At 64.6% G+C, this 56,777-nt stretch carries 55 protein-coding genes, 1 tRNA gene, 1 other RNA gene and 3 pseudogenes (1 of these 60 running past the window's edge); 32 read left to right on the top strand and 28 right to left on the bottom strand.

Annotated elements, in window-relative coordinates; genetic code table 11:
• Both K678_RS02500 and metF read left to right on the top strand, forming a co-directional pair.
• On the top strand, positions 1–660 hold the 3' portion of the coding sequence (locus tag K678_RS02500; RefSeq protein ID WP_021130884.1) for an ArsR/SmtB family transcription factor. 285 nt of this gene lie to the left of the window's left edge; only the last 660 of its 945 coding nucleotides appear in the window; its start codon lies beyond the left edge, outside the window; its stop codon occupies positions 658–660.
• Positions 657–1,553: a methylenetetrahydrofolate reductase gene (gene metF / locus K678_RS02495; RefSeq protein ID WP_021130883.1), complete on the top strand. Its 897-nt coding sequence runs from the start codon at positions 657–659 to the stop codon at positions 1,551–1,553. Before K678_RS02500 ends, metF begins: the two co-directional genes overlap by 4 nt.
• Here metF and murI read toward each other — a convergent pair.
• The gene (gene murI, locus K678_RS02490) at positions 1,550–2,374 is read right to left on the bottom strand and encodes a glutamate racemase (RefSeq protein WP_021130882.1); all 825 of its coding nucleotides are present in this window, start codon (positions 2,372–2,374) and stop codon (positions 1,550–1,552) included. The two genes, metF and murI, sit on opposite strands and share 4 nt — an antisense overlap.
• Before the next feature lie 163 nt (positions 2,375–2,537).
• On the opposite strand from murI, the gene K678_RS02485 reads away from it, so the two are divergent.
• Positions 2,538–3,566, top strand: coding sequence for a cyclic nucleotide-binding domain-containing protein (locus K678_RS02485; protein WP_021130881.1), 1,029 nt, complete (start codon positions 2,538–2,540; stop codon positions 3,564–3,566).
• On the opposite strand, the gene K678_RS02480 is transcribed toward K678_RS02485, so the two are convergent.
• The 6 genes and pseudogenes from K678_RS02480 to K678_RS19895 form a co-directional block, all read right to left on the bottom strand.
• Positions 3,563–6,139, bottom strand: a complete 2,577-nt coding sequence (locus tag K678_RS02480; protein ID WP_039851869.1) for a flagellar hook-basal body complex protein — start codon at positions 6,137–6,139, stop codon at positions 3,563–3,565. The two genes, K678_RS02485 and K678_RS02480, sit on opposite strands and share 4 nt — an antisense overlap.
• A 15-nt stretch (positions 6,140–6,154) precedes the next feature.
• The gene (locus tag K678_RS02475; protein WP_021130879.1) at positions 6,155–6,967 is read right to left on the bottom strand and encodes a flagellar hook assembly protein FlgD; all 813 of its coding nucleotides are present in this window, start codon (positions 6,965–6,967) and stop codon (positions 6,155–6,157) included.
• A gap of 13 nt (positions 6,968–6,980) precedes the next feature.
• Complete coding sequence (locus K678_RS19670) at positions 6,981–8,747, bottom strand: flagellar hook-length control protein FliK (protein ID WP_021130878.1); 1,767 nt, start codon at positions 8,745–8,747, stop codon at positions 6,981–6,983.
• Positions 8,748–8,915: 168 nt separating this feature from the next.
• Positions 8,916–9,653: a competence/damage-inducible protein A gene (locus tag K678_RS02465; protein ID WP_021130877.1), complete on the bottom strand. Its 738-nt coding sequence runs from the start codon at positions 9,651–9,653 to the stop codon at positions 8,916–8,918.
• A 28-nt stretch (positions 9,654–9,681) separates the two neighbouring features.
• Complete coding sequence (locus tag K678_RS19900; protein ID WP_414532568.1) at positions 9,682–10,071, bottom strand: (deoxy)nucleoside triphosphate pyrophosphohydrolase; 390 nt, start codon at positions 10,069–10,071, stop codon at positions 9,682–9,684.
• 126 nt (positions 10,072–10,197) lie between these two features.
• Positions 10,198–10,686 (bottom strand): annotated as a pseudogene (locus K678_RS19895) (GNAT family N-acetyltransferase); the annotation flags it as partial.
• Between the two features lie 368 nt (positions 10,687–11,054).
• On the opposite strand from K678_RS19895, the gene K678_RS02455 reads away from it, so the two are divergent.
• The 12 genes and pseudogenes from K678_RS02455 to K678_RS18475 all read left to right on the top strand — a co-directional run.
• On the top strand, positions 11,055–12,680 hold the full coding sequence (locus K678_RS02455) for a tetratricopeptide repeat protein (RefSeq protein WP_021130875.1): 1,626 nt from the start codon (positions 11,055–11,057) through the stop codon (positions 12,678–12,680).
• Positions 12,681–12,747: 67 nt separating this feature from the next.
• A complete protein-coding gene (gene asnB / locus K678_RS02450; RefSeq protein WP_021130874.1) occupies positions 12,748–14,658 on the top strand; it encodes an asparagine synthase (glutamine-hydrolyzing) in 1,911 nt (636 codons plus the stop codon).
• 106 nt (positions 14,659–14,764) lie between these two features.
• Positions 14,765–15,868, top strand: coding sequence for an LPS export ABC transporter permease LptG (gene lptG, locus K678_RS02445; protein ID WP_021130873.1), 1,104 nt, complete (start codon positions 14,765–14,767; stop codon positions 15,866–15,868).
• Between the two features lie 2 nt (positions 15,869–15,870).
• Positions 15,871–16,584, top strand: coding sequence for a phosphatase PAP2 family protein (locus K678_RS02440; protein ID WP_039851867.1), 714 nt, complete (start codon positions 15,871–15,873; stop codon positions 16,582–16,584).
• A gap of 136 nt (positions 16,585–16,720) precedes the next feature.
• Complete coding sequence (locus K678_RS02435; RefSeq protein WP_021130871.1) at positions 16,721–17,341, top strand: cold-shock protein; 621 nt, start codon at positions 16,721–16,723, stop codon at positions 17,339–17,341.
• Between the two features lie 272 nt (positions 17,342–17,613).
• Positions 17,614–17,805, top strand: a complete 192-nt coding sequence (locus tag K678_RS02430) for a hypothetical protein (protein ID WP_021130870.1) — start codon at positions 17,614–17,616, stop codon at positions 17,803–17,805.
• Positions 17,806–17,898: 93 nt separating this feature from the next.
• Positions 17,899–19,017: a DNA polymerase III subunit beta gene (gene dnaN, locus K678_RS02425; RefSeq protein ID WP_021130869.1), complete on the top strand. Its 1,119-nt coding sequence runs from the start codon at positions 17,899–17,901 to the stop codon at positions 19,015–19,017.
• Complete coding sequence (gene recF, locus K678_RS02420; RefSeq protein WP_021130868.1) at positions 19,014–20,198, top strand: DNA replication/repair protein RecF; 1,185 nt, start codon at positions 19,014–19,016, stop codon at positions 20,196–20,198. Before dnaN ends, recF begins: the two co-directional genes overlap by 4 nt.
• A gap of 9 nt (positions 20,199–20,207) precedes the next feature.
• Positions 20,208–22,670, top strand: a complete 2,463-nt coding sequence (gyrB, locus tag K678_RS02415; RefSeq protein ID WP_021130867.1) for a DNA topoisomerase (ATP-hydrolyzing) subunit B — start codon at positions 20,208–20,210, stop codon at positions 22,668–22,670.
• Between the two features lie 618 nt (positions 22,671–23,288).
• Positions 23,289–23,726 (top strand): hypothetical protein, encoded by a 438-nt coding sequence (locus K678_RS18485; protein ID WP_155804421.1) that lies wholly within the window; start codon positions 23,289–23,291, stop codon positions 23,724–23,726.
• A gap of 33 nt (positions 23,727–23,759) precedes the next feature.
• Positions 23,760–23,912 carry a hypothetical protein gene (locus K678_RS18480; protein ID WP_155804419.1) on the top strand — a complete coding sequence of 51 codons (153 nt, stop codon included), beginning with the start codon at positions 23,760–23,762 and terminating at the stop codon, positions 23,910–23,912.
• Between the two features lie 72 nt (positions 23,913–23,984).
• Positions 23,985–24,125 (top strand): annotated as a pseudogene (locus K678_RS18475) (IS3 family transposase); the annotation flags it as partial.
• A gap of 127 nt (positions 24,126–24,252) precedes the next feature.
• Here K678_RS18475 and minE read toward each other — a convergent pair.
• Genes minE through minC form a run of 3 tightly spaced genes read right to left on the bottom strand, consistent with a single transcriptional unit; the run spans position 24,253 to position 26,079 of the window.
• Positions 24,253–24,519: a cell division topological specificity factor MinE gene (gene minE, locus K678_RS02410; protein WP_021130866.1), complete on the bottom strand. Its 267-nt coding sequence runs from the start codon at positions 24,517–24,519 to the stop codon at positions 24,253–24,255.
• Positions 24,516–25,328 carry a septum site-determining protein MinD gene (minD, locus tag K678_RS02405; protein WP_021130865.1) on the bottom strand — a complete coding sequence of 271 codons (813 nt, stop codon included), beginning with the start codon at positions 25,326–25,328 and terminating at the stop codon, positions 24,516–24,518. Before minD ends, minE begins: the two co-directional genes overlap by 4 nt.
• A 25-nt stretch (positions 25,329–25,353) precedes the next feature.
• A complete protein-coding gene (minC, locus tag K678_RS02400; protein WP_021130864.1) occupies positions 25,354–26,079 on the bottom strand; it encodes a septum site-determining protein MinC in 726 nt (241 codons plus the stop codon).
• A 177-nt stretch (positions 26,080–26,256) separates the two neighbouring features.
• Here minC and K678_RS02395 point away from each other — a divergent pair, with 177 nt between their 5' ends.
• Positions 26,257–26,577 carry a hypothetical protein gene (locus K678_RS02395; RefSeq protein ID WP_155804417.1) on the top strand — a complete coding sequence of 107 codons (321 nt, stop codon included), beginning with the start codon at positions 26,257–26,259 and terminating at the stop codon, positions 26,575–26,577.
• On the opposite strand, the gene K678_RS02390 is transcribed toward K678_RS02395, so the two are convergent.
• A complete protein-coding gene (locus K678_RS02390; protein ID WP_039851887.1) occupies positions 26,574–27,338 on the bottom strand; it encodes an alpha/beta fold hydrolase in 765 nt (254 codons plus the stop codon). The two genes, K678_RS02395 and K678_RS02390, sit on opposite strands and share 4 nt — an antisense overlap.
• 180 nt (positions 27,339–27,518) lie before the next feature.
• On the opposite strand from K678_RS02390, the gene K678_RS02385 reads away from it, so the two are divergent.
• Complete coding sequence (locus K678_RS02385) at positions 27,519–28,073, top strand: GGDEF domain-containing protein (protein ID WP_021130862.1); 555 nt, start codon at positions 27,519–27,521, stop codon at positions 28,071–28,073.
• Positions 28,070–29,011 carry a sensor domain-containing diguanylate cyclase gene (locus tag K678_RS02380; protein ID WP_021130861.1) on the top strand — a complete coding sequence of 314 codons (942 nt, stop codon included), beginning with the start codon at positions 28,070–28,072 and terminating at the stop codon, positions 29,009–29,011. The genes K678_RS02385 and K678_RS02380 overlap by 4 nt, the downstream gene beginning before the upstream one ends.
• 9 nt (positions 29,012–29,020) lie before the next feature.
• Here the strand turns inward: K678_RS02380 and K678_RS02375 are convergent, their stop codons facing one another.
• A complete protein-coding gene (locus K678_RS02375) occupies positions 29,021–29,914 on the bottom strand; it encodes a LysR family transcriptional regulator (RefSeq protein WP_021130860.1) in 894 nt (297 codons plus the stop codon).
• Between the two features lie 110 nt (positions 29,915–30,024).
• Between K678_RS02375 and K678_RS02370 the strand changes: the two genes are divergently transcribed.
• A complete protein-coding gene (locus tag K678_RS02370) occupies positions 30,025–30,888 on the top strand; it encodes a DMT family transporter (protein WP_021130859.1) in 864 nt (287 codons plus the stop codon).
• A 4-nt stretch (positions 30,889–30,892) separates the two neighbouring features.
• Here the strand turns inward: K678_RS02370 and K678_RS02365 are convergent, their stop codons facing one another.
• The 12 genes from K678_RS02365 to K678_RS02315 all read right to left on the bottom strand — a co-directional run bounded on the left by K678_RS02365 (position 30,893) and on the right by K678_RS02315 (position 40,130).
• Complete coding sequence (locus K678_RS02365; protein ID WP_021130858.1) at positions 30,893–31,531, bottom strand: PqiC family protein; 639 nt, start codon at positions 31,529–31,531, stop codon at positions 30,893–30,895.
• On the bottom strand, positions 31,528–33,153 hold the full coding sequence (locus K678_RS02360) for a PqiB family protein (RefSeq protein ID WP_021130857.1): 1,626 nt from the start codon (positions 33,151–33,153) through the stop codon (positions 31,528–31,530). Before K678_RS02360 ends, K678_RS02365 begins: the two co-directional genes overlap by 4 nt.
• Positions 33,143–33,778 carry a paraquat-inducible protein A gene (locus K678_RS02355; protein ID WP_021130856.1) on the bottom strand — a complete coding sequence of 212 codons (636 nt, stop codon included), beginning with the start codon at positions 33,776–33,778 and terminating at the stop codon, positions 33,143–33,145. The genes K678_RS02360 and K678_RS02355 overlap by 11 nt, the downstream gene beginning before the upstream one ends.
• Positions 33,775–34,386: a paraquat-inducible protein A gene (locus tag K678_RS02350; protein ID WP_021130855.1), complete on the bottom strand. Its 612-nt coding sequence runs from the start codon at positions 34,384–34,386 to the stop codon at positions 33,775–33,777. The genes K678_RS02355 and K678_RS02350 overlap by 4 nt, the downstream gene beginning before the upstream one ends.
• 266 nt (positions 34,387–34,652) lie before the next feature.
• A complete protein-coding gene (locus K678_RS02345) occupies positions 34,653–35,216 on the bottom strand; it encodes an AAA family ATPase (protein WP_021130854.1) in 564 nt (187 codons plus the stop codon).
• 263 nt (positions 35,217–35,479) lie between these two features.
• Positions 35,480–36,073 (bottom strand): recombination mediator RecR, encoded by a 594-nt coding sequence (recR, locus tag K678_RS02340; protein ID WP_021130853.1) that lies wholly within the window; start codon positions 36,071–36,073, stop codon positions 35,480–35,482.
• Positions 36,074–36,134: 61 nt separating this feature from the next.
• Positions 36,135–36,458, bottom strand: a complete 324-nt coding sequence (locus K678_RS02335) for a YbaB/EbfC family nucleoid-associated protein (RefSeq protein WP_021130852.1) — start codon at positions 36,456–36,458, stop codon at positions 36,135–36,137.
• Positions 36,455–38,245 (bottom strand): DNA polymerase III subunit gamma/tau, encoded by a 1,791-nt coding sequence (locus tag K678_RS02330; RefSeq protein ID WP_021130851.1) that lies wholly within the window; start codon positions 38,243–38,245, stop codon positions 36,455–36,457. The genes K678_RS02335 and K678_RS02330 overlap by 4 nt, the downstream gene beginning before the upstream one ends.
• Positions 38,246–38,447: 202 nt before the next feature.
• Positions 38,448–38,546, bottom strand: an RNA gene (gene ffs, locus K678_RS18070) — signal recognition particle sRNA small type.
• Between the two features lie 69 nt (positions 38,547–38,615).
• Positions 38,616–38,948 carry a helix-turn-helix domain-containing protein gene (locus K678_RS02325; RefSeq protein ID WP_021130850.1) on the bottom strand — a complete coding sequence of 111 codons (333 nt, stop codon included), beginning with the start codon at positions 38,946–38,948 and terminating at the stop codon, positions 38,616–38,618.
• 83 nt (positions 38,949–39,031) lie between these two features.
• A tRNA-His gene (locus K678_RS02320) sits at positions 39,032–39,108 on the bottom strand.
• Positions 39,109–39,185: 77 nt separating this feature from the next.
• On the bottom strand, positions 39,186–40,130 hold the full coding sequence (locus K678_RS02315) for a ZIP family metal transporter (RefSeq protein WP_021130849.1): 945 nt from the start codon (positions 40,128–40,130) through the stop codon (positions 39,186–39,188).
• 147 nt (positions 40,131–40,277) lie between these two features.
• Here K678_RS02315 and K678_RS02310 point away from each other — a divergent pair, with 147 nt between their 5' ends.
• Both K678_RS02310 and K678_RS02305 read left to right on the top strand, forming a co-directional pair.
• Entirely contained in the window at positions 40,278–40,658 is a 381-nt protein-coding gene (locus K678_RS02310) for a DUF2023 family protein (RefSeq protein ID WP_021130848.1), read from the top strand.
• Positions 40,659–40,669: 11 nt separating this feature from the next.
• Positions 40,670–42,763, top strand: a complete 2,094-nt coding sequence (locus K678_RS02305; protein WP_021130847.1) for a heparinase II/III domain-containing protein — start codon at positions 40,670–40,672, stop codon at positions 42,761–42,763.
• Positions 42,764–42,786: 23 nt separating this feature from the next.
• Here K678_RS02305 and K678_RS02300 read toward each other — a convergent pair whose 3' ends face one another.
• Positions 42,787–43,092, bottom strand: a complete 306-nt coding sequence (locus K678_RS02300; RefSeq protein ID WP_021130846.1) for an STAS domain-containing protein — start codon at positions 43,090–43,092, stop codon at positions 42,787–42,789.
• A gap of 170 nt (positions 43,093–43,262) precedes the next feature.
• Between K678_RS02300 and K678_RS02295 the strand changes: the two genes are divergently transcribed.
• The 4 genes from K678_RS02295 (at position 43,263) to K678_RS02280 (ending at position 49,679) form a co-directional block, all read left to right on the top strand.
• Positions 43,263–44,093 (top strand): RMD1 family protein, encoded by an 831-nt coding sequence (locus K678_RS02295; RefSeq protein WP_021130845.1) that lies wholly within the window; start codon positions 43,263–43,265, stop codon positions 44,091–44,093.
• Positions 44,094–44,228: 135 nt separating this feature from the next.
• Positions 44,229–45,710, top strand: coding sequence for a methyl-accepting chemotaxis protein (locus K678_RS02290; RefSeq protein ID WP_021130844.1), 1,482 nt, complete (start codon positions 44,229–44,231; stop codon positions 45,708–45,710).
• 146 nt (positions 45,711–45,856) lie between these two features.
• Positions 45,857–47,857: an FAD-dependent oxidoreductase gene (locus K678_RS02285; RefSeq protein ID WP_021130843.1), complete on the top strand. Its 2,001-nt coding sequence runs from the start codon at positions 45,857–45,859 to the stop codon at positions 47,855–47,857.
• 1 nt (position 47,858) lies between these two features.
• Positions 47,859–49,679, top strand: a complete 1,821-nt coding sequence (locus K678_RS02280) for a [FeFe] hydrogenase, group A (protein ID WP_021130842.1) — start codon at positions 47,859–47,861, stop codon at positions 49,677–49,679.
• 57 nt (positions 49,680–49,736) lie between these two features.
• Here K678_RS02280 and K678_RS02275 read toward each other — a convergent pair whose 3' ends face one another.
• A complete protein-coding gene (locus K678_RS02275) occupies positions 49,737–50,405 on the bottom strand; it encodes a COQ9 family protein (RefSeq protein WP_021130841.1) in 669 nt (222 codons plus the stop codon).
• 112 nt (positions 50,406–50,517) lie between these two features.
• On the opposite strand from K678_RS02275, the gene rpsU reads away from it, so the two are divergent.
• Positions 50,518–50,721, top strand: coding sequence for a 30S ribosomal protein S21 (gene rpsU, locus K678_RS02270; protein ID WP_002726599.1), 204 nt, complete (start codon positions 50,518–50,520; stop codon positions 50,719–50,721).
• Positions 50,722–51,207: 486 nt separating this feature from the next.
• Here rpsU and traT read toward each other — a convergent pair whose 3' ends face one another.
• Entirely contained in the window at positions 51,208–51,957 is a 750-nt protein-coding gene (gene traT / locus K678_RS02265; protein WP_021130840.1) for a complement resistance protein TraT, read from the bottom strand.
• Positions 51,958–51,959: 2 nt separating this feature from the next.
• A complete protein-coding gene (locus K678_RS17515; RefSeq protein ID WP_021130839.1) occupies positions 51,960–53,501 on the bottom strand; it encodes a S1C family serine protease in 1,542 nt (513 codons plus the stop codon).
• Between the two features lie 180 nt (positions 53,502–53,681).
• On the opposite strand from K678_RS17515, the gene K678_RS17510 reads away from it, so the two are divergent.
• The 6 genes and pseudogenes from K678_RS17510 to K678_RS02230 form a co-directional block, all read left to right on the top strand.
• The gene (locus K678_RS17510; RefSeq protein ID WP_021130838.1) at positions 53,682–54,410 is read left to right on the top strand and encodes a beta-ketoacyl synthase chain length factor; all 729 of its coding nucleotides are present in this window, start codon (positions 53,682–53,684) and stop codon (positions 54,408–54,410) included.
• A gap of 22 nt (positions 54,411–54,432) precedes the next feature.
• A complete protein-coding gene (locus tag K678_RS02250) occupies positions 54,433–55,236 on the top strand; it encodes a lysophospholipid acyltransferase family protein (protein ID WP_021130837.1) in 804 nt (267 codons plus the stop codon).
• Positions 55,160–55,435, top strand: a complete 276-nt coding sequence (locus K678_RS02245) for a phosphopantetheine-binding protein (RefSeq protein WP_331270943.1) — start codon at positions 55,160–55,162, stop codon at positions 55,433–55,435. Before K678_RS02250 ends, K678_RS02245 begins: the two co-directional genes overlap by 77 nt.
• Positions 55,432–55,677, top strand: a complete 246-nt coding sequence (locus tag K678_RS02240) for an acyl carrier protein (RefSeq protein ID WP_021130835.1) — start codon at positions 55,432–55,434, stop codon at positions 55,675–55,677. The genes K678_RS02245 and K678_RS02240 overlap by 4 nt, the downstream gene beginning before the upstream one ends.
• The gene (locus K678_RS02235) at positions 55,658–56,239 is read left to right on the top strand and encodes a COG4648 family protein (RefSeq protein ID WP_155804415.1); all 582 of its coding nucleotides are present in this window, start codon (positions 55,658–55,660) and stop codon (positions 56,237–56,239) included. Before K678_RS02240 ends, K678_RS02235 begins: the two co-directional genes overlap by 20 nt.
• Positions 56,236–56,777 (top strand): annotated as a pseudogene (locus K678_RS02230) (hypothetical protein); the annotation flags it as partial. The gene K678_RS02235 and the pseudogene K678_RS02230, both read left to right, overlap by 4 nt.

Genomic DNA, 56,777 nt, shown 5'->3' with positions numbered 1-56,777 from the left:
CTCGATCGCCAGCGTCTGTCCGAAACCCGTGCCGCCCGGGCGGAAAAGGCGCAAAGCTATTTCAGCGCCAACGCCTTGCGCTGGGACCGGATGCGCTCGCTCCATGTCGATGAGGCCGAGGTCGAGGCAGCACTGCTGGCCGCCTTCGGCGACCGCCGCCCCCATGAGCTGGTCGATCTCGGCACCGGCACCGGACGGGTGCTGGAATTGTTCGCCACGCGGGTTGATCATGCCGTCGGCATCGACCTCTCGCGCGAGATGCTGGCGGTGGCCCGCGCCAATCTCGACCGCGCCGGTCTCAGCCATTGCATGGTGCGCCAGGGCGACATCACCCAGCTTCCGCTGCCCGATCTGTCCGCCGACGCCGTCACCATCCATCAGGTGCTGCATTACGCCGCCGAACCGGCCCGCGTCGTGGCCGAGGCCGCCCGTATCCTCGCCCCCGGCGGATTGATGGTGATCGTCGATTTCGCCCCGCACGAACTGGAAGTTCTGCGCGACCGCCATGCCCACCGTCGGCTTGGCTTTTCCGACGCCGAGGTCGCGGGGTGGTTCGCCGCCGCCGGACTGGAACCCGGCCCGATCACTCGCCTTCCCGGACAGTCGCTGACGGTGATGGTCTGGACCGCTGGCAAACACCATCGAGGAGTCTCCGCGTGAATCCCGTATCCTCTGTCGAACTGCCGATCGCCAACGCCGCGCACCGTCCGGTCAGCGTTTCGTTCGAGTTCTTTCCGCCCAAGACCGACAAGATGCTGGACTCGCTGTGGGAAGCGGTGCAGCGGCTGGAGCCGTTGTCGCCCGAATTCGTCTCGGTCACCTATGGTGCCGGGGGCGGCACCCGCGACCGCACCCACGAGATCGTCTCGCGCATTGCCCACGAAACCAGTCTGAAGCCCGCCGCGCACCTGACCTGCGTCGGCCATTCACGGGGCGAGGTCGATGATATCGCCAGGCGCTATTGGGACGAGGGCATCCGCCATATCGTCGCCTTGCGCGGCGACATGCCCGATGGACAGCCCTATCAACCGCATCCCCAGGGCTATGCCTATGCCGTCGATATGGTCGCCGGGCTGAAGCGGATCGCCGATTTCGAGATTTCGGTCGCCGCCTATCCCGAGACCCACCCCGATGCGCCCTCGGCCGATTTCGACATCGAGAACCTGAAGCGCAAGATTGATGCCGGGGCGACCCGCGCCATCAGCCAGTATTTCTTCGACCCCGCCGTGTTCCTGCGCTTCCGCGACCGCTGTGCCGCCGCCGGGATCACCGTTCCGGTTGCCCCCGGCATCCTGCCGGTAACCAATTTCGCCCAGGTGCAACGCTTCTCCGCCGCCTGCGGAGCCGGAGTGCCGGACTGGCTGGCCGATCTGTTCGCCGGTCTTGACGACGATCCTGAAACCCGCCGTCTTGTCGCCGCCACCGTCGCCGCCCAGCAATGCCGCATCCTGTCGGCCGCAGGCGTCGATCTGTTCCACTTCTACACCCTGAACCGCGCCGATCTGGTCTATGCGATCTGCCACGTTCTAGGCGCGCGGCCGAAGACGGCCTAAACGAGGTCGATTGTCTCGACCTCGGCGGGATCGATTTCCCACGGCACGAACACCCGCGACACCCGGGCGAAGCGTTCCGGAGCGTCGGTGACCAGGGTGCGGATCGTGCCGGGGCGGCCGGAATGGTTGGCCAGCCGCCGGAGCGCCAGCAAATCCTCGACCACCATCGCGGTGGTCGAGGCGGAATCGACCACCGCGACCTCGGGTCCGAGCAGACGGCTGAACAGCCCGGCCAGCGCCGGGAAATGGGTGCAGCCCGACAGCAGGCAATCGGCGGCGTCGGGGCCGGTAAACAGTGGGTCGAGATAATGGCGGGCGATCTGCTCGGCAATCGGCCCGTCGGTCAGCCCTTCTTCGACCATCGGGACAAACAGCGGACAGGGCAGCGCCGTCACCAACGCGTTGGGGCGGGAATGGAGAATGGCGCGGGGATAGATTCCGGCCTGGATGGTACTTTCAGTCGCGGCAACGACGATCCGTCCCCGCGCCGAGGCGGCAGCGGCGGCGGCGGCGCCCGGCTCGACCACCCCGATCACCGGCAGACCGGGGAATTCGGCCCGCAACGCATCAAGCGCGTGGGCCGACGAGGTGTTATCGGCCACCAGCAACAGTTTGATCCCAAACGAAACCAGCCGCCGCGACGCCTCCAGCGCATAGGCGGCGACGGTCTGGGCGCTTTTGGTGCCATAGGGCAGCCGGGCGGTATCGCCCAGATAGATCAACGATTCGTCGGGCAGACGCTCGCGCACCGCCTTTAGCACGGTCAAACCGCCGACCCCGGAATCGAAAATACCGATCGGCAAGCGGGAAACGTCGTCCATGACCGGGCTCTCCTGTTTTCTGTGGAGGCATTCATATCCGCCCCGGCATCGCTCGGGCAACCTTGCCGCCCCGCTAACCCCCCGACTTTTTCGGGCCTTGGCACGGAAAGGTAGCGGAGGTACGCTGACCTACCATCCGCTCCAAGGTCGGAGGACCCGCTTTTTGGACATCGATATCGACGTCGATCTGGGCCCGATCGTCGCGCTGGTGATCGACGACAATCGTTATGCCCGCTCTTTCGTCAAGACGGCGCTGCATTCCTTTGGCCTGCGCACGATCCATGAAGCTGGCGACGGCGCTGCCGCTCTTGATCTGCTGGGGCGCGAAACCGTCCATCTGGTGATCGTCGCCCACGATCTCAGCCCGATGAGCGGGATCGACTTCACCCGCCGCTTACGCAGCGGCGACAGCGTCGGCTGCACCGATCTGGCCGTGATCATCATCTCGACCGAATCCTCGCGCGAGATGGTGCTGGACGCGATCAATTCCGGCGTCACCGAATTCCTGGTCAAACCGCTTTCGACCGAATCGCTGTTCCGCCGGGTGCGCAATGCCCTGGTTAATCCCCGCCCCTTCGTCCAAAGCGCCGATTTCATCGGTCCCGATCGGCGCTCCCTATCTCTGCCGCCGCCCGGTGGGGTTGAACGCCGGGTTGCGCCTCCCCTGCCCCGGCCAGCCCCACTGGTCCAACCCGCCGGGGGGCCGGTCCGGATGCTGAGCACGCCGTCGACGGAATCACGCCGTCCCGCCGCGCCCACCCCCGACCGCAACGGACGCCGCAGCTTCGCCGCGGGCGAGATGATTTTCACCGAGGGAGAACCGGGCGACGTCGCCTATGTCGTCGAAAGCGGCACGGTTTCGATCTTCAAACAAGTCGAAGAGCACGAGGTCGAACTGGGCCGGATCGGGCCGAACGGTGTGTTCGGCGAAATGGCGCTGATCGACGGCGAACCGCGAATGGCCGCCGCCCGGGCCATCGCCGACACCATCTGTCTGGTGATCCCGATGGCGGCGCTGCGTACCCAGTTGGGCAAGACCCCCGAGTTGGTGATCCTGGTGATGGAGACCCTGCTCCACGACATCCGGCGGATGGGACGCGAGTTGGGGCACATCCGCGCCATTCTGGAAAAGAAACGCGCCGGGGAGAAGGCTCTCCCCGGCGCGCCGGTTTCGTCGGATCGTTTGCCCTAACGCTTGATCTGGATCAATTCGTCGAGCATCTGGTCGGCGGTGGTGATGATCTTCGCCGCCGCCGAATAAGCGCGCTGGGTGACGATCATCGTCGTGAACTCGGTCCCGATATCGACGGTCGAGGATTCCAGCGACGAGGCGGTCACCGCCGCCGCGCCCGCTTCTTGAGCCGTGCGCAGGGTGTAAGATCCCGAGGTGTTGGTCTCGATCCAGGAATTGCCACTTTTTGCTTCCAACCCGTTGGGATTGGTAAAGGTGGCAACGGGGATCTGGAACACCGGACGGCGGACACCGTTGTCAAACAACGCCGTCACCACACCATCTGCCCCGACCGAAACACCGGTGAAATTGCCGAACTTGGCCCCGTCGGCGGTGCTGAAGGCGGTGGTGTACTTGTCGCCCAACTGAGTCAGACCATCGCCGACCGAGGTATTGCCCAGGAACAGCGAAATCTGGTGGTTGGCGCTGGTGCCGTTCGGAACCGTCGTCATGCTCTGGGCACCGTTGGCCCAAGAGATCGAAATTTTCGGCTTCGGCGCGATCTGACCGGCCGCACCGGACGCACTGCCGGTGTTCATGATCTTCTGCGGGGTGCCATCGCCATTGAAGACGACCGCCGGGCTGGTGGTCGCGGTGATGCCGTGCAGGGTGAACATGCCCGAGGTCTTATCGACCGGCGGGATCGACGACGTCCATTCGTGGGTCTGGGTCTGGGTGCAGGCATTGAACTTGTTGGTGCTGGCAGGCGACCCGACATCCAGACCGGCCAGATTGAATTTATAATCGACCCCGACCGACGGCTGCTGGACGATTTCGAGCGTCGCCCCGTTGCCACGGAACAGCGGGCGGTCGGTCCCGATCGGGACCACGGTTCCGGCCACAGGCAGGTTCAGGTTGGTCGCCGCATCCCAGTTGCTGGCATTGTTAAGAGCCGCCGCCACCAGTCTGGACACGTCGGCACCGCTGGTGACCGCCGTCTTGTTCGACAGATCGATGATGATGTTGCTCGACCCTGCCCCGGTTCCCCGGTTGTACAGGCTGTTGGTATTGTTGGTGTCGAACTCGATCGTCAGGGACTGGCCATTGACGGAAATGGTGAAGGTCTTGCCGTCCATCGCTTCGATGTCGCTGCGGCTGCTGGCGATGAAGTCCATCCGCGCCTGCGAGGCATAGACCCCGGTGCCCGTCGGATCGAGCAGATCGAGCGAGGCGGAGCCTTCCGGCGGGGTGATTCCGCGCTGAACCTGATACGGCGCGGTGTTGATGCCGATATAGCTGCACGGCGTCAGCGGCACGGTCGCCGCGCCAGTAACGTAGGCGGCGCCGACCTGATAAAAGCCGGTGGTGCCCGCCGAGTCGGTGATCTGGATAATATCGCCAGCCGACAGGCTGGGGATGTTGGCACCGCCGAAGGTGGCGCTACCCGCACCATAGGTGACCGACGAATAGGTGTTGGTCGCGCCGTTGGCGGCAACGGTCAAGGTGCCGCCCGCCGGCGCTCCGGCGGTCAAAGCCGTCGAGGCGGTCGCCCCGGTGCCAACCAGGAAGTTCCCGAGATTGCCGGAATCCGGCGAGTTGGTGACGGTAAACGTCGTTCCCTTGGGCAACAGGCTGGCGTCGCCCGCCGTCGCAAAGGCGATGACCCCCGATTTGGCGAAAAACGCCGAACCATGACCAGCGACAGAGCTGTCGATCACCGTCTTGGTGCTGCCGTCGGATTGACCGGCGATCTGGAACTTCGCCATCACGTCGGGAGACGCGGTGGTATCGGTCAGGGCCTGCTTGACGTTGAAGTAATTGCTGTTGTTCTGGATGTCCCACTGGTTGGCGTTGGTCTTCGACCAGTTGAAGATCAGATTGTGGGTCGATCCCAGCGAGTCATAAATCTGGGTGTTGGTCTGACGCAACCCGCCCGACCCGGTCACCGCCGGATTGAACACCGCGTCGGCGGCCGGAAGGTTGAGGCCGAGCTTGATTTGGGTGGTCGGATCGGCGGTGCCGCCGATCGTCTTCAGGTTCAGCGACTTCAGTTCCGTCGAGTTGACGATGTTCTGATTGATGTAGTGGAAGGTCCCGTTCTGGTCCTTATAGGCCTTCATATAGGTCAGGCCGTCGATCTGAGTCTCGGCCGGACGGGCTTCGGCGCTGTTGTCGGTGGGGGTCAGCGGCCAGCCCTGGAGGTAATAGCCCGACACGTTTTGCAGAAAGCCCTGCTTATCGACCTTGAACGATCCGGCGCGGGTGTACTGGAAGCTGCCATTGCCCGAGGTGGCCGGATCAGGATCGGTATTGACGACGAACATACCGTTACCCGCCAGGGCGAGATCGGTGGTGCTTGAAGACGCCTGCAACAGGCCCTGATTGTCGATCCCGGCTCGCGGCTTCGACATCACGCCGCCCGGCGAATATTCGGTCAGACCGGCATTGTTGGTGACCAGGGTCTGGAAATTGACCTTGGTTCCCTTATAGCCGATCGTGTTGACGTTCGAGATGTTATCGGAAATCGCACCCATCGCACTCGATTGCGAGGAGAGGCCCGAGACACCTGAGTACAGCGCGCCATACAAACTCATGACTTCCTCCTCACATTACGGGGTAGCAGGCGTATCGGTCTTGGGCTTATTCATTTCCTGGATGGCCTTGTAGACCGCGGCCGAGGCCTGATACTGGGCCTGGGCGGCGGTAAGCTGCGCATTGACCAACGTATTATCGGCATTGACGCCCAGAACCTTGCCCACCGGCACGCTCACCTTGGCCCCCTTGCTGCCCGCGCCCATTTCCAGAACGGTTCCATTGGTCGCGTCATTGGTGACCTTGGTGACCTGCCCGAAGGTGGTCATCGTCGGGGTGATGCTCTTGCCGTCCTTATCCTTGGCGATGACACTGACGGTATAGATGCCGTCATCCAGGGTCTTGCCGCTGCTGTCGACGCCGTTCCAGGCCAGGTCGTGGCGACCGACGGTCATGTCGCCGGTGGTCTTGTAGACCACGGTACCGGCCGAGTCCTTGATCTGGATGTCGCAGGAATTGGCGGCCACCGGCAGGGTATAGGAGAAGGTTCCCGAGTGGCTCTGCACCGGCAGTTGATCGCCCGCCATCTCGACCGACTCACCCAGATAACTGACCGACTGCGCCGTCTGGGTGTTCTGCTGGAAGGTCAGCAGCTTTTCCAGATTGCTGTTGGTATTGATCTGCTGTTCGACGCCCGCATACTGCACCAACTGGCTGGTGAACTGGGTCGAGTCCATCGGCGACAACGGGTCCTGGTGCTTCAACTGGGTCGTCAGCATCGTCAGGAAGGTGTTGAAGTTCGACGTCAGCGAGGTCCGACCGGCGTCGCTTTTGGTGGAGGGTGTCGACCCCGAGGAGGAGGCGGCAGCAGAGGTTGCGTCAACGGCCATGACGGGCTACTCCCTAAACCGAGATGTCGACGCCGGAGCGTCCGCTGGCGGCCCGCGTCACGCTTGCCTGAATTTGGTTGGCGGCCAGCAACTCGTCATCGGCCCCGAACTCACGGCCCCGATTGCGGGCCGAGCGGCCCTGGTCGCCATTGCGGTCGGCGGCCTGCTGCTGTTGCTGCTGTTCGCCGCCGCGCAGGTTGAAACTGGTGGCCGAGCTGTCGGGCTTGAGGCCAGCATCTTCCAGCGCCTTTTCCAGCCCACGAGAATCCTTTTGCAACATCGCCAGGGTCTCGGGCTTGTCGGCGGTGACGGTCGCCGCCACTTTGCCGTCGGTACCGACGTCGAGCTTGATCTCGATCCGGCCGAGGTCGAGCGGCCGCAACTGAATCTTGACAGTGTCCGAGCCTTCCTTGACCGCCTTGTCGATCTGAACGTTGATCTGGTCCAGCACCTGGGCGGGCATCGGCACGCGGGGCGCCCGCAACGCCTGCGCCGTCTGGGTCGGGGCGGCCTTTTCGGCCCCCTGCATTCCGGTCAGGCCGGTCAGGCCGGCGACAGGACGGGTTTCGGGGGCGGCAGCCTCGGTCGCGCCTGAGGCTTGGCTCTGGGCCGCCAGGATCGCGGCAAAGGCGTCGGCGGGCTGTTTCGCGGCCTGGGCCGGAGCGGCTTCGCCTTCGGCAGGAGCCACCGGAGCCAGCGACACCGCATCAGCAGTTTGGGGCTGCGCTCCGAAGCGGGCGTTGGGGTCTTGTCCGCCCTGGCCGGAACCCGCCTGGGGATTGCCCTGGCCGGTCAGCGATGACGTTTCGGGCTGGGCGACGGTCTCGGCGGCGGCAACCACCGGAGCGGCCGCATCGGTGCTGCCGCTGGTCTGAACCTTGACCTGGATCGCGGCACCGGTATCGGCCAACCGCGCCGCCAGATCGTTGGCCTGATCGCGGGCGGCGTCGGAACGGGCGGTCTTGGCATTGGCCGAGGCGGCAGCGGCGGTCTGGGTCGCACTGGACTGAGCAGTCAGATCGGCAACCAGCGAGGCGGCATCGTCGTTGGCCGCCTGAGTCTGGGCCGCACCGGCTGATTTCTGCTGGTCGCGCGGGGTCGCGGCGGAACCGGCAGTCTGGGCGATCTGATCGGGATGGGCCTGCCCGGCCTCTGCGGTCCCGACCTTGGCGGCGGCGGTGGTGTCAGGCACCATTTCCGTCTGAGCCTGCACCGGGGCAGCCACCGGAGCAGCCGGAGCGGCCGGAGCTTCGGGCGGCGGGGCAACGGTGGTGGCGTCGGCCTGAGCCTGATCGGTGGCGGCGGCTTTGGTGTCCCCGGCGTCGGCCTTGGCGGTGGCACGGGGGCTATCGTCCGCAGCTTTATCGGTGGCGACACGTGCCGGGGCGGCATCGGCCGGGGCATCGTCGTTCCGGTCGGCCTTGGCGGCACGATCGGGGCGCGAGGCGTTCGCCGTGGCCTGATCCTGCCGCGACGAGCGGTCAGCCTTGGCCGTGCTTTTATCGTTGCGGGCAGAGTTACGGTCGGACGTGTCGCTGTCGCGGCTCGACCGTTGCGAATCGTCCTTGGAATCGGCACGTACCGCGTTGAAGTGATCGGCCAGCACCGAATTCGCCGACATCGCCGACGACGATTGCTGAGAGCCGAACCGCTGCGACGCCTGCCGCAGCAAAGCGACAAACGCATCATCGGACGTCGCGGCCGAACCCTGCCGGTCCTGGGCCGTCGAGGTCGTCGAGCTATCAGCCGCCGTCCGTTTGTCGATCGATTGCACGGTCATGGTCTCGTCCCCGCACTGGGTTGGTCGCCCTCCCCATATCGCAAGAGCCGGGCCAATCACCCGAGACCATCGATCGCGTTGTTTTTATTTAATTTCGCCTTTAGCCACACGCCCCACCATGGGCGGAGAGGCAAAAAGTGCCGGGCAGCATGGAAAAGCCTGCCGGTATCAATCGGCCGCGATGACCACCGCGCCCAGATGCGCCGCCAGGGCGCGGACCTCGCCTTCGACCTGATCCAGCACCCCGACCTGGGACCCGCGCGCGACGATCGACACGCGGGGACCGCCCTCGGCAAAGGTCGGATAGCTACCGATCTCGACCTCGGGATGACGGGACTGGATCGCCGCCAGTTGCTCGGCCAGATCGCCCTCGCGCGCCGCCATCGTCACCGAGCGCGATTGCAGCGGCGCCCCGGCGGCCAGAGCGGGCTTCAACGAGGCGAACATCGCCTGAAGGACGCTTGGCACCCCGGCTAGAACAAATACGTTGCCGATGCGAAATCCAGGCGCTTGACTGATCGGATTATCGATCAGGCTGGCTCCGGCGGGGATATCGGCCATCTTGAGCCGGGCGGCGTTGAGATCATCGCCGCGATGGCGCAAGGCGAGGCGGCGCACCGCCTCGGGATCGCGCACCAGTTCGACGCCAAAGGCGGCGGCGACGGCGGCGGAGGTGATGTCGTCGTGAGTCGGCCCGATCCCGCCGCTGGTAAAAACATAGCTGTAGCGGGCGCGCAATGCGTCGAGACCGGCAACGATGTCGGCGGTATCGTCGCGGACGACGCGGACTTCGGCCAACGGAATCCCCAGCGCCCCCAATTCGGTGGCCAGGAACTGGATGTTGGCGTCGCGGGTACGCCCCGACAAAATCTCATTGCCGATCACCAAAATCGCCGCGTCGGTCATCGCGTCCTCCCGTTGGTGGCTGGGGCCATCATACCCATTCCCGCAGGACCGCCACCAGCGGGATATCGGCAGGCGGCATCGGCAAATCGGCCAGCCGGGCGGCACGGACCCAGCGCAAAGACTGGCCTTCGCGCGGGGTCGGCGTGCCCTGCCACACCCGCACCACATAGAGCGGCATCAACAGGTGAAAGGTGTCGTAATCGTGCGAGGCAAAGCCGACCGGAGCCAGGCAGCTCTCGGTGACGTCAAGCCCCAGTTCCTCCTCCAGCTCGCGCACCAGCGCCTGTTCCGGTGTCTCGCCCGGCGCGACCTTGCCACCGGGGAATTCCCACAGCCCGGCCATCGTTTTACCGGGCGGCCGCGTCGTCATCAGCACCCGCCCGTCGCCATCGACCAACGCCGCCGCCACCACCAGCAGATGGGGCCGCGCGGCATGGGCAGCGGCCCAATCCGTCCGGGTAAGCGCAAAGCGCGGCGACACCACGCTTTCGCCCCGCGCGGGCAGCGTGCACGTCACACAGCCGTCCAAAGAAAAGCCGAGCTTTGCCAGCACCCGCTTTGACGCCGCATTGTCGGGGTGAACCTGCGCCCACACCGAGGCATAGCCCAACGTCTCGAACAGATGACGGATCAAACGGCGCACCGCCTCGACGATATAGCCCTGGCCCCAATAGGCACGACCAAGCCAATAGCCCAGTTCGGGGTTTCCCTCGGCATCAAGGCCGAACCCGACACAGCCGATCACCACGCCGTCGATCGTCCGTTCCAGCAACAACGCCACTCCCTGCCCGCTTTGGCGACGCTGTTCCTGCTCGGCGATAAAGGCGGCGGCATCGTCCACACCGTAAGGATGGGGAATCCGCGCCGTCAGCCGCACCACCTCCCAATCGTCCAGCAGCGGCGGCAGGCTGGCGGCATCGGCGGGAGTGGGAAGACGCAGCACCAGACGGGCGGTGCGCAGCCGGTGTCCGGCCCAGATACTGCCCGCCTGGCGACAGCCCGCTTCGGTGGTCAAGGCTCGGATCTCCTTCATACGGCATCGGGCCGTCAGGATGGCACGCCCACCTGTGCCGTCAACACCCTGGATGGAGCGCAAGCGACTGGAATGAGCACCCGGCGAATGAGGGGCACATAACGAGCGAAAGCGACTGGCGCATTGAGCGCCCGCGAGCCCATGCGAGCGAAAGCCAAGCGAATGGAATGAGCGCCCGGCGAATGAGGGGCGCATAACGAGCGAAAGCGACGGATCCCGCCGCGCCCGCGCACCCCATGCGAGTGTAATTTAAGGGGATTGGATACTTAGTAGTCGAGGCAACGCAATAAATCCTGAGCGATCCTACGGCTATTCGTGACAGTCGGGTAAAACCCGGATATTATTTCCATCTTATTGGACAGGATAGAATGAAGACCGGCAGCGACCCATCGGTAACGACCATTGGCGAGGAATTCGCCGTTGCGATGCAGGCCTGGGAAGACGGCGACCTTGCCGAAGCTCAGCGTCTGGGGCGACGGCTTGCCGCGCGGCGACCCGATTTCGGCGGGGCGCATTACCTTCTTGGTTTGATTGCCCAGCAACAGGGGTTGGGCCGCAAGGCGGTCGATCATTTATCGCGGGCGGTGGCCGCCGATCCCCGTCAGCCGGTGCCGCGTCTGGCCCTGGGTCAGACGCTGGAAGCGCAGGGCCAGCGCGACGCGGCGATTCTCCAATATCGGACGGTGCTGGAGATGGCGCCCACCCATGCCGAGGCTCATGCCCGGCTGGGCGAATTGCTGGGACAAAGCGGGCAGCGCGACGCCGCGATCGATCACTGTCGCCGCGCCATTGCCGCCAACCCCCGTCATGCCGTGGCGCTATGCTGTCTCGGCTCGCTGCTGCACGAAAACGGCCAGTCGGAGGAAGCCGCCGGTTTCCTGGTCCGTGCCCTCGAATTGCGGCCGAACTGGGCGACGGCGCTTTATAATTATGGGCTGGTGCTGGTCGCCTGCGGCCACCTGCATGCGGCACTGACGATCCTGAGTGGGGCCGCCGAGTTGCGCCCCAACCATGCCGCGACCGCCGCCGCCTTGGCCGGGGCGCTGCGGCGGTTGAACCGACTGGACGACGCCCGCGCCGAGGCCGAGCGTGCCACCCGGCTGGCGGCGCAGGAAAGTGGCGGCTGGCTGGAACTGGGGCTGATCCGCGCCGCGCAGGGCCGTCAGGAGGGCGCGGCGGCAGCATTCGAGCGGGTGGTGGCGATTCGCCCGGATTTGGTTCAGGGCCATTGGTGTCTGGCCGAAAGCTGCCGGGTATTGGGGCAGACCGAGCGAGCGGCCGAGCATTACGGCCTCTGTCTGCGGCTTGACCCCTCTGACCGGATCGGAGCGGCGTTGGGGCTGGCCCAGGTCGGGGCCGCCGCCCCGCCCGAACGGGCACCCGATGCCTATGTCCGCCAATTGTTCGACGATTACGCCAACCATTTCGATTCCGCCCTGGTCGATGGGCTGGGCTATTGCGGCCCCGAGCAGATGGGCGAGGTCCTGTCCCGGGTGCTGGACCGCCACAACGGGCTGGCGGTGCTGGATGCCGGATGCGGCACCGGCCTTGCCGCCCCGGTACTGCGGCCGCTGGCGGCATGGCTGGATGGGTTGGACATCTCGCCCGCGATGATCGAACGGGCCGAACGCCGGGGGCTGTACGACCGGCTGGAAGTCGGCGAACTGATCGCCGGGCTGTCGGCGCGGCCGGGCTGCTATGATGTGGTGGTGGCCGCCGACGTGCTGGTTTATTTCGGCAATCTGGCCCCGCTGCTGACGGCGGCGGCGCTGGCGTTGAAGCCGGGCGGAATGTTCGCCTGTACCCTGGAACGCTGTGACGAGGCCGATTATCGCTTGGGGAACGGCAATCGCTATGCCCATAGCGCCGCCTATATCGAGGCGCAGGCCGCAGCCGCCGGATTCGCGGTGGCGCTGCTTGAACCGGCGGTCAGCCGCCGCGAAGCCGGGGCCGATGTGCCCGGATGGGTGGCGGCCCTGCGACTCCGGACCTAAATTCTCTGGTCGTACCGGGCCACCGTCGCTACCTTGCGCCCCTCACCTCCCCTGATGGATTCCTCCGATGTGCGGTTTCGCCGGTTTTTTCGACCTGTCCGCCCGGACACCCCAGCCCGCCGCCACGGCGTCAGCGATGGCCGCGACCCTGATCCATCGCGGCCCCGACGATAACGGAACCTGGAGCGACGAGGAAGCTGGGCTGGCGTTCGGCTTTCGCCGCCTGTCGATCCTTGATCTGTCGCCGCAGGGGCACCAGCCGATGGTGTCGCACGACGGCCGCTGGGTGGTGGTCTTCAATGGCGAGATTTATAACCACGCCGAATTGAGGACGCGACTGGGCGACGGGGTGCGCTGGCGCGGCCGCTCCGACACCGAGGTTCTGCTGGAAGCCATCGCGGCGTGGGGGCCGGAACAGGCGGTCCGCCGCTTCGACGGCATGTTCGCCTTCGCGGTGTGGGACCGGACCGAGCGACGACTGACCCTGGGCCGCGACCGCTTCGGCGAAAAGCCGCTTTATTGGGCCTTGTCCGACGGGGTGATGCTGTTCGGCTCGGAATTGCGGGCGCTGGCGGTTCATCCCGCCTGGAACGGAGCGATCGACCGCGACGCCCTGGCCCTGTACCTGCGGATGGGCTGGATTCCCGCCCCCCACACGATCCATCGCCGGGCGCGCAAGCTGGAGCCCGGCACCTTGATGACCGTCACTTCCGACGGCACCGCCACCACCACCCGCTATTGGTCGGCCGCCGAGCGCGCCGCCGAGATGGCCGGACGCTTTACCGGCAGCCGCGCCGACGCGGTGGCTCAGCTTGACGATTTGCTGCGCCGTTCGGTCGCGCTGCGGATGCAGGCCGATGTGCCGGTGGGAGTGTTCCTGTCGGGTGGGATCGATTCGTCGCTGACGGCGGCGTTGATGAGTCGCCTCAGCGATCGCCCGATCCATTCCTTCACCGTCGGCTTCGATCAGGCCGGTCTCGACGAAAGCGCCCATGCCCGCGCCGTCGCCGACCATCTTGGCACCATTCACACCGAGCTGCGGATCGGCGAGGACGAGGCGCTGACGATGGTGCCCGATCTGCCCCGCTTGTTCGACGAGCCGTTCGCCGACCCGGCGGCGCTGCCCACCGCCTTGCTGTCCCGGCTGACCCGCAAGCGGGTAACGGTGGCGCTGTCGGGCGATGGCGCCGACGAATTGTTCGGCGGCTATGGCATCTATCGCTCGCTGCCCGCCGACTGGACCCGGCTGTCGCGGATTCCGGCCCCGGTGCGACGGGGATTGGCGACAGGGGCGCGGATGCTGGCCGGTCCGGCCGAAGGGCTGGCCCGGATCGGAGCCGCCTTCCGCCGCCGCCGCAGCCATCCCGGCTATCGTCTCGGCCGTGCCGCCGAAACGTTCAATGCGGGCAGTCTGGCTGAACTGCTCTCGCTGCATTACACCCGCTGGCGGGGGATGCCGTCCCCGGTGCCGCTGGCGCAGACGCTGGAGCCGTTCGGCGAAGCGGCGCCGCTGGCCGATCCGGCGCTGGCGGTGATGCTGCTCGATGTCGGCCTCTATCTCGCCGACGATCTGTGCGTCAAAACCGACCGGACGACGATGGCCGCGTCACTGGAAGCGCGCTTGCCCTTCCTCGGCTCCGACATTGCCGATTTCGCCTGGAGCCTGCCGCCCGATTTCAAGATCGATGGCGGCACCGGAAAGGCGGTGTTGCGCGACGTTTTGTTCCGCCATGTCCCCCGCGCCCTGGTCGATCGCCCCAAGATGGGGTTCGAGGTGCCGGTGGGCAAATGGCTGAACGGGCGGCTGCGCCCCTGGGCCGACGACATGCTGTCCGAGACCCGACTGTCGCGTCAGGGCTGGCTGAACGCGCCGCTGGTGGCGCAATGCTGGCGCGAGCACCGTTCGGGCGCCAAATCCTGGCAGACTGAATTGTGGCACGTCCTGATGTTCCAGGCCTGGCTGGAGGGCCGGGAGTGATTTCATTCACAAGGCTTGAATCCAGGCGGACGATCGTGTGCATTCTGTGCTGTGAGAGGCGGTCGAGATCCGCTGTCACGCCCGAGCCGTTGCGGAACCGGATATCATGCGCCTGTCCCCCCTGTTAAGCGCCTATATCGCGCGACATTTCATTGTCTCCTTCGCTGCCGTGCTGGCGGTGATTCTGGGGATGATTCTGCTGTTCGACGTGATCGAACTGATCCGCCGTGCCGCCGGGCGGCCCGATCTCGGGATGGGAACGATCATGCTGATGGCGGTGCTGAAGCTGCCGCAGATGCTTCACACCATCCTTCCCTTCGCGATCATGATCGGGTCGATGATCTGTTTCTGGCGGCTGACCCGCTCGCACGAACTGGTGGTGGCCCGCTCGGCTGGCGTGTCGGTGTGGCAGTTCATCGCCCCGGTGCTGGGGGTGGTGGTGCTGTTCGGCGCGATCGAGATCACAATCTTCAATCCGCTGGCGGCAGCGATGTTCGACCGCTATGACCGGATGCAGGACGAGATGCTGCGCGGCAACAAAAGCGCGTTCGACCTGTCCGAGGTCGGGCTGTGGCTGCGCGAGCCGCATGACGAGGGCGAATTGGTGGTCCATTCGCTCGATGTCCGTCAGGAGGGGCTGACCCTGCTGATGCGCGACGCCCAGTTCTTCCTCTATGACCGGCCGGACCATTTCTCGCGCCGGATCAGCGCCGAAAGCGCCAATCTGGTCGATGGCGCCTTCGAGGTCCGCAACGCCTGGGTGATGGAGGGGGGACGCCCCTCGGTCTTTGTCGAAACGATGCGGATTCCCACCCAATTGACCCTGGAACGCATCCACGACAATTTCGCCTCGCCAGAAACCCTGTCGTTCTGGGAATTGCCCGGCTTCATCCATTTCTTCGAACGGGCAGGCTTCACCGCCAACAAGCACCGGCTGTATTTCAACTCGCTGCTGGCCTCGCCCCCGCTGTACGGCGGCATGGTGCTGATGGCCGCGTTGTTCTCGCTCAACCCCAACCTGCGCTCGGGCGGATTGACGGCGCGGGTCGGCGGCGGCGTCGCCACCGGATTTGCCGTCTATTTCTTCTCGCGCGTCGTCTATGCCCTGGGGCTGTCGGCGACGCTGCCGCAATTCCTGGCTGCGTGGTCGCCCGCGATCTTTGCCGGGCTGGTCGGCATGGCCGGGCTGTTTCACCTTGAGGACGGTTAGGCATGGGTGACCGTTTGAGGTGGGGAGTGCGGCTTGCCGTCTGGGGACTTCCCCTGGCGCTGCTGCTGGTGGTGATGCTGTTTCCCGAGATCGAAATCGGCCTGACCCGCGCCTTTTTTGACGCGGAACGCCATTTCTTCCCCTTCCGTATCGCTCCGCTCGGCGATTTCGTCCGCAAAACCCTGCCGATCATCCTGTTCGCTCTGGCGGCCCTGGTCGCGATTCTGGGGCTGATCGCGGCGCTGCGGCGGCAAACTCTGTTCGGCGTAGGGCCGCGGGTCGCACTCTATCTGCTGGCCAGTCTGGCGTTGGGACCGGGGTTGGTGGTCAATGTCGTCCTCAAGGACCATTGGGGCCGTCCCCGTCCCTCGACCATCGCCGAATTCTCCGGCCCCAATACCTATGTCCCGCCGTTCGTCCCCTCGGTCCAGTGCGACGATAATTGCTCGTTCCCGTCCGGACATGCCGCATTGGGCTTCTGGATGGTCGCGTTCGCCCTGTTGGCACCACAACGCCACCGGCAGCTATCGGTAGCGGCCGCGCTGCTTTTTGGATCGTTGGTTGGGCTGGCGAGAATCGCGCAAGGCGGCCATTTTCTGTCGGATGTGCTGGTTTCCGGGCTGCTGGTCAGCGGCTTATGCCTCTGGCTGCATCGGGGCTTGATCCTAAAACAGGGGTTTTTACCAGGGAAAAAACTTGGTTCAGGGTCGATTTGAGCGCCGTAATCCCCTAGGCGACGAGGCTTTCTTCAGGTAATTATATTTGATCAGGCTGACCTGGGCGCGACAATCCGGGCGGAATGCCTCCGCATGGGTGCGGAGGACTTGTGTAGCTTACGACGAGAACGACACAATGGCATGGAACCGAGATAATCATGGCAGCCGCTCCAGGGATCGGGGGCGGCGGGACGACTTTGGCGAGCCGGCATACGAGCCGCGCACGCCTCGCGCAGTCGGGCCCAGCTCCTTCGACCGTCAGTTGGTCAATCAGGCCAACGTCACCGCCACGGTGAAATGGTTCAACGCGTCCAAGGGTTTTGGCTTTGTCGCCCCCTCGGACGGCTCGCCGGATGCCTTCCTGCACATTTCCGCGCTGGAACGGGCCGGTCTCAGCCAGGTGGCCGAGGGTGCCACCCTGGTGTGCGACCTGGGTGCCGGCCAGCGTGGCCCCCAGGTGGTGTTCGTGCACGAGGTCGATTCCTCGACCGCGACCGAGACCCCGCGGGCGAGCGCCGGCGGCCCCCGTCGCGAAGAGCGCGGACCGACTCAGACGGTCGAAGGCGTCGTCAAGTTCTTCTCCGCCGAGAAGGGCTTTGGCTTCGTCGCGGTCGATGAAGGCGGGAAGGACGTGTTCGTTCATGCCAAGGCGCTGGAGCGCTCGGGCATTGCGACCCTGGAATCGGGGCAGCGCGTCCGCGTCACCACCACCCTGGGCCTCAAGGGGCCGCAGGCTGACTCGGTGGCGTTGATCTAATCCATCACCCCATCTGGGGATTGATGGACGCTTCGTTGCGGCTTCGGGACCCCCGAAGCCGTTCGGGCGATTGATTCGGGTATGGCGGCGCGGAGGGCAACATCCGCGCCCCTGCTCCGTTTCCCAAAGCGGTTCTTGGTGCGGTTGAGTTTCCCTCCCCACCCCTCTCCCTTAAAAATCGTCCTTTAGTGCAGCGCACAAAAAGCTGTCGCCTTCCCGCATCGGTTGGCGCAGAGTAAGCACCGCCCACAATCAAGCGGAGCGGCCTTTCGATGTTGGGACCGGCGGAACTGCGCGAGATTCACGAAGCGCTTGCCCTGGCGAGCGAAGACCCCGCCCCCAACGGGCGCGGCCCCTATCTTTCCGCCGCGTTTGCCGCCGGAATGGCCCTGACTCGCGCCTTGCGCGGTGAGACGGCGGCAGCCCCCGCCCCGGTCAAGACCGCGCCCCCCGGACAGGCCTGAAAAGGCTTTTGGACATCACAGCCTGTGATATACTGCCCGCCCCTGTCAGAGGGGGGCAGGTTTGCATCACTTTTGGGGTGTCGGCAAAGCATCATGAAACTGACCATAGAGCGCGCGGCTCTGTTGAAGTCGCTGGCCCATGTGCAAAGCGTGGTCGAGCGCCGCACCACAATTCCGATCCTGTCGAACGTCAAGCTGGAAGGCCGCTCGGGGCGATTGTCGCTGAACGCCACCGACATGGATCTCGACATCGCCGAGACAGTTCCGGCCGACGTCAGCCAGCCCGGTGCGACCACAGCCCCGGCGCATACGTTCTATGACATCGTCCGCAAACTGCCCGAGGGCAGCCAGGTCGAGATCGAGTTCAAGCCCGATGACGGCCAGATGACCTTGCGTTCGGGCCGGTCGAAATTCTCGCTCGCCTGTCTGCCGGTCGAGGATTTCCCGGTGCTGTCGGGCGGCGAATTTCCCTTCAGCTTCACCCTGACCTCGGCTGAACTGAAGGCGCTGATCGACCGCACCCGTTTTGCGATTTCGACCGAGGAAACCCGCTATTACCTGAACGGCATCTATTTCCACGCCGCCGCCGGGGCGGACGGGGCGATGCTGCGGGCCGTGGCGACCGACGGCCACCGTCTGGCCCGGGCCGAGGTGACTCTGCCCGACGGCGCGGCGGGAATGCCGGGGGTTATCATCCCGCGCAAGACCGTCGCCGAGATCCGCAAGTTGATCGAAGAGACCGATGGCGAGATCACCGTCTCGCTGTCCGAAACCAAGCTGAAATTCGCCTTCTCCGACGCCGAGCTGACCTCGAAGCTGATCGATGGAACCTTCCCGGATTACGAGCGGGTGATTCCGACGGACAATGACAAGGTTCTCGACGTCGATTGCAAGAGCTTCGCCCAGGCGGTTGACCGCGTTTCGGCGATTTCGACCGAGAAATCCCGGGCGATCAAGCTCAGCATCGAACGGGGCACCGCGACTTTGTCGGCCTCCAGCCCGGAAAGCGGCAGCGCGGTCGAGGAAATCGAGGCCAATTACGACTCGACCCCGCTCGAAATCGGCTTTAACTCGCGCTATCTGCTCGACATCCTGGCCCAGGTCGAAGGCGAAACCGCCCGGTTCGCGATGGCCGATGCCGCTTCGCCCACCGTGGTGCGCGAAGTCGCCGACAGCAGCGCAATCTATGTCCTGATGCCGATGAGGGTGTGACCGACGCCAAGACGATCATGCCCACGGGGTCACCCGGTCGGCTGGCGGTACGGCGGCTGTCTCTGTCCGACTTCCGCTGCTACAGCCAGTTGCGGCTTGAGGTCGATTCCCGCCCGGTGGTCCTGACCGGCCCCAACGGTGCCGGAAAGACCAATCTGTTGGAGGCGCTGTCTTTTCTGGTCCCCGGTCGGGGACTGCGCCGGGCCGGTCTGGCCGATATCGCCCGGATCGGCACGCCTTCGGGTGCGCCGTGGGCGATCGCCGCCCAAGTCGAAAGCGGCCCTGGCGGTCCGGTCGAAATCGGCACCGGGCGCGAGGCGGGAAGTGAACGAAGGGTGGTGCGGATCGACGGACGCGCGGCCCGCGCCGCCGATCTGGCCGAAAGTGTTGCGGCGCTGTGGCTGACTCCGGCGATGGACCGGCTGTTTTCCGAGGGGGCCGGTGGCCGTCGCCGCTTCCTCGACCGCTTGGCCTTCGGGGTGATGCCGGGCCACGCCGCCCAGGCCGGGGCTTATGAGCATGCGATGCGCGAACGCGCCCGCCTGCTCCGCACCGCGCGCGAGGGCGGTCCCCGACCCGACCCGTCCTGGCTGGCGGCGCTGGAAGACGGGATGGCCCGCCACGGTATCGCCGTCGCGAGCGCCCGGCTGACGACGGCGGCGACCCTCGACCGGGCTTGCCGCCAGGGTTTGGGGCCGTTTCCGGCGGCGCGGCTGGCGGTCAGCGGCGAGGTCGAGGACTGGCTGGCCGCGGGATTATCCGCGCCCGAGGCCGAAGACAGATTACGGGCGGCGCTGAAGACGGCGCGGCCGCGCGATCAGGCGGCGGGAACCACGACCATCGGGCCGCACCGCAGCGACCTTCTGGTCCGCCACGCCGCCCGCGACATCGACGCCGGACGCTGTTCGACCGGCGAGCAAAAGGCGGTTCTGGTGTCGATTGTTCTGGCGCAATGCCGGGTACAATCGGAAACCGGCGGCAGGGTTCCCCTGCTGCTGCTCGACGAAGTGGTGGCGCATCTGGATGAAATCCGGCGCGCCGCTTTGTTCGACGAACTTTGCGCCCTGGGGGCGCAGAGCTGGATGACTGGCACCGACGCCCCGCTGTTCGGCGGATTTGGCGACCGGGCCCAGTTTTTCCGGGTGACGGAGGCGTCCGTCCATCCGGGCAACGGAGTGTAAGGTGACACGATGACGACCCCCCAGCCCCCCCTGCCCCACCCCGCAGAGCAGACCCTGGCTCAGGCCGGTGCCGAAGAATACGGTGCCGATTCCATCAAGGTGCTGCGCGGCCTGGAGGCGGTGCGCAAGCGTCCGGGAATGTATATCGGCGACACCGACGACGGTTCGGGCCTGCACCACATGGTGTACGAGGTGGTCGATAACGCCATCGACGAGACCCTGGCCGGCTATGCCGACCGGGTCGAGGTCACCCTGAACGGCGACGGTTCGTGCACCGTCAACGATAACGGGCGCGGCATTCCCACCGACATCCACGACGAGGAAGGGATCTCCGCCGCCGAGGTGGTGATGACCCAGCTTCACGCCGGTGGCAAGTTCAACCAGAATTCCTACAAGGTCTCGGGCGGCCTGCACGGCGTCGGCGTCTCGGTCGTCAACGCGCTGTCCGAGGTGCTCGACCTGCGGGTGTGGCGCGCGGGCAAAGAGCATTACATGCGCTTTCGCATGGGCGAGTCCGAAGCGCCGTTGCGGATCGTGGCCGAGTGCGGCGACCATACCGGCACCGAAGTCACCTTCCTGCCCAGCCCGACGATCTTCACCAAGACCGAGTTCGATTTCATCACCCTGGAACACCGCCTGCGCGAACTGGCGTTCCTCAATTCCGGGGTACGATTGCGGCTGACCGATCTTCGCCATGGCGAGAACAAGGTCAGCGACCTCCATTACGAAGGCGGTCTGGAAGAGTTTGTCCGCTATCTCGACCGCTCGAAGACCGCGCTGCACGCCCCGCCGATCGTGGTGAAGGGCGAGCGCGACGGGATGACCGTCGAAGTCGCGATGGAGTGGACCGACAGCTATCACGAGACCCAGCTCTGCTTCACCAACAACATCCCGCAGCGTGACGGCGGCACCCATCTCGCCGGGTTCCGCGCCGCGCTGACCCGCACCGTCAACGCCTACGCCACCGAATCCGGCATTTCGAAGCGGGAAAAGGTGGCACTGTCGGGCGACGACATGCGCGAGGGTCTGACCTGCGTGCTGTCGGTCAAGGTGCCCGATCCGAAATTCAGCTCGCAGACCAAGGACAAGCTGGTCAGTTCCGAGGTCCGCCCGGTGGTCGAGAACGTCGTCGGCGAGAAGCTGGCGGAATGGTTCGAGGAACACCCGTCCGAGGCCCGCAAGGTGGTCGGCAAGGTGGTCGAGGCCGCCGCCGCCCGCGAAGCCGCCCGCAAGGCCCGCGAATTGACGCGGCGCAAGGGGGTTCTCGACATCGCCACCCTGCCCGGCAAGCTGGCCGATTGTCAGGAGCGCGATCCGGCCCTGTCCGAACTGTTCATCGTCGAGGGCGATTCGGCAGGCGGATCGGCCAAGCAGGGGCGCAACCGCGCCAGTCAGGCGATTTTGCCGCTGCGCGGTAAAATCCTTAATGTCGAGCGCGCCCGCTTCGACAAGATGTTGTCCTCGGCCGAAATCGGCACCCTGATCGCTGCGCTCGGCACCGGGATCGGGCGCGAGGATTTCGACGTCAACAAGGCGCGCTACCACAAAATCATCATCATGACTGACGCCGACGTCGACGGCAGCCACATCCGCACCCTGCTGTTGACGTTCTTCTATCGCCAGATGCCAGCGCTGATCGAGCGCGGCTATCTCTATATCGCCCAGCCGCCGCTGTACCGCGCCAAGCGCGGCCAGAGCGAGGTCTATCTGAAAGACGATCGCGCGCTGGAAGATTATCTGATCGATGCCGGTCTGTCCGACGGCGTGCTGCGTCTGGCCGACGGGGTTCAGTTGGGCGGGGCCGACCTGCGCGCCTTGACTGAACAGGCGCGCAGCATCCGTCATCTGCTCGCCCCGCTGGCGCGGCGGATTCCGATGTCGCTGGCCGAACAGGCAACGATCGCCGGAGCGTTCGACCCGGCGTTGCTGACCGATCCGGTCGGTGGACAGGCGATGGCCGACATTCTGGCCGTCCGCCTCGACGCGCTGGAAACGCCGCTGGAACGCGGCTGGCACGGCGCCTGGCATGAAGGCGAAGGCTATGTGATGGCCCGCACCCTGCGTGGCGTCACCGAAACCCATGCGCTGGACGCCTCGATCATCCGCTCGGCCGAGGCGCGGCGGTTGGTCGATCTGGCCCCCCGCCTGCGCGAAACCTTCGCTGCCGCCGCGACCCTGATCGCCAAGGACCGCGAAACCAGCCTGCCCGGTCCGGTCGCCCTGGTGTCGGCGATCATGGAACAGGGCCGCAAGGGCGTCGCGATCCAGCGCTATAAGGGACTGGGCGAAATGAACCCCGAGCAATTGTGGGAAACCACGCTGGACCCGCAAGCCCGCTCGCTGCTCCAGGTCCGGGTGTCGCAGGCCGACGAGGCCGAACAAGTGTTCTCGACCCTGATGGGCGACATCGTCAAACCGCGCTACGACTTCATCCAGTCGAACGCCCTGAAAGTGTCGAACCTCGACGTCTAGGCGAACGCCGTGACAAGAGCACCTCATCCTTCTCCCTTAAAAGGAGAAGTGATGGGGTGCCGCTCCGGCGGAAAATGTCAGCGAAAAAATCGCACGTCTTCGCCAACATTACAAAAGCCTCACCTTGTCGAAATGATGCGGTAATCCTGGCTCTGCGATGATCTAACCATGATGTTCGGTCATACGGTCACCTGACAGCAGAAAACGACCTCTTTCTCGACCTATCCGGCGGCTTTGAACTCCCCGCCTCTGATATGTGCCCTTGCCCCCCAGGTGGCACAAATCACACAGTCCAGGACGCGCCCCACCCCGCGTCCAACGGCTCGAAACAGCCCCCGCTTTTCCCCCCGGAAGCGGGGGTTTTTCGTGCCCGCCGCCCAAATACCAAACGGCTCTTTGAGTGAAACTCATGCTGTTTGGTTAGGCCCAAGGGGCCGTGAGCGGTACAGCCTCAGCCCTGGCTGGCGGAGATGCCGGACAGGGGGCACATACCGCTGGAACGGGGTATCTCTTTAATCACATGACGCATGAGAGTACACCCTTTGCGAGTTAGCTTCACCGCGTCCGAGTTCGATAAGATAAAAGCCGAAATCCTACGCGCTCGCGCGGAAGAACGGGATGCAAAGCTCGAATATGCGCTGCTATCAATTTATGATTATCTCTTTAATAGCCGCACTAACATTAACGTCGTTCATGGCGATAGGACGCCAAAAAGGGATTCCGCTTAGAGGATTGCCAGAGAAAATGCACCTTGAGACCTATTCTCAGGATGGACAGATTTTATCTGACAGAATTATTACAGGCAGTGATGTCGTATATCGCCGTCTATCCACCCTCATTGAATCAGAACAGGGAATCTGGGGGAGAAGCATTACTTCCCACAAGACAGGCCCATACATCATTCGTTCCGATTATATCATTTTCCGATGTTATTCGGACGAATTGATCATTGATGTATTTGACACAGGACGTTGGAAATCCATAAAAAAGAACCTTCCCAATTTGCTCCACTTTCTCGATTTGCCTCCGAGTTATAATAGCCGTCCATTGAATTGACTCCATGAGGCATTCATAGGCGATCCGGCGACCATGATATCATCGGTCTCCTACCACGCCGCCCTGATTGCAGCCGGGCTCGACCTGACGGTGACGGCCGGAGGCGACGTCACTGCGGCCGAGTCGAAGCTTCAGGGCAGTAACGACGTTGCGTTACGGGCGGATGCGATGTCACCCTGGCGGTGACCGTCGACGAATATTCTTCCCATAGCTCAGCCCCCCGGAAATAAGGGGATATGGACGTAGAATCTTCTCGGTCTAGCGAACGAGAAGATTCGGCTGAAGAAGATGTTCGCCGAGCTCAGCATGCAGAGTGAATTGCTGTGCGAGGCTCTCGGAAAAATAACCCGGCCAACCCAGCGCCGGGAGATGGCCGAGACAGCGGTGGCACGACGGGGCACTCTTCCTTCCGGTCAGCGCCGCTGTTGGAATAAGGCTTTGCCCGCGACCGGACACAAAAAAGCCCCTGCCGGTTTCCCGGCGGGGCTTTTTCGTGCGTCGATATCACCGGTGCAGACGGGAGGGATCAGGCCTTGCGCTCGGATGGAGCGGGCAGCTCGATATTGACCTCCAGCACCGACAGATGCTGTTCGCGTTCCAGCTTGACCTGGACCCGGTCCTCATCGACCGAGACATATTTGCGGATGACTTCGATCAGCTCGCGCTGGAGCTGAGGCAGGAAGTCGGCACCGGACAGACCGGCGCGTTCGTGAGCCAGCAGAATCTGCAACCGTTCGCGGGCGGCTTCGGCGGTTTTCTTCGGCCGACGGCTGAAAATGCCGAGGACGCTCATGCGCTCCTCCTCAGCAAACGGTCGATCAGACCGCGCTTGGAGCCGCGGGGCACCGTGATCGGCAGATCGTCGCCAAGCAGGCGGCTGACCGCCTCGGCATAGGCGCGACCGGCCAACGACTTCTCGTCAAGAATCACCGGGGTACCGATATTCGAGGCCTGGAGCACCGACGGGCATTCCGGGATGATCCCCAGCAGCGGCACCGCCAGGATGTCCTGCACGTCCTCGACCTTCAGCATCTCGCCCTTTTCGACCCGTTCGACATCGTAGCGGGTCAACAGCAGATTCTGAGTCACCTGCTCGCCCTGCTCGGCCCGGCGCGACTTGCTGGTCAAGAGGCCGATCATCCGGTCGGCATCGCGAACCGAGGAGACTTCGGGGTTCGACACCACGATCGCTTCGTCAGCGAAATACATCGCGAGAAACGCGCCGCGTTCGATTCCGGCCGGGCTGTCGCAAATGATGTAATCGAAATCCTGGCGCAGTTCGCCGATCACCCGTTCGACTCCGTCCTGGGTCAGGGCGTCCTTGTCGCGGGTCTGCGACGTCGGCAGCACGAACAGATTTTCCAGCCGCTTGTCCTTGATCAGGGCCTGATGCAGCTTGGCGTCGCCATTGATGACGTTGATGAAATCGTACACCACCCGGCGCTCGCAGCCCATGATGAGGTCGAGGTTGCGCAGACCAACGTCGAAATCGATAACGGCGGTTTTAAAGCCGCGCAGGGCAAGACCGGCAGACAACGCCGCCGAAGAGGTCGTCTTACCGACTCCGCCCTTGCCTGAGGTGACGACGATGACTTTTGCCAACGATTTTCCCCTATTCAAAATGCAATTAAAGGGCCTGCTGAACCAGGGCCTCGCCATCGACACAAATCTGGGCGGGCTTGCCGTGCAAAGCCGGATCCAATTGCTCGCTGACCATATAGAGACCGGCCACTGACACCAGTTCGGCATCGAGAGCGCGGCAGAAAATGCGAGCGGATTTATCACCGCTCATCCCTGCCAGGGCGCGGCCCCGCAGAGGACCATAAACATGAATATGCCCATCGGCCAGCAATTCAGCGCCATGGCTGACCGCCCCCAGGACGATCAGGTCGCCTTTGTGGGCATAGACCTGCTGGCCCGAGCGCACCGGCTCGGACAAGATGCGGGTTCCGCTGGCGGCCTTGGACGGTTCCTTGGCGACCGGCTGGGCATCGGTGGCGCGCCCGGTCGGGAACGGCGGCAAGCCAGCCAGCGCCGCCGCGCGCTCCCACGCGGCGTTGGCGCGCTGAATCCCCACCGGGATAATCCCCATCTCCTTGATCCGGGCACAGAATTCGACCAGATCGCACGGCGGGCGCAGCCCGGTCGCGGACAGATCCAGCACGATCGGCGCGTTCCGATAGAATCCCGGTGCCAGCGACAGCATTGTCGCCAGGCGTGGGAAAAATTCGGGATCGGCCGGATTGACCACCTTCAATGTCAACAGCGTCAAGGACGCGGCGCGCAATTGAAACGGCGCAGCGTCTTCGGTGATGCTGGTTATTGGCCGCACACCCTGTTCGTCGATGCCCATGATTTATCCTTACCCTGAAGCGGGACCATGCCGCACGGAAACGGCGAGGTCAAGAATCAGGTGTGGCGCGACCGATAGCGGCGGCGGTTTTTCGGCCTGCTATCCTGGTATTCTCGCAAAAAAGGAGCTATAGTGGATTATACTTAATTGTGAAGAGAGTGGATTGAGGAGGATCGAATGTCCGTCTCAGCCTTGGCTGCCACAACATCTTCGACCAGCTATCCCATTATGGTCAATGGGTTCCTGTGCTACAGCACCACCGACGTTCAGTCCGCAAGAAGCGGATCGAAGCCACAGAAGAGTTCCGACTCCGTCGGCGCAACCAATACGACCTCGCAAACCGCATCGACCAGCGCGACCAGTGTCACGGCGCAGGCCCGCGCCGCGACGTCGGGGACCCAAACCGCCGATGCGGTGGGATCAACCGCACAATCGACCAATTCGGATAAGACCAAGGACCTGACGCAACGGGGCGCTCAGGTCGACCTCTTCGCTTAATCCGAGAGGATTTCGAGAACCGCATCGGGTCGTTCGGCCATCAACATGTGCCCCGCACCGTGAATAAGCGACACTCGCGCCCCGGATATCTGGGACGCGAGGGCGAGTCCGGCTTTGGCTGGACTCATTTTGTCGGCATCGCCAAGAATCAACCGGGTCGGCACCGCGATCCGTGCTGCCGCCGCGCCTCCGTCATAACCGTCGCAGGCGGTCAGTCCCGCCGCCAGCACCCCGGGCGCCGACTGTTCCAGCAGTTGGCGAGTCGCCTCGACCTTCCTCTCCGCCGCACCGTCCCCGCTTGCCTCGGCGGCATGCCCCCACCCTGCGATCATCGCGGCGGCGCGAGGCAGATCGTCGCGGGCAGCAGCCAGCAACGCGGGATGAACCGGCATCCGCGCCGCCACCCCGACCAGAGCGAGGCCGGTCAGCCGGTCGGGATAGCGCGCGGCGAGATCAAGCGCGGCCAGCGCCCCCATTGAATGACCGACGACCAGCCCCGGCGGGAGTTCCACCGCCGCCAGCAATGCGGCCAGACCGTCGGCAACAGCCGGTATCGTCTCGGCGGCCCGGCCGTCCGAACGTCCATGGCCGGGCAGATCGACCGCCAGCACCCGCCACCCCAGCCGGGCCAGTCCCGCGCCCTGATACTCCCAAACGCGATGATCGGACCCGGCCCCATGCACCAGCACGGCAACGGGACCATCGGACCGATCGCTGGACAAGACGGCAAACTGACGGCCCACCGCGAGATCTATCCACATCGTGCGCATCGGTTCGAAATCCGGACGAGAACCAAGGGGGCCGAAATCTTTCTCCGAATACCCACAAAAGTCCAGCACCCGCGGAAAGGTCTGGCAATTTTTCTATAAATCTACTATTTAAGTAAACTTATAGGCGACCCAAGGGACACGGCGTCGCCCGGTGTGGTCAGGGAGGGGAAAATGACGGCTGTCGCAACCAGTCTGGCGCTGCTTGACGAGGATCCGGCGCGGGCCGGGGCCTTGTTCGCCGACATCCGCGCCGCGATCGGGCGTGGCCGCGACCGGCTGGAGCCGTCCTGCCTGCTGGTGCTCGACATCGATCATTACCGCGCCCTGATCGAGGATCGGGGTGACGAAACCGCGCATCAGGCCCTGATTCGGGTGGCGCGGACGATCGTCGGCCTGTTGCCGCCGGGAACGCCCGCGGCACGGCTGGGCAGCGATAAATTCGCCGCGCTGCTGAACGCGACCGGACTGCGCGATGCGCTTCGTCTGGCCGAAACCCTGCGCGCCACGCTGGCCGGACTTGGGGTAAAGCCGGAGCTTCCCTCAGATCCGCTTTCGGTCAGCATCGGCGTCGCCGACGCCGTCGGCCTGCATGGCGAGACACCCGCCGCCGCGCTGGAACGGGCGGGCGAGGCGCTGTTCCGCGCCAAGCGTGAGGGCCGCAACCGGACCAAGGTGGCGCACCCGCCCCGCCCATTGATCCCAGCCGGGGCGAGGATGCCGCGATGAATGCCGGTCCCGGCATCAACGAGGTTCCCGCCCTGATTGCAGAGTCCGACCCGTCCTTTGAATCGCTGCTGCTGACCGACGAGCGGCTGCGCGCCTTCAACGAAACCGTCCCGGCCGGGATTCTAATTGTCGCGGTCGAGGATGGCCGCGTGCTGTTTTCAAACCGCTTTTTCAATGATGTGCTGGGCTTTGAAGGGGCGGGAATCCTGGGCCACGGCTGGCGCGAGCTTTTTGTCGATCACGACGACCGCGAACGGCTGCTGGTCACCTTCATCGAACAGGGCGAGGTGCGCAATTTCGAATTACGGCTGCGTCGCCCCGATGGGCGGCTGGTGTGGGGGCTGGCCTCGCTGTCGGAGATTCCGATCCGGGGCGAGGATTTGCTGCTGTTCGCCTTCGTCGACATCACCGCGCTGAAGGAAGCGGAAGAAGAAATCCGCCGTCTGGCCAACCACGATTCCCTGACCGGGCTGCGGACTTTGCGCAGTTTCCGCGATCTGGTCGAAGAGGCGTTGGCCCGGGCCCGGCGCGACCAGAGCGAATTTGCGATCCTGTTCGTCGATCTCGACCGCTTCAAGCCGGTCAACGACACCTTCGGCCACGAAGCCGGGGATTTCGTGCTGAAGGAAGTGGCGCACCGCCTGCACGCCTGCGTCCGTGCCACCGACACGATCGGCCGCATCGGCGGCGACGAATTCGTTGTTCTGGCCGAAAAGGTCTCGGTTAGTCTGGCGCACCAGATCGCCGCCCGGATCGTCGCCGCGATGGAGCGCCCGTTCACCTTGCCCGCAGGCGAGGTCAGCATCGGGGCCAGCCTGGGCATCGCCCTCTATCCCCGCCATGGCGACGGATTGGACAGCCTGATGAAGGCCGCCGACGACGCGATGTACCGGGTCAAGCGCACCACCCGGGGTGCCCTGGCGATTGCCGGGCACTGAGACGGGCGATCAGACCCGCACCAATCCCGGCGCGGCACGAAGAAAATCGGCAAAGGCGGAAAACAACATCCCCTGTCCCCGCACCGCCATCACCAACTGAATGCGGGGCAGCGGTGGAAACCCTTCGGCCGCGCCCAGCCGGACCTGATCCGCACCGATCGCCCCCGCCGGGAGGAGACCAAGACCCAGCCCGGCCGAAATCGCGGCGCGGACATTGTCATAGGATGCGCTGACATAGGCGAAGCGGGCCGTTGCCCCCATTGTTTGCAAGGCCTCGATCCCGGCCACCCGATAGGGGCATCCCTCGGGAAAGACGCACAGCGGCAGCGGTTCGGCGGTGGCAAGATGCCCCCGCTCACGCCCGACCCAGCACAAAGGCTCGGTCCGCAACACCTCGGCCGCGTCGTCCCCTTGCCCTTCGATCCGGTTAAAGATCGCGATATCGAGGTCACCCGCCCGCGCCATCGCCCCGATCTGCGCCGACAGGGCGGAGGTCACCTCGATCCGCAGGCAGGGGTTCAAGTCAAGACAGCGCGATATCGCCCCATGCAGGTCGGTGATGGGGAAATCGTCAGGTACCCCCAGCGCGATCCGCCCGCGCAGATCGGGCCGGGTCAGGGCCACGACCGCTTCACTCAACCGGGCGAGAATTTCGCGGGCATGGGGGAGAAAGCGCTGGCCCGCGACAGTCAGCCCGACGACATGGCCGCGACGGCGATCGAGCAGACGGGACTCCAGGGAATCCTCCAGCGCCTTGACGCTTTGGGTCACCGCCGATTGGGTCCGCCCCAGATGCGCGCCCGCAGCGTGAAAGCCGCCCTCTTCCGCCACGGCGACAAAGGCGCGTAACTGGTCGAGGGTGATGCGGCGGTCTCCAGGCCCAAGCGGCAACGAAACGTCCATCTGGCCCGCTCCTAATCGGTTTCTCTTATTTATTCAGACTCATTATTAATTTTTCAAGAGAATGCGCCGCTGCGATGGTCAGGGAGGAACTGACCATAGGAGGCCCCCCGATGATTCCTCCCCTGATGGCCCTGGTGGCGCTGTTCAGCCTGATCTGGAGTTCCGCCTTTGTCGCGGGCAAGATCGCGCTGGTCACCCTCGATCCCTATACCCTGCTGGTCATCCGCTTTGGCCTTGCCGCCGCATTGATGGCCCCGTTTTGCCCGTGGCGGCGGATTGATCGCCGCGCCCTGCGGGTCGGGGCAATGCTGGGCCTGCTCAACAACGCCCTTTATCTCGGCCTGACCTTTTCCGCCCTGCAACGCCTGCGGCCCGAGATCGTCGTGGTGGTCGTCAGTTGCGCCCCCTTCCTGACCACGCTGCTGGCCGTCGCATTGGGACAGGAACGCCTCGCCCCGCGCCGGATCGTCGGCATCGCCTGCGGCATCTGCGGCGTTGCGGTGATGACCGGAATTGCCGGAGCCACCCGCCCCGACCCGCTGGGGCTGGCCCTGGCCGGAGCCGGAACCCTCGCCTTCGCGGTCGGAACCGTGCTGTTTCGCGACAAGGCGGTTGGTCTGCCGGTGTTTCAGCTCAATTTCTGGCAAACCCTGACCGGCGGTGTCGCCCTGCTCCCGGTAGCGTGGCTGCTGGGAGCACCGATCGGGCCGGTCTCTCCGCCGGTGGTGCTGGCGATTCTGCATCTGGCGCTGGTCGTCACCATCGGCGGCATGGCGCTGTGGCTGGCGCTGATCCGCGCCCATGGGGCCGGAACCGCCGCCTCGTTCCACCTGCTGAACCCGGTGTTCGGGGTGGCGCTGGCCCATCTGGCGTTCGCCACCCCGCTTCGGCCCGAGGATTTCGCCGGAGCTGCCCTGATCGCGCTGGGACTGGGACTGGCCGTTGTGACACGATCCCCCGCGCGGGTTCGTTAGGCCCTTAGCGTCCCTCGGCGGACCCGCACGGATCGGCCTCGCCGCGATGCAACCGATCCAGGCTGGCGGCGACGGTCCAGCCCAGCCGGGTCGCGCCGTCGGCCAAAGCGGCAACGGCCTCGTCGGGGCTGGTGCCGGGCAGCGGCACGACGAACCCGGCGCGGCAAACCGCCGGTCCGCCCTGGGGCAGGCGGCGGACGGTCCACGATCCTTCGACCAAGGCCTGACGGCCGGGGATCGCGTCGAACCGTTCGATCCGGAGCGCCAGACGATATTGCGGCAACGGGCTGGCCGCGAGCGCCACCGGGGCGCGATAGGTGTCGGCGGCGCGGAGACGACGCCACAGCGCGTCGGCGACGATCTGGCGCATCTCGTCGGCCAGCGGCGCGGCCCAGCGGTCGCCTTCGCGGACCTCGACCGGCCGTCCCTCGGCCCCGCCCAGCACCAGATCCTGGCGATTCAGCCGCTCGGGCAGCGCGGGCGGCAACAACTCGACCAGCATCGCCGCACTCCCCACTCCGGCGGACTCGACCGAATTGGCCCCACCCGACAGAGCGTGATAGCGCGGCGGCGGCGACGACCCGCACCCGGCCAGACCCAGCAGCCCCGCGACAGCGACGGCGGTAAGAAAGATGTGTCTCATCTGTCGTTGTCCTTCTTGCCGCGCAGCAGGGATTCCGGCTGACGGACCAACGTGTCGGTCAGCGCCTTCAGCGAGCGGGCCGCCTCGGCCAGACCTTGCAGCGCCTGTCTGGTGTCCTGTTGCAACGGAGAATCCGCCGCCGCCTGGGCCTGAAGCGATTCGACCGTCTGGCGCATCTCTTTCAGGCTGTTGCGGACTTCGGGCAACACGTCGCGGTCGGTCTGGCGCAGCACCGCATCAAGGCTCTTCAGGCTGGCATCGAGGCCGACCATCACCTTGTGGGTGTCCTGTCCCAGCGTGTCGAACGGGATCTTATCGAGCTTGCGCAGGATGCTCTGGACCTGCTGATACAATTCCTGAAGATCGCTGGCGACGGTGGGCAGTTCCATCGGATCGGCGGAGGTATCGAACCGCACTGGCGGCGCTTCGGGGAAGAAATCAAGGGCGACGAACAATTGCCCGGTCAACAGACTGCCGGTCCGCAACTGGGCGCGCAAGCCACGGCGCACCAGATCGGCGATGCCCTTGACCCGGGCAGCGGCGGAATCCTTGCTGCCCCGGACATGCTCGCCGATCGCCAGCCGTTCGGGGAAAACATCGACCATCACCACCGGGGAAAAATCGCCGGTCTGCTTGTCGTAGGTGAGGTCGATCGAGCGGACCCGCCCCATCTCGACACCCCGGAAATCGACCGGCGCGCCGACGGTCAGGCCGCGCACGGTCTGATGGAAGCGCAGCAGCACGGTAAAGGCGTTGCCTTCGGGATTTTTCAGCGCCTCGGCATGGTCGGCGGCCAAGGGGAATTCTGCTCCATCCGGGGCCGGTTCGACCTCGGCGATCCCGCTCGGCGTCTCGAAGGCAATGCCGCCCATCAGGATCGAAGCCAGCGATTGGGTATCGACCTTGACCCCACCCGCGTCGATCTTGAGATCGATCCCGCTGGCGTGCCAGAAGCGGGCGCTGGTGGTGACAAAATGGTCATAGGGGGCCTTGACGAAAATCCTGAGCGTCAGGCTGCGCCCGTCCGGAGCCAATGCGGTCTGCTCGATATGGCCGACCGGGATGCGGCGGAAAAACACCGGGGAGCCGACATCAAGCGATCCGATATCCTCGGCATTCAGCACGAAGCGGCGGCCCGGCACCTCGGACGAGACCACCGGGGGACTTTCCAGGCCGACGAAATTGTCGCGCTTTTCTTCCGAATAGCCCGCATCGACGCCGATATACGAGCCCGACAGCAACGTCTCCAACCCCGAGACGCCGCTTCCGGCCAGACGCGGCCGCACCACCCAGAAGCGGCTGTCGGCGACGGCGAACTTGCTCGCCTCCTTGACCAGATTGATCGTCACCAGCACCTGCGACCGATCCGGGGCCAGATGCAGCGCGGCGACCTCGCCGATATCGACCGCCTTGAACTTGACCTTAGTCTTGCCGGGTTCGATCCCCTCGGCGGTGGCGAAGCTGACGGTGATCGTCGGCCCCTTTTCCCACAGCGCCTGAAACACCAGCGACGCCCCGATCAGCGCCGCCAGCAGCGGCACCAGCCAGACCATCGACGGGACCCAGCGCCTTGGCGGGCGCACCACCGGTTCGGGGATCGGCTGCACCAGATCATCGCTCATCGCATTTCTCGTCATTGTCCCAGATCAGGCGGGAATCAAAGCTAAAGGACGCCAACATCGTCAGCACCACCACCGCGCCGAAGGCGGCGGCGGCCGGACCGGCCTCGACCATCGCCAGCGAGTGGAAACGAACCAGACCGGCCATCAAGGCGACCACAAACACATCCAGCATCGACCAGCGGCCGACGAATTCGACGATGCGAAACAGCACCATCCGCTGGCGGCGGGTGCGGGCCGAGCCATGACGCACCGAAATCACCAGAAAACCAAGTGCCCCCATCTTCAGCATCGGAATCAGGATGCTAAAGCTGAAGATCAGCACCGCCAGCCCAACCGATCCCGTATTCCAGAAATAGACCACGCCGCTGATGATGGTGTCGTGGGTTTTATGGAACAGCGAGGTCGTCACCATCACCGGCAGCAAATTGGCGGGCAGATACAAGATCATCGCCGCGACCAGCAAGGCCCAGGTCCGGTTGAGGCTATCGGGCTTGCGCCGATGCAAAACCGCGCCGCAACGCGGGCAGGTCATCGGTCCGGAGTGACGCGGCGACAGCGTGCCGCAATGCTCGCAGGCGACCAGACCGGCCCGGTCAGCGGTGGCAACGGGGAGCGACTGGCTCACGATTCGGCCTCGTCCCACAGCGAGCGCAGATCAAACGACAAAATCGCCGCCAGCATGATCGTCAGGGCACCGAAGGCCCATAGCGCCACCCCCGGCAGGACATGAGCCATGTTCGACAGCTTGACCAGAGCGACCAGGACTCCCAGCATGAACACTTCGGTCATTCCCCACGGTCGCATCGATTGCAAAAAGCGCAGCAGCGGCGCGAACCAGCCCGGACGGCGGACACCGCCGCGCCGCGTCCGTACCGCCACCGACAACAGCGCCGTCATCGCCACCAGATCAAGCAGCGGAAACAATTGGGTGGTGGCGAACACCAGCACCGCCATCAGCCGCCGCCCCTCGGACCACAGGGTCAGGATACTGCCGGACAGGGTGGCGCTGTTGCTGACGCCTTGCACCTGCATCACGACGATCGGATAAGCGTTGGCGATGATGAAGGTCAGCAGCGCCCCGGTCACCAGCCCCAGCATCTGATCGGGACCCAGCCGGGCCCGCCCGTACAGCCGGGCACCGCAGCGCGGGCAGCGCGCCGTTTCCCCCCGATTCAGCCGCCGTTTCCGGTACAGGGCGTCGCACTCGGGGCAGGCGCTCAGCTCTTCCGTCATGTTGGTCCGCTTCGTCGCTGGTCAGGAGGCGAGAACACAGCCCGACGCTACCATTTCCGGGCCAAGTCTGTCTGCCCCCGCCACCAACCGGGCAGCCTTGCGCGGATCGGGCGCCTGGGGGTCTCAGTCAGACCAACCGGACACTGAGAGGAACTTTTGTTCCGAGAATAGAGCGGTCCTGAGAGGAGGCAGTGCGGATGAACGAAGTGCGCCTCATTCAAATGTCAGGACATAGTATAAATATGAATTGATTCTAGATATATGAATTACAGCCTATTAATAGACCGGTTCGATTGCAGAATGTAATTACGACTCAGGACCATTGATAAAATCTTATTGATCAAGTGATCGGGTCTATCGCTTTCTTCAATTGTCAAAACGTGTGCTTCCAACGTTTCGAGATTTTTGAACTGTTGATGCAGTGCGGTAATTGCCTGTGGATCGGTTAGCGTATCGGCGCCCCGCCGCTGGCAGCGGTCGATGGCCACGCGTAACGGCGGGCGAAGAACTATGTAGTGGACGGGAACCGTCAGACTTTCGAACGCCGGCAGGAACCATGGCCCGATGATCCCGTCGAGAATGACGAAATACCCACCCTCGGCATAGGAGGACGCGGCTCGGGAAAGCGCATCCATCACCACCCGGTTCTGAGCGTCGGATTCTGGCAGGTAGGGCGCGATGGCGCCGTTCTTAATGAAATGCCAGAAGTCGTCGGAGTGGAGATGGACCTTCGCCGACCCCGCCATCTGAGCAAGTGCTGCCGCGACCGTCGTCTTTCCGGACCCCGGTGGCCCGGTCAAGATGAGGACTTCTCCTTTGCATTCGAGCATGATCAGCTCCTTGACTTCAGCGTGCGCTTCCTGTGCTTGCCCGATTTCGTTAAGCGGTCTTCCTTTGCGCGGAATGCTTGTCGACTCTCAGTCCCTTTACATCTCGCAATCACAGCTGGCCGCACGCTGCGGAAATGTCGCGTCCTTGCGTATCGCGAACGACAACGGGGACATGCGCGCGCTCTAGGTGTGCCGGTTGCCTTGCCCCTCGACCTTGAGCCGCCGCCGCAATAGCCGCCTGATACCGGCCAGGTTGGCCGGTGTCATACTTTGCGGCGCGCCCGCAGCGCAGCGGTGATGGTGCCGTCATCCAGGTGGTCGAGATCGCCGCCGATCGGCACCCCCTGGGCCAGACCGGACACGGTGGCCCGCCCCCCGGCCAGACGCTCGGCCAGATAATGGGCGGTGGTCTGCCCTTCGACGGTGGCGGGTAGCGCCAGAATTACTTCGGCCAGATCGGGAGCGGCGGCGCGCTCGATCAGCCGGGCGATGCCCAGATCCTCCGGCCCGACCCCGTCCAGCGCCGATAGCAGCCCACCCAGGACAAGATAACGGCCGCGAAAGCTGCCGGTCCGTTCCATCGCCCACAGCGCGGCGACATCCTCGACCACACACAGCAAAGCGGGATCGCGGCGGGGATCGGCGCAGATCGCACAGGGATCGACAGTATCGAAATTGCCGCACAGACGGCAGGGGCCGACCCGGGCCGCCGCGTCGGTCATCGCGCGGGCCAGCGGCTCCATCAAGGTCTCGCGCCGCTCCAGCAGCTTCAGCGCGGCGCGCCGGGCCGAGCGGGGCCCGAGGCCGGGCAACCGCGCCAGCAACTGGATCAGCCGCTCGATTTCGGGTCCGACCATCTGGGTCAAACCCGAACCGGGACGGCCGGACCCCGCCCCGCGGAACGTCCGGCCAGCGGGCTCAGAACGGCAGCTTCAGACCGCCGGGCAGCCCCATGCCGCCGGTGATCTTCTCCATCTCTTCCTGCATCACCGCCTCGGCCTTGCTCTTGGCATCGGCATAGGCGGCGACGATCAGGTCTTCCAGCACCGACACGTCCTCGGCCTTGACCAGAGAGGGATCGATCGAAACCTTGCGCAGGTCGTACTTGCCGCTGATGGTGATGCGGACCATCCCGGCCCCAGACGCGCCCTCGACCTCGGTCTCGGCCAGCTTCAGCTGCATCTCGCCCATCTTGGCCTGCATCTGCGTGGCCTGCTTCATCAGATTACCCAGGTTCTTCATAGATCTTCCTCTCCAGGAAACAGTTCGATATCGGGCCCGGCCTCGTTTTCTCCCTCGTCGGGCGCGGCTTCGGGCACCGGGGCCTCGTCAAGGTCGCGCACGGCCTCGATCGTGGCTCCGGGAAAAGCGGTCATCACCGCCTTGACCAGGGGATGATTAGCGGCGTCTTCGCGGCGGCGCAACTCGGCACCGGCCTCCTGCTCGGCCAAGGTCGGTTCGGCCGGGTCGGTCGCGTTCAGCGTCACCGTCCAACGCCGCCCGGTCCAGTCCGACAACAGCCGGGCCACCTTGGGTGCCAGATCGGATGGCGCCTTCGATTGCTGGCGCCATTCGATCCGCCCCGGCGCGAACGACACCGGGTTGACCTGGGTGCGCAGACTGACCGCCAGCACGCCTTCGCGCCGCTCGGAAAACAGCGCGACCACCTCGGCAAAGCTGGTCGGCATCGGCGGCAACGCCACCGGAGGCTCAAGCGGAATCGGCTCGGCCCGCAGCGCCACCGCACCGCCGCCCGGACCGGACGGAGCCGGAATGTGGGAGCCGATCGCCTCGACCCGCCCCCCGCCAGAGGAGGCACCGCCCCCGCCCGAGGGACCACGCGGGCCGGGCAACGTCACCGCGCCCGAGCGAAGCTGTTCGACCAGTTCGGCCGGGCTGGGCAATTCGGCGGCAAAGCCCAGCCGCACCACCGCCATTTCGGCGGCCTGGATCGGGCTGGGAGCGGAGCGGGTCTCGGCCAGCCCCTTCAACAACATCTGCCAGGCGCGGGTCAGCGCCGCCAGCGACAGCTTGGCTGCCATTTCGGCGCCCCGCACCCGCTCGGTTTCCGAGACACCGGCGGTATCGGCGGCGGTGGGCGACACTTTCAGCCGGGTCAGCCAGTGGACCAGTTCCAGCATGTCCTGGATCACCACCACCGGATCGGCACCGGCTGCGTATTGCTGGTCGATCAGATCAAGCGCCGGAGCGATCTCGCCCTTGAACACCGCGTCGAGCAGGTCGAACACGCGGGCGCGATCGGCCAGACCCAGCATGTCGCGGACCTGGGCCTCGGACACCTGACGGCCGCCATGGCTGATCGCCTGATCGAGCAGAGACAGGCCGTCGCGGACAGACCCATCGGCGGCGCGCGCGATCATCGCCAGCGCACCCGGCTCGATCTCGGCCTCTTCCTTGGCGGCGATCGCGGCGAAATGGCGCGACAGAACGTCCATCTCGACCCGGCGCAGGTCAAAGCGCTGACAGCGCGACAGAACCGTCACCGGCACCTTGCGGATTTCGGTGGTGCAGAACACGAACTTCATGTGTTCCGGCGGTTCCTCAAGCGTCTTCAGCAGCGCGTTCCACGCCTTTTCCGACAGCATGTGGACTTCGTCGAGAATGAACACCTTGTAGCGCGCCGAGGTCGGGCGATAGCGCACCTGATTGGTCAGTTCGCGGATATCGTCGATGCCGGTGCGGCTGGCGGCGTCCATCTCCAGGATATCGACGTGACGATCCTCGGCGATGGCGCGGCAATGCTCGCAGACGCCGCAGGGTTCGATCGTCGGGCCGCCCTTGCCGTCGGGGCCAATGCAATTCAGCGCGCGGGCGATGATGCGGGCGGTGGTGGTCTTCCCCACCCCGCGCACACCGGTCAGAACGAAGGCGTGGGCGAGACGGCCGCCGCGAATCGCATTGGACAGGGTGCGAACCATCGCCTCCTGCCCGATCAATCCGGCAAAATCGGTGGGCCGGTACTTGCGGGCCAAGACGCGGTACGGAGCGGGGGCGGGGCTGTCGGTCATCGCGGCAGAATATATCGCGCCGCCGCCGAAGCAAAGTCCCGCGCGCCGCCAGAGCGCACGACAATCTTGCCGATGGTCGGGGCTAGAGATGTTCTACCTAGGGATATCAACACCATCCGATCGCATCCCAAAAGGACGATACGATTCTGGCCGGGACAGACCTTAAGCGGACCCGGCATCAATGTCTGTGGCGATGGAGTGAGGTGGGAGACCGGACAACGACCCAAATCTGAAATCGTTGCGGCTGCTTCCTTCCGGACCTGACCGGGTTGGCGATAGATTCGTCCGCCGCCGATCTCCCGGGCGTTTATCTACAGGCGCCGCGACCGGCTGGCAAGCACAAAAAACGCTGGAACGGCGTGGACGCTCCCTACCCCAGCAGAGCATCGACCGGAACGGCCAGGGCGGCGGCCAGGCTCTTATAGGCCTCGACCGAACCCGGCTTTTTCCCGGTCTCGATTTCGCTCAGATAGGTCTTCGACACCTTGGCGGCCTCGGCCAGCGCCACGGCGCTCAGGCCGCGATACTCGCGCCAAACCCGCACGGGATGGTCGCCATCAATGATCCGCATCGCGAAGTCATGCGGCAAGGTAGCCCCGGTCCGCGCGGCATGACCGGCAAGGATATCGTCTAGATCCTCGATCCGGGCTTGCATCGCCTCATATTCGGCTCGCGGGATGGTGACGGTGTCAGAGTTGGTCATAGACGTCTCTCTGGAGGTGGACTCAGCAGAAACCGCCCCCTGCCGATGCGGCGAGGAACGCTTTGTTCGATAAAAGGGGGGAATGGGGCGAGTGATCGGATTCGAACCGACGACATCCAGGACCACAACCTGGCGCTCTAACCAACTGAGCTACACCCGCCACCGGGGAGGCGGAATGTGTAGCGAACACCCCGCCCCACGTCAAGCACCATATTCACATCCACCGCAACGAACGGCTCACCCCAGCGCGGTATCCAGCCCCATCATCACCGCGAAGCCGACCATCAACCCCAACGTCGCCGGTGTCTGGTGGCCGTTGCGGTGGGTTTCCGGGATCACTTCGTGCGAGACGACAAAGATCATCGCGCCCGCCGCCAACCCGAGACCGATCGGATAGGCCAGGGCAAACCCGCTCGACAGACCAACGCCGAGCAACGAGCCCAACGGCTCCATCAGCCCCGAGGCGGCGGCCAGAACCGCCGCTCGCCCCACGCTCAGCCCGGCGGCACGCAAGGCGATCGCCACCGCCAGCCCCTCGGGGATGTCCTGCAAGGCGATCGCGGTGGTCAGCGGCAAGCCGACCGACAGATCCCCCTGAGAGAAGCTGACGCCGATCGCCATGCCTTCGGGCAGATTGTGCAAGGTGATCGCCAGGACGAACAGCCATACCCGCGACACCCGGGCCGATCCGGGACCGCACGGGCCGCTATGGGGGTGTTCGTGGGGGAAGAAGCGGTCGAGCCCCAGCATCAAGGCCACTCCCAGCGCCAGCCCGACGATCACCACCAACGCCGCCAACGGCCCGCTGCCGGTGATTTCACGCCCCGCCGCCAGACCGGGCAGCAGCAGCGAGAACGAACTGGCCGCCAGCATCATCCCGGCGGCAAAGCCGAGCAGGCTGTCTTCGGCCCGGGTGGACAGATTACGCAGCGACACCCCTGCCCCGGCCCCCAGCGCCGTTGCGGCAAAACCGGCCAGACCGCCCAGCCAGGCCAGCCGCACCATCTCGGCTTTTTCGGGCTTGAGCGCGCCGATCCCGCCCGCGGCAAACAGGACCACAACCACCGCCAACGCCGCGCCAAGCCCCAACGCCGGGAGAGGGCGACGGCGAGCCTCGGCCCAGGCAGTGACCGCCCAGCCATCGGGACGGGAGATGGGATCGATGACCGGATCGTGCGTCATGGGCCGCCCTCTTTTTAGAATAAATCTATACTAGTGGATGTGGTGTCGCGACGCCAGCCTCGGAAGAGGGAAATCGATCCCTTATTGCGATTCTTTCTCATTCGCATTATGGTCCGATCATCCGCTCCAGCCGGGGGAGAGTCGAGGATGAAAGTGCTGATCAATCAGATCTACGAATATCGCAAAGGGGTGCGAGCGCTGTTCATGCTGACGGCAAGCGGACCAGAGATTGCGCAGAGTGCGGCCCGGCTCGAACGCGAGGGAATCGACCATTTCCTTCATTTCGTCAGCCCGACCAAGACCAACATCTTTTTTGGCCGCAAACCCTGGGTTGAAACGGCACGACGGATCGTCACCTGCCCCCTCAACCGCCTATCGCCGGAAGAGGATTTCATCCTGGGCACTCTGCTCGGCTATGACGGCGAGGGGCAGTGCCACCGTTACCTGACCCGCCGCAGCCGCCATGACGGACTCGCCCCGCCGCCTGAATCGCGGGCGGATTGGCAGGGAGCAACCGCCGGGGTATAGTCCGGCCCATCATGAGCAAAGCCCCGGTTCCCGCCGCCTCCACCGGCTCGCCCGCCGAGCCCACGCCACCCAGCCAAACCGCCCTGCTGCTGCGGGTCGCCAAGACGATGCCGCCGCATCTGGTGCTGACCAAAAGCCTGTCTTTCGCCTGGAAAGCGGCGACCCGGCCAGTCCGGGAACTGGTCAACGGGCGGGGCAATCCCTATCTCGATCCCCAGGCCGCCGGGCCATTGACCCGCGTCCTCGGCACAGTTGATTTCAGCGCCGCCGCCGCCAATGCCGAGACGATCCGGGGGCTGACCGCGTTGTGGCTGGCCCATCGCTTCGATCTGCTCGGTTCGGGCTGGGTCCGGCTTGCCCATGGCGAGACTTATCCCGGCTTCAATGGCCATCAGTACGGCCCCGGCCCGGCCTTGACCCCCGACTGGCGTCAGGAGATCGTCGCTGCCCACCGGCCTGGGGCCCGCCCCTCCGCCCGCGCCCTGCTTGACCGCATCGTCGATCCCGACTGGCGGCCGATCGACTGGATGGTCGATTTCCGCTCGGGCTATCGCTGGTCGACCCGGGATTGGGGCCGCGCCGTCGGCGGCGGTCAACCGGGAACCGATATCAAGCTGCCGTGGGAACTGGCCCGCTTCCAGCACGCCCCGGTGCTGGCCCAGGCCTATGCGCTGGCCTCGCGGGGCACGCCCGGCTTTCCCCCGCCCGAGCGGATCGCCGCCGAATTCCGCCATCAGGTGCTCGATTTCCTGGGAGCCAACCCGCCGGGCTGGGGGCCGAACTGGTCCTGTCCGATGGATGTCGCGATCCGCGCCGCCAACCTGCTGGTCGGCTGGGACCTGTTCCGGGCGCAAGGGGTCGTGTTCGGCCCCGCCTTCGATGCCGATCTGGCTGCCGCCGCCCTGGCCCATGGCCGCTTTGTCTTCCGCTTCCTCGAATGGCACGAAACCTATCGCGCCAATCATTATCTGGCCGATCTGTGCGGGCTGGCCTTCATCGCCGCCTATCTGCCCAAAGCAGAAGAGAGCAAAAGCTGGCTGGGCTACGCCGCCGACGAACTCGACGCCGAGATTCTGCGCCAGTTCACCGCCGATGGCGGCTGCTTCGAAGCCTCGATCGCCTATCACCGTCTGTCGGCAGAGATGGCGGTTTACACCGCCGCCCTGCTGGCCGGGCGGGGACGCCCACTGTCGGCCGAGGCACAGGGACGCCTCGCCGCCGCGCTGCGCTTCGCCGCCGCGACCACCTTGCCCTCGGGCTTGATGATCCAGATCGGCGATACCGATTCCGGCCGCTTCTTCAAGGCGGCGCCGCTGTGCGATCCCGGTTCCGACGGGCCGGTCGAGCGCGTTCTCGGTCCCGCCGAACTGTTCGCCGCCGGGCGTGGCCTGTTCGAGCATCACCCGCCCGCGCCGGTCCCGCCCCAGGCCGGATTCGCCACCATTCTGACCGCCGCGTTGGCCGGAGGCACCCGCTTCGCCGAGACCGCGCCACCGCTGCCCGTGCTGTCCGACCGGCCGATCTTTGCCAGCCCGGCCGGACAGGTGGTGCGGATCGTGCCGCCCGACCCCACCGCGCTGGAGGGGCTGGAGCCGCTGGCCTTCACCGAATTCGGCCTTTATCTGTGGCGTGGTCCCCGCGCCCTGATCGCGGTTCGCTGTGGCCCGATCGGCCAGAACGGACGCGGCGGCCACGCCCATAACGACCAATTAGCGGTCGAGATCGAGATCGACGGCGTGGCCTGGGCGCGCGATCCCGGCTCTTATGTGTTTGGCTCGGATTTGCTGGCGCGCGACCGCTATCGCTCGGCCCTGGCCCATTTCGTCCCCCGCCAGGGCGAGGCGGAACCGGCCGAGATGCTGGCACCGTTCCGGCTGGAAGACCGCGCCCAGGCCGAAGCAATCCGCTTCGGGGCCGATTTCATCGGGACGCATCGGGGATTTGACGAGGTGGTGACCCGCCGTGTCGCAATCGAAAACGGCGAGATCGTGATCGAAGACCGGCCGGCCGAGGCGACGACTCATATCGTCCGCTCACCGGCAGAGTTGGCCGCGCTGTGGGGGCTGACCGTGGCGTTCTCGCCCGGCTATGGCCGACGGCTCTGACCCGAGCCGTTCGGCCGCCGCGATCAGGGAATAATGTCGAAGGTTTCGTTGGCTTCGGTCAATTCCAGCATCCGCAAAACAGTGTCGCGCGGGTGCAGCAACGAAAGACTCGAACCGACCGCAGCCAGCTCCTCGTGAGCGATATAGAGCAGGCCGAGACCGACCGAATCAATATGACTCAGGTTGGCGAGATCAAAGACAACCTTCGACCCACGAATTTTCGCGATTCTTTCGACGATCGCCTGAAAGTCTTCGTTCGCCGCGAAATTCAACTGACCGGTCAGCGTGACATGGGTGACGCCACCCTGTTCGGAAAAACGGTAGTCCATTACGAATGCTCCCTCTCACTCGTGCGGACTATATCTTTGGCCTTCACCGAACGCCAGTGGCATCGACCGATCCCGGGGCCATGAAAATTCGGTGACAGAGAGCAGGGAACACGCGGTTTGTTCCGCCGCCGTGTTATGGTTTGCCTCCCCATTCCTGTTATTCGGATTTCATGACCTCCGACATCCCCCACACCGCCGGTTCCAGCGGAACCGGTCGGCTGTCCGCCCAGGTTCTGTTGCTGGGCGAACGTCTCGATACCCGCCGCCTCGAAGAAGGCCAGGTGCTTGGCACCGCCCCCCTGATCATCCGTGCCGGTAAAGACGGTTTTGCCGTGCTGTTCCGCTATGGCGTCGCGGTTCTGTTCGGGCTCGACCCGATGGAAGAGGCTGTGTTCCTCACCTCGCTGGCCAAACTGGTGGCCGAACCGATGCCGGTCCAGGGACGCGCCTCGACCGATCTGGTCATCGTTCCCGGCGGCGAGGACCGGGTCGACCAGACCGGGATCATCTCGCTGGCCGACTCCTGCCCCGAGCGGCTGCAACTGGTCGCCGAGATGATGGCGCGCGATCTGGTGCTCGATCATTACGAAACCCGGATCGCCCGCGTGTTCGACAGTATCGAGCCGCTGGCCGCGTCGCTGGGCAAGCGCAGCCTGCGCCATTTGCGCACCCGCGATCTTTTGGCCCAGATTGGCGAGGTCCTGCTGGCCGAGCACCGGATGGTCGGCCGCGTCGAGTTGCTGGACAGCCCCGAAGTGCTGTGGGTCAAACCCGAACTGGAACGGCTGTTCGTCCGGCTTGAGCGCGAATACGACCTGTCGGCCCGCAACCGGGCGCTCGACCGCAAGCTGGAGGTAATCTCCGATACCGCCGAAACCCTGCTCGACCTGATTCAGACCCGCAGCAGCATGAAGGTCGAGTGGTACATCGTCTTCCTCATCATGTTCGAGATTTTGCTGACGATCGTTCAGATGGTCCAAGGCTCGGGCCCCTGGCACTAGAGTCGATTTCGGCCTGACCCCGACCAGATTGAAATTCGTTCTAAACAGCCTTCCCGATTTTAAACAAAAGGAATAGCATCAGCAAAGGTCATAGACACCGTTGTATGGGGTCGCCACCCACGAGGAGGGCACAATATGTTTCCATTCAAGAACGCGAAAAGTCTCGAAAACGAATCGATCATCCAGGCGCTGGAGAAATCGAACGCTCGGGTTGAGTTCGACTTGAACGGAAACGTTATTTCGGCGAATGAGAATTTCCTCACTCTGATGGGATATTCTCTTGCCGAGGCCCTTGCGACAAACCACAGGGCTTTCGTCGACGATTCGTATCGCGCCAGCAACGACTATACTGAATTCTGGAAAAAATTACGGCGCGGTGAATATCAGTCGGGCCAATTCAAGCGCATCACCAAAGATGGCCGCGTGATCTGGCTCGAAGCCGCCTACAATCCAATCCTGAAACCGGACGGCACGCCGACAAAAATCGTTAAATACGCAACCGACGTAACCAAGGAAAAAGAGCACTATCTCGACCTTGTCGGCAAGTACAATGCCATCATGAAATCCCAGGCGGTGATCGAGTTCAAGATGGACGGGACGATCCTGACCGCCAACGACAACTTCCTGAAAGCGATGGGCTATAACCTTGCCGAAATCGTCGGCAAGCATCACGGAATCTTCGTCGATCCCGCCTATCGCGCCAGCCAGGAGTACCGCGTGTTCTGGGAAACGTTGCAGCGGGGTGAGTTTCTGGCCGCCCAATACCGCCGGATCGGCAAGGGGGGGCGCGAAGTCTGGATCGAAGGTTCGTACAACCCGATTTTAAATGCCGATGGCAAGCCGGTCAAAGTGGTGAAATTCGCCACTGATATCACCAAACAAATCGCCCTGCTCGGCCAACTGAAAACGCTGATCGATGTCAATTTTGCCGAGATCGATCAGGCCGTCACCCAATCGACGACCGAAACCGCGACCGCCAGTTCCGCCGCGATGGAAACCTCCGGCAACGTCCAGTTGATGGCCGCCAGCGCCGAGGAAATGGCCGCCTCGATCACCGAGATTTCCCAGAGCATGACCAAATCGCAGACGGCGACCGATGGCGCGTTCGATCAGGTGGTCTCGGCCGGGGATTCGGCGCAGCGCCTGTCGGCGGCTGCGGTCGCGATGGGCGGGATCGTCGGGCTGATTCAGACCATCGCCGGGCAAATCAATCTGTTGGCGCTGAACGCCACCATCGAATCCGCCCGCGCGGGCGATGCGGGCAAGGGCTTTGCCGTCGTGGCGGGAGAGGTCAAGAATCTGGCGAACCAAGCCGCCCGCGCCACCGAGCAGATCTCCGCGGAAATCGAAGGGATTCAGGCAATCTCGAACGATGTGGTGTCCTCGCTCGGCGTCATCCGCCAATCGATCGGAACCGTTCGCGATCATGTCACCGCGACGGCGGCGGCGGTCGAGGAGCAAAGCGCGGTGACCCGCGACATGTCCGGCAATATGCAGAATGCGGCGGGCTCGGTCGATACCATTTCCCGGACGGTCGCGACGATCAGCGCCAGCATCCAGCAAATCGAATCCGCCGTCGGCAAAACCAAGGATGCTGCCAGCATCCTCGCCCGCTAAGCCGGTTCCCACCCGAAGGAGGGGGGAGGAGAGCCAGCCGCTCCCCCACCCGTCGCCGATGGACAGAACCCGGCCCCTGATCCATGATTAGAGGAAATCCTGGTACCGTATCCGGGGGGATAATGGGCTGGGACCAAGGGGGATTTATGGCGACAATCGTTTATGGAATCTGGGACGGCGCGGTGATCGACCATCGCAACGGCGATGGAGATGCCAGCTCCTTGTTCCCCAGCCTGGCCGGATTTGGCGAATTCAATCCGGGTAATCCGATCCGCGCCTTTTTCGGCGATCGCGGCTTCCTGATCTTCGACCGCACCGTCAGTCTGCTCGACGCGCTGCGCCGCCAGTTGGCCAAGGCCGAGGAACAATCCTGCGGCAAATGCACCCCCTGCCGGATGGGCACCGCGCTGATCGGCGAATCGCTGGCGGCGCTGGCGGCGGGCGAATCGGCGCCGCTCGACCTGGACACCGTGGCGATGCTGGGGCGGCAGATGGCCGAGACCTCGCTGTGCGGGCTGGGGCGGACGACGCCGATCGCTCTGTTGGCGGCGCTGACCCATTTCCGCGACGTGATCGAAGCAGAGATCGCCTCGGGCGCGGCGCGAACGGTGCAGCACGGCATGGATTACATGACCGCGCCCTGCATCGAGGCCTGTCCGTCGAAGATCAACGTACCGCGCTATATCGATTACATCCGCGACGGCAAGCCCGAACATTCGCTGGGCGTGATCTTGCAGAAATACCCGATGGCCGCGACCTGCGGCCGGGTCTGCGTCCGCTTTTGCGAGATGGCCTGTCGCCGCAACCTCGTCGACGAGGCGGTGGGCATCAAGATCCTGAAGCGCTATGTCGCCGATCATCAGAAGGGACCGAACGCGCTGCGGTTTTCGCGCGATCTGATCGCCTCATCCCATCCGCCCGAGATGCGGGTGGCGGTGGTGGGCGGCGGTCCGGCCGGGATTTCCTGTGCCTATCACCTGCTTTTGCACGGCTATCACGTCGATATCCTGGAAGCGATGGCTGAGCCGGGCGGCATGGCGGCAATCGGCATCCCCAGCTATCGCCTCCCCAAGGACGTGCTGCGCTCGGAAACCGACATCATCCTGGCGCTGGGCGGGCGGTTCCTGTTCAACCAGGCGATGGGCCGGGACTTCACCATCGACACCCTGTTCGAGCGGGGCTATCGCTCGGTGTTCCTGTCGCTCGGCTGTCAGCAGGGGACGCCGATGGGCGTCGCCGACGAGGATTCCTCGGCGCTGGGCTATGAAACCGGGATCGGCTTTCTGCTCAAGGTGCACGACCACATCGCGGGCACCCGTCTGACCCGTCTGTGCGGCGATGTCGTGGTGGTCGGCGGCGGCAATGTCGCGATGGATTGCGTCCGCTCCGCCCTGCGGATGGGGGCCGAGCGGGTCCACCTGCTCTATCGCCGCACCCGCGAGGACATGCCCGCCGATCACGAGGAAATCGAGGCCGCCGAGGCCGAAGGGGTGATCGTCCACTTCCTGACCAATCCGGCGAAGATCATCCACGAGAACGGGCGCGTCGTCGGTCTGGACGTCGTCTCGATGCGCCAGACCGAGATCGATGCCAAGGGGCGGCGCAATGTCGAGCCGGTCCCCGGATCGGAACGGCGGATGGAATGCTCTGTTCTGATTTCGGCGATCGGGCAGCAAGTGCGCAAAGGCGTCGTCGGTCCCACCGACGGCGTCACGATGACCCGCTGGGGTTGTATCGAGGCGGCCCCCACCGATCTGGCCACCTCGCGCCCCGGTGTGTTCGCGGGCGGCGATTGCGTGTCCGGCCCCTCGACCCTGATCCATGCGATGGCAGCGGGACTGAAGGCGGCGCGCAGCATCGACGATTATATCCAGCGGGGATACACCCGCTTCTTCCCGCGCTCGCGGATGCGCCAGATTTTGAACGAACACAAATTGCTGGCCGCCGATTGCGTCGAGTTGCCGGTGCGGCTCGAATACCGGGTCCACCATCCCGAACTCGACCCCGAAGTCCGCCGCACCATGTTCGAAGAGGTCGAGACCACCATCTCCGACGCCGACGCCTACCGGGAAGCCAGACGCTGCATGCGCTGCTACCGCATCTATTCGGTGATTACCGAACAGCCCATCCCGGAAGGAGCGGCCTGACATGACCAGCCAAACCGTCACCGCCACGTTGGACGGCCGCCCCGTCACTGCCGAGGCCCAGGAAACCATTCTGGCCTGCGCCCGCCGCCACGGCGTGCCGATCCCGACCCTGTGCGAGATGAACGACATCGACCACGCCCCCGCCACCTGCCGGGTCTGCATGGTCGAAATCGACCAGCCCGGCCGCGAGGCGGCTCAGTTGGTCGCCTCGTGCACCACCCCGGTGCAGGAGGGGATGAATATCCGCACCCGCACCCGCCGGGTCCGCGAGGCACAGCGGCTCCAGGTCGAATTGCTGCTGGCCGACCATAATCAGGATTGCGCCACCTGCGTCCGCCACGGCAATTGCGAGTTGCAGGACATCGCCCAATATGTCGGGCTGCACACCAACCGCTTCTTCGACCGGACCCGGACGCTGGGACGCGGCATCGACGAATCATCTCCGGCGATGATCCGCGACATGACCAAATGCATCCGCTGTCAGCGCTGCGTCACGATCTGCCGCGACGGCCAGACCGTCGATGCGCTGGTGGTCACCGGCACCGGAAACGATTCGTCGATCGGGCTGCATCACGGTCTCAGCCAGAAAGACTCAAGCTGCGTCACCTGCGGCCAGTGCGTGATGGTCTGTCCGACCGGAGCGCTGGGCGAGCGTGATGAAACCGATTTGGTGCTCGACCTGCTGTTCGATCCCGAGATCGTCACCGTCTTCCAGTTCGCTCCGGCGGTGCGGGTCGGCTTTGGCGAGGAATTCGGCCTGCCGGCCGGAACCAATGTCGAAGGCCGGATCATCGGCGCGCTGCGCCGTCTGGGCGCCGACATCGTGCTCGACACCAACTTCGCCGCCGACGTGGTGGTGATGGAGGAAAGTGCCGAATTGCTGAGCCGCCTCGCCGGGGAACGGCGGCCGACCTTCACCTCGTGCTGCCCGGCCTGGATCAATTTCGCCGAGCGTCACTATCCCGATCTGCTGCCGCTGCTGTCCTCGACCAAATCGCCGCAGCAATGTTTAGGCAAGATCGCCAAGACCTACCTGCCCGAACGGATGGGGATCGATCCCGCGCGCATCCGGGTGATCTCGATCATGCCCTGCACCGCCAAGAAGGACGAGCGGGTCCGGCCGCAACTGAGCGAAAACGGCATCGCCGAGATCGACGTGGTGCTGACCACCCGCGAGTTCGCCCGTCTGCTGAAGCGTCAGGGCATCGACCTGCGCAGCCAGGAACCGTCGGTGTTCGACAATCCGTATATGAGCGCCTATTCCGGCGCGGGAGCGATCTTCGGCACCACCGGCGGCGTGATGGAAGCGGCGGTGCGGACGATGTATCAGATCGCCAATGGCCGCGAATTGCCCCAGATCGAACTGGCCCAGTTGCGCGGCTTCGACGGGGCGCGGACCGCCACCATCGAGGTCGGCGGCAAGATCGGCACGGTCAAGGTGGCGATGTGCCACGGCCTGCGCCCGACCCGCGAATTGTGCGAGGCGGTTCGGGCAGGTACTGCCGATTTCGACTTCATCGAGATCATGGCCTGCCCCGGCGGCTGCGTCGATGGCGGCGGCAATCTGCGCTCGAAGAAGGCCTATCTGCCCTTTGCCCTGAAGCGGCGCGAGACCCTGTTTGCGATCGACCGCGCCACCGCTGTCCGTCAATCGCACAACAACCCGCAGGTCCAGGCGCTCTATCGCGACTTCCTGGAACGGCCCTTTTCTGAAAAGGCCCACCACCTGCTCCACACCTATTACACCGAGCGGGCGGTTGAAATGTCGCTGACGGTCAAGCAGGTGTGGGAAGACATCACCATGAGCACGATGGTGTATTAAAGACCCCTCGCCCGCCCTCTCCCGATGGGAGGGGGCGGGACGAAGCGGAGAAGCAGTCTATTTCCCAGCAACGCGGCGATGCAGCCGGTTACGGTTCCACGGACTTTTGCGCTGGAACGAGGTCAAACTCCGCCGCACCACCGTTTCGACCCGGTGGCGCAGGCGCGGCAGCTTGCCCATATCGATCAGGCGGCGGCGCAGGAACGCCCAGCTTTCGATCGAATCCTCCGACTGATCGTCCAGCCAGAAGAACAAGGTGGCGGAATAGAGCGCCGCCAGCGACCCGCGCTTGGTTGCCCAGGCGAGATCCTGGCTTTTATCCCCCACCGCCCGCCACAACGCGTCAGAGGTGCCCCAACCCAGCTTTGCCGCCAGCGGCAGATTTTGCGGCAACGACAGCAGCGAGACGCCGCGGCGGATCGCCTCGCGATGAGCCGACCAGCGGTCCAGCCGCATCTTGACCGCGACGAACACCCGCTCATCAAGCTTGCCGCCGCGCGGACCCTGAAGGGCGAAATCGTCGATCAGCATTTTGTCGGCCAGCGCGACGAAATGAGCCAGCGCCTCGACCGGACCTCCGGGGAACAGCCGCAACGCCTCGCGCGGCGGGTAATCGAGGTCGCGCGCCGCCTCGGACAACGCCACGTCGGACCAGCCATCGAAGGCAATATGAGGCAATGCCGCCAGCACCAGAGCGTCGCGTTTCGCGCTCGGATCGATTTGCATATCCCTAGCCCCTTCCCAAGCAACCGTCACTGTGATATCAAGCGCCTTCCCGGACGGCAGTTGTGCCGTGCGATGGGGTGGCTTTTCAAGCGTAGAGGAGCGGTGGCGAAACGTGCAAGTACTCGTTCGTGACAACAACGTCGATCAGGCCCTTAAGGCGCTCAAGAAGAAGATGCAGCGCGAAGGGGTTTTCCGTGAAATGAAGCTGCGTCGCAATTACGAGAAGCCGTCCGAGCGCCGCGCCAGAGAAAAGGCCGAAGCCGTGCGTCGTGCTCGTAAGCTGGAACGCAAGCGTTTGGAACGCGAAGGTTTCTAAACGGCCCGACAGCGCGCGGTGTCGCCGTCTGGCGGTGCCGTTCGTCGCTGTTTCGTGACTGTTTTGCCCCGCTAAAGCTTCGCCACGGACGCCACTCCGACCCTAGCCGGGAATCCGGCACCATAGGGATTCGGAGGGCGTCGGTGCGCCTTTCTGCCCAACGTCCCGGATTATGCCGCGGGCGATAAACGTGCTGGCGAAAGCCGACAAACCGCCTGCATTACAAAAATATCATCCGGCCGCCATGCTGCGGTAATCCGGACAGGGGCAGACTGTTCATGACTCGAACAGGCATCCCTTCCGGTCGATTGGCGAGAGTGAACTCCCCGCTGAAAAAATCGGAACGTTAAAGTCAAAAGCCCCGCGCTCCACACCCTGGCGCGGGGCTTTAACGTTTTATACCGGCCAACCTTTGTTTTGACCTGTTGGCCGGTATCTGGCCGCCATTGCGGCGGGTCAATTCATTGAGCCGCCGGTATTAGAGGGTCAGATCAAGCTGATCAGCGAGCGAATCTGGCGGTCGCGGATATCGCCCGCGATCTCGGCCTGGGTGACGAACCGGCCGCCGCCGTAATTGGCGATGGTGACGCGGTGGACCCGGTGGAACGAGCCATAGCCGCTCTCTTCCCATTCCTCGACACGCGGGCTACCGTCAAAGGTGACGACCCGGCGTGGCTTGGCGGCGTTGCGGCGGACGGCGAAAATCGCCTCGGTGATGACCACATAGATGCTGTCGACGGTGAAATATCCGGCCAGGGTGCCGAGCGCCACCCCAGCCGACAGCCCAATGCCTGCGCCCCCGGCCATTCCACCCGGCCCGTTATAGGCCCCGCCCGCTCCGGCCCCGGCGGCGGCCCCGCCGGTTGCGCCCAGAAAGCCGAACTGAGCGATCATGTCGCGGTCGAATTGCTGACTGCGCACAACGTTGAGATCGACCTTCAGGCCGAAATCGGTGCCGTCCGACCGTTCATATCCCTTGCCGAGATAACCCTGAAGAATCCGCTCGCGGGTCGAATCCAGATCCCACACCGGGTCGCCCGACATGTTGCGCAACGACAGCTTCAGCCGCCGGTTGGGGAACATCGTCGCATCGGTGAAGATCGAGCTATCCGAACGCATCCCGTACATCCGGTCGGTTTTCGAATCGACCACCATGTCGCCCTGGTTGGGACGCTGGCAGGCGGTCGCCAATGCCGCCATCCCGACGGCCAGGAAGTGTCGCCGGTCGAAGCGCATCGTCAGTCCCCCTTCATCGATTCGTCCAGGAAGCGTTTGGCTTCGGCGTAATGGACGGCAAAATTCAGTCCGGGCAGCGGGGCCGCCCCCTCGCCCCCCTCGATCCGCTGCATCAGCCCAAAGGTGTTGACCCCCACCACCTTGTCCCCCAGGAACAGCGGCCCGCCGGAATTGCCGGAATTGATGTCGGCGTCGGTCTGGACATACAGAACCTCGGGGCCAGCCTGGGTCGGGTTGGTGCCGGACCGAGCCTTGCGGATCGCGCTGACGACGCCGCGCGTGATCGAATAACGCTGACCCTTGGGATGGCCGATCGCATCGACGCTGTCGCCGGGGTTCAGCCCCTTGCCCTGGAAGAACGGCGCGACCCGGCCCCGGTCCTGGACCTTGACCAAGGCGAGGTCGAGGCGGACATCCTTGGCGATCACCTGCCCGAAGGTTTCACGGCGGTCATAGGTGCGCAGTTCGACAATCGGATTGTTTTCGACCACATGCCAGTTGGTCATCACGATATTGGGGCGGACGAAAAAGCCGCTGCCCTGCCCCGTCGGTGTATAGATCACGACCACGCTGTCAAAGCGGGGATCGTTGAGCGGTCGCGAATCGTATTGTTCGGCATAGGCACGGAGCGAGGCGCGGGTCCGCTCGCGGCCGATCTCGTCAAGAAACGCGGTGAGCGAACCCAGCGGACGCGCCGCCCCGCTTTTGGCCAAAGCGTGGTCGAGCACCTGGGACAACGGGATCACAATCGGGGCGCGCTCCCAATCGCGGACCTGCCGCTCGGTCGAAAAGTCGCTGGCATAGGCGCTCTGAAGGGGGTCAGACGCGTCGATGTTATAGGCGAAGGTAAAACGCTCGGTCTCGACGACATCGATCACCGAGGAAATGACGGTGTTGGCGATGCGATCGACCAAATGATACTTGACGGTCAGGGTCTTGACGCATTCGGCATCGGCGACCTTGAACTGATAGGGACCATAGACCGGCTGTTCGAGATAGCGCGGCGTCGTTGCGACCTTGCGCTGCGCCTCTTCATAGCGCATCAGCACCTTGGGATTGTCGGGGGCGCGCTCGACCCGGGTCGAACTGGAATCGAATTTTTTGACCGCCCGCAGATAGGCGGGATTGTCAATCCGATCGACCGAAACAACCTTGCGCGAGGTGCGGTCCTGGATATCGCGGACCTTGCGCGATGCCTTGGCCAGGGCGACGTCGAACAGAACGACATAGCGCCCGGTCTCGGCGACCGACCCGGTCAAAGCGGGGCCGATCTCGCTTGGGCGCGCGTCGAGCGGCAGATCAATCCCGACTGAAAGAGGAAAATCGACATCGCCCTCGACCCGCAGCAACTGGCGCGACGTGGCCTGGACCAGGCTGATCGGCTCGATATCGAGCGCGTTTTCCCCGGCGGCGCGGGCGGCTTCGACCAGGGTGCGTAAATCGGGAGACGCCGCCGCTCTTTCCACTCCCACCGCAGCGACAAGCGCCACCGCGACGAAAAGAAGACGGCACAGACGGACAAAGCGCGTGATCGGTGATGTCATCGTCCGCCGGTACGATCCGTCGATTGCAGTGGATTGCATCATAGAAAAAAAGGGCTGTGTATGCAAATAGGGGGGAAGGATCCCGCCCTCATGACGGCTGTTGCCGCCCGGGGCGGATAATGGCTAGTGTCACCGACAACAACCGAGAGACGTGGCCGGGAGCGGAGGGAACAGAAGATCATGACGGTCGCATCGCAGACCGAATCGCACGCGCCAGGCTTCCGGCTGGAAGCCTGGGCAGGCTGGCTGCCGGGACGGGACCATCTTGCCAGCGGCGGCACGGCCGGAACCGGGGCCGACCTGCCGTCATCGCTGCGCCGCCGCGTCACCCCGATCGGGCGCAAGGCGCTGGAGGCGGCGTGGTGCCTGCTGAGTGGACGCGAAACGACCGACCAGCCCCGGATCGTCCTGTCGTCACGCCATGGTGAATATTCCCGCACCCTGGGCTTGTTGAGCGGTCTGGTCGATAACGGCGAGGTGTCGCCCGCCGCCTTCAGCCTGTCGGTTCATCACGCTCTGGCCGGGTTGCTGTCGATTGCCGCCGGAAACCGGGCCGGGCATACCGCCGTCGCGGCAGGGAACGAGTCTTTCGGCTATGGCTGTCTTGAGGCGGCGACCTGTCTTGCCGACGGGATCGAGCGGGTGCTGCTGCTCCATTTCGACGAGGCGTTGCCCGAGTCGTATGACGGAATCGGCGGCGGGGCCGAGGACGCGCTGGCGCTGGCCCTGCTCCTGGCCCCGGACAACGATACCGGCGCGGGCGAGCGAATCGCGCTTCGCCTGGCGCCGTCCGACCCACCCGGGGCTGACTCCCTGGCCCATCGCGTCGCCGCCCTGCTTGAGTGCGGCGGCAGTGAAACCCGTGCCGTCGGCGAACGGCTGACCTGGACGTGGTGCCGTGCGGCATAGACTGGACCGGATTTGGCGCGCATTGGGCACCGGCCTGTTCCTGGCGGCGATCGGCATCGGCGGTTCGTTACTGGCGCTGACCGTGTTTCCGCTGATCGCGCTGGTCACCCGCGACCGCTGTCTGCGGCAAAAGCGGATTCAAGCGGTGCTGCATCGGAGCCTGCGGCTTTATTGCCGGGCGATCCACGCCCTTCGCATCGCCGACATCGACATGACCGGAACCGAGCAATTGAAATTGCTACGGGGCGCGATGCTGATCGCCAATCATCCGTCGCTGTTGGACGTGGTGATGATCATGGCGGCGGTGCCCAACGTTCAATGCATCGTCAAAGGCGGGCTGTGGCGCAATCCGTTCTTCCGCCTGACCGTCGAGGGCGCGGGATATATCCGGAACGACCAGGACCCCGAGGCGCTGCTGCGCACCTGCATCGAGACTCTGAAGGCGGGCAACAACCTGATCGTCTTCCCCGAGGGCACCCGAACCGTGCGGGGTCAACCAATCGTATTGCATCGAGGGTTTGCAAATATAGCAATACATGCCGAGGTTGATTTACAACTTATAAGAATAAATTGCGAACCGCCAATTCTCCACAAGGGAAATCCGTGGTGGAAGGTTCCGTCAACGCGATCCAAGTTCAAAATGGAGGTGGGCGATCACCTAGACATCCACAACTTCCTGGGTTATCGCTACCGCTCGCTTTCGGCGCGCAAGCTGGTCGAATTCATTGAAGGGTACTATACGGAATCGCATGGTCATGGATGCATTGGAACTGGAGCTGAAACGGCTGATCGTCTCGGCTCTCAATCTGGAGGATATGTCTCCTGAGGAGATCGATTCGGACGAACCTTTGTTTGGCGATGGAGGACTGGGCCTCGATTCGATCGACGCGCTGGAATTAGGCGTCGCCATCCGCAAGACCTACGATATCCGGATCGAAACCGTCTCGGACGAGGTCAGACGCCACTTCGCCAGCATTTCCGCGCTGGCCGCCTTCATTCAGCAGCAAAAGGGACCCCGTTCGTGACCCGCGAAGAGATTTTCACCACCCTGTCCGGCTATCTCGTCGAGATGTTCGAGGTTCCCGCCGAACGCATCACCCTGGACGCCAAATTGTTCGAGGAACTCGACCTCGACAGCATCGACGCCGTCGATCTGGTGGTCCGGCTCCAGGATCTGACCGGCAAGAAGATCAAGCCCGAGCAGTTCAAGACGGTCCGCACCGTTGCCGACGTGGTTGACCGCGTCCATGACCTCCTCACCGAATAGACGGCCGCTTTTCCTCCTCGGGCTGGGTGGACTTGGCATTCTGTATCCCGGACTGGTCTATGTCAGTCTGGGGCGGGTGCCCTCTGCCGTGCTGGCGGTTCTCGCCCTCGCCCTGGTGGGGGCACGGCTGGCGGTCACCCGAGGCGGAGCGCTGGCTTCCGCCCTGGTCCCGACCCTGGCCGCGATCCTGATCGCCACCGCCGCCTTTGCCCTGATCGCCCCGGCCCTGGCCGTGCTGGCCTATCCGGTGCTGATGAGCCTGGGGATGGCGGCGGCGTTCGGCCTGTCGCTGCGCGGCGGCCCGACCCTGGTGGAACGCTTCGCCAGCCTGACCGAGCCCGAGCCGTCGCTCGCAGCGCGCGCCTATATGCGGACGGTCACCTGGGTGTGGTTCCTGTTCCTGCTGGGCAATGCCAGCGTCTCCGCATTGACCGTGGCGATGGGCGACCGCGATTTGTGGACGCTTTATAACGGCCTGATCTCCTATCTGCTGATGGGCAGTCTGTTCGGGATTGAGTATCTGATCCGCCGCCGGGTCCGGGCCAGGGAGACGGCACGGTGATCCGGCTCGAATGCCTGAACGCCGCCGCGTTCGCCCCCGATCATGTCGTGGCCCGGCGCGACGGCGAGGATTTGACCTGGTCGCGCTTTTGCGCCGAAATCGGCGGCACCGCCCGCCACTTAGCCACCGCCCACCGGGTCGGACTGACCTGCCGCGACGGCTGGCGCTTTGCCGTCGGTTTGTTCGGAGCCTTGAGCGCCGGGGCGCGCGTGGTGGTGCCGTCCCATCCCGGCCCAATCGACGGGATTGACCAGTGGATCGATGACACGTTCGAACCGGGCGCGGCCGCGTGGAGCGGGGGGCTTGAGCCCGACCGGGCCAGTTTGTGCCTTCAGACCTCGGGCTCGACCGGCGAGGCGAAGGAGGTGGTCCGTTCGCTCGCCCAGTTGGACGCCGAACTGACCGCGCTTAATGCGCTGTGGGGCGAGTCTTTGGCCGGAGCCGACACCCTGTCCACGGTGTCGTATCGCCATGCCTATGGGCTGATCTTCGCGCTGCTGTGGCCGCTGGCGGCGGGACGGACGTTCTTCGCCCGGCC

Origin of the sequence: Magnetospirillum fulvum MGU-K5, assembly GCF_000442515.1 — a bacterium.
Classification (GTDB): domain Bacteria; phylum Pseudomonadota; class Alphaproteobacteria; order Rhodospirillales; family Magnetospirillaceae; genus Phaeospirillum; species Phaeospirillum fulvum_B.
This window is presented reverse-complemented; position numbering and strand designations above follow the sequence as displayed.

Bases quoted from the DNA above. Each gene is read 5' to 3' on its own strand.
- murI (WP_021130882.1), bottom strand. From the start codon at position 2,374: ATGGACGACGTTTCCCGCTTGCCGATCGGTATTTTCGATTCCGGGGTC.
- K678_RS02480 (WP_039851869.1), bottom strand. From the start codon at position 6,139: ATGAGTTTGTATGGCGCGCTGTACTCAGGTGTCTCGGGCCTCTCCTCG.
- K678_RS02475 (WP_021130879.1), bottom strand. From the start codon at position 6,967: ATGGCCGTTGACGCAACCTCTGCTGCCGCCTCCTCCTCGGGGTCGACA.
- K678_RS19670 (WP_021130878.1), bottom strand. From the start codon at position 8,747: ATGACCGTGCAATCGATCGACAAACGGACGGCGGCTGATAGCTCGACG.
- K678_RS02465 (WP_021130877.1), bottom strand. From the start codon at position 9,653: ATGACCGACGCGGCGATTTTGGTGATCGGCAATGAGATTTTGTCGGGG.
- K678_RS02455 (WP_021130875.1), top strand. From the start codon at position 11,055: ATGAAGACCGGCAGCGACCCATCGGTAACGACCATTGGCGAGGAATTC.
- asnB (WP_021130874.1), top strand. From the start codon at position 12,748: ATGTGCGGTTTCGCCGGTTTTTTCGACCTGTCCGCCCGGACACCCCAG.
- lptG (WP_021130873.1), top strand. From the start codon at position 14,765: ATGCGCCTGTCCCCCCTGTTAAGCGCCTATATCGCGCGACATTTCATT.
- K678_RS02440 (WP_039851867.1), top strand. From the start codon at position 15,871: ATGGGTGACCGTTTGAGGTGGGGAGTGCGGCTTGCCGTCTGGGGACTT.
- K678_RS02435 (WP_021130871.1), top strand. From the start codon at position 16,721: ATGGCATGGAACCGAGATAATCATGGCAGCCGCTCCAGGGATCGGGGG.
- K678_RS02430 (WP_021130870.1), top strand. From the start codon at position 17,614: ATGTTGGGACCGGCGGAACTGCGCGAGATTCACGAAGCGCTTGCCCTG.
- dnaN (WP_021130869.1), top strand. From the start codon at position 17,899: ATGAAACTGACCATAGAGCGCGCGGCTCTGTTGAAGTCGCTGGCCCAT.
- gyrB (WP_021130867.1), top strand. From the start codon at position 20,208: ATGACGACCCCCCAGCCCCCCCTGCCCCACCCCGCAGAGCAGACCCTG.
- K678_RS18485 (WP_155804421.1), top strand. From the start codon at position 23,289: ATGCAAAGCTCGAATATGCGCTGCTATCAATTTATGATTATCTCTTTA.
- K678_RS18480 (WP_155804419.1), top strand. From the start codon at position 23,760: ATGATATCATCGGTCTCCTACCACGCCGCCCTGATTGCAGCCGGGCTC.
- minE (WP_021130866.1), bottom strand. From the start codon at position 24,519: ATGAGCGTCCTCGGCATTTTCAGCCGTCGGCCGAAGAAAACCGCCGAA.
- minC (WP_021130864.1), bottom strand. From the start codon at position 26,079: ATGGGCATCGACGAACAGGGTGTGCGGCCAATAACCAGCATCACCGAA.
- K678_RS02395 (WP_155804417.1), top strand. From the start codon at position 26,257: ATGTCCGTCTCAGCCTTGGCTGCCACAACATCTTCGACCAGCTATCCC.
- K678_RS02390 (WP_039851887.1), bottom strand. From the start codon at position 27,338: ATGTGGATAGATCTCGCGGTGGGCCGTCAGTTTGCCGTCTTGTCCAGC.
- K678_RS02385 (WP_021130862.1), top strand. From the start codon at position 27,519: ATGACGGCTGTCGCAACCAGTCTGGCGCTGCTTGACGAGGATCCGGCG.
- K678_RS02380 (WP_021130861.1), top strand. From the start codon at position 28,070: ATGAATGCCGGTCCCGGCATCAACGAGGTTCCCGCCCTGATTGCAGAG.
- K678_RS02375 (WP_021130860.1), bottom strand. From the start codon at position 29,914: ATGGACGTTTCGTTGCCGCTTGGGCCTGGAGACCGCCGCATCACCCTC.
- K678_RS02370 (WP_021130859.1), top strand. From the start codon at position 30,025: ATGATTCCTCCCCTGATGGCCCTGGTGGCGCTGTTCAGCCTGATCTGG.
- K678_RS02365 (WP_021130858.1), bottom strand. From the start codon at position 31,531: ATGAGACACATCTTTCTTACCGCCGTCGCTGTCGCGGGGCTGCTGGGT.
- K678_RS02360 (WP_021130857.1), bottom strand. From the start codon at position 33,153: ATGAGCGATGATCTGGTGCAGCCGATCCCCGAACCGGTGGTGCGCCCG.
- K678_RS02350 (WP_021130855.1), bottom strand. From the start codon at position 34,386: ATGACGGAAGAGCTGAGCGCCTGCCCCGAGTGCGACGCCCTGTACCGG.
- K678_RS02345 (WP_021130854.1), bottom strand. From the start codon at position 35,216: ATGCTCGAATGCAAAGGAGAAGTCCTCATCTTGACCGGGCCACCGGGG.
- recR (WP_021130853.1), bottom strand. From the start codon at position 36,073: ATGGTCGGACCCGAAATCGAGCGGCTGATCCAGTTGCTGGCGCGGTTG.
- K678_RS02335 (WP_021130852.1), bottom strand. From the start codon at position 36,458: ATGAAGAACCTGGGTAATCTGATGAAGCAGGCCACGCAGATGCAGGCC.
- K678_RS02330 (WP_021130851.1), bottom strand. From the start codon at position 38,245: ATGACCGACAGCCCCGCCCCCGCTCCGTACCGCGTCTTGGCCCGCAAG.
- K678_RS02325 (WP_021130850.1), bottom strand. From the start codon at position 38,948: ATGACCAACTCTGACACCGTCACCATCCCGCGAGCCGAATATGAGGCG.
- K678_RS02315 (WP_021130849.1), bottom strand. From the start codon at position 40,130: ATGACGCACGATCCGGTCATCGATCCCATCTCCCGTCCCGATGGCTGG.
- K678_RS02310 (WP_021130848.1), top strand. From the start codon at position 40,278: ATGAAAGTGCTGATCAATCAGATCTACGAATATCGCAAAGGGGTGCGA.
- K678_RS02305 (WP_021130847.1), top strand. From the start codon at position 40,670: ATGAGCAAAGCCCCGGTTCCCGCCGCCTCCACCGGCTCGCCCGCCGAG.
- K678_RS02300 (WP_021130846.1), bottom strand. From the start codon at position 43,092: ATGGACTACCGTTTTTCCGAACAGGGTGGCGTCACCCATGTCACGCTG.
- K678_RS02295 (WP_021130845.1), top strand. From the start codon at position 43,263: ATGACCTCCGACATCCCCCACACCGCCGGTTCCAGCGGAACCGGTCGG.
- K678_RS02290 (WP_021130844.1), top strand. From the start codon at position 44,229: ATGTTTCCATTCAAGAACGCGAAAAGTCTCGAAAACGAATCGATCATC.
- K678_RS02285 (WP_021130843.1), top strand. From the start codon at position 45,857: ATGGCGACAATCGTTTATGGAATCTGGGACGGCGCGGTGATCGACCAT.
- K678_RS02280 (WP_021130842.1), top strand. From the start codon at position 47,859: ATGACCAGCCAAACCGTCACCGCCACGTTGGACGGCCGCCCCGTCACT.
- K678_RS02275 (WP_021130841.1), bottom strand. From the start codon at position 50,405: ATGCAAATCGATCCGAGCGCGAAACGCGACGCTCTGGTGCTGGCGGCA.
- traT (WP_021130840.1), bottom strand. From the start codon at position 51,957: ATGCGCTTCGACCGGCGACACTTCCTGGCCGTCGGGATGGCGGCATTG.
- K678_RS17515 (WP_021130839.1), bottom strand. From the start codon at position 53,501: ATGACATCACCGATCACGCGCTTTGTCCGTCTGTGCCGTCTTCTTTTC.
- K678_RS17510 (WP_021130838.1), top strand. From the start codon at position 53,682: ATGACGGTCGCATCGCAGACCGAATCGCACGCGCCAGGCTTCCGGCTG.
- K678_RS02245 (WP_331270943.1), top strand. From the start codon at position 55,160: ATGGTCATGGATGCATTGGAACTGGAGCTGAAACGGCTGATCGTCTCG.
- K678_RS02235 (WP_155804415.1), top strand. From the start codon at position 55,658: ATGACCTCCTCACCGAATAGACGGCCGCTTTTCCTCCTCGGGCTGGGT.